The following is a 57,671-nucleotide window of genomic DNA, read 5'->3' as shown; positions in this document are numbered from 1 at the left end:
GCTGTTAACAAAGTACCTGGTATCCGTTCTGCCTTGGTACGCGATATGACAACTGCTCTCTATGCAAAAGAAGAATTGAACGCGAATGTCATCGGGTTTGGTGGTAAAATTACTGGTGAATTGCTCATGTGCGATATCATTGAAGCATTCATCCACGCTGAATACAAACCAACTGAAGAAAATAAAAAATTGATCGCTAAGATCCAACATGTGGAAACCCATAATGCTCATCAAGCGGATGCTGATTTCTTTACAGAATTCCTTGAAAAATGGGACCGTGGTGAATACCACGACTAAGAGGTGACGTATGATATTAACGGTCACGATGAACCCTTCGATTGATATTTCTTATCCTTTGGATGTACTCCAGTTGGATACAGTCAATCGTGTAGCTGAGGTGAGTAAGACAGCTGGTGGAAAAGGTCTCAATGTTACCCGTGTACTTTCTGAGATAAAGGATCCAGTGGCAGCGACTGGCCTACTTGGTGGTCGGACGGGGCAATTCATTCTCGATCATTTAGGAGAAGGGATAGAGGAACGTTTCTTTGAAATTGCTGGTGATACACGTAATTGTATCGCCATCCTTCACGAAGGCAAGCAAACAGAAATCTTAGAAAAAGGTCCAACCATTTCTGAGAAAGAAGGGAAAGACTTTCTCGACCATTATCGTCACTTGGTTGACCAAGTAGAGGTTGTTGCCATCTCTGGAAGTCTCCCTGCTGGTTTACCAGTGGACTACTATGCTAGCCTTGTCAAGATTGCAAGGGAAGCTGGGAAACCAGTCGTACTCGATTGCTCGGGAGCTTCTTTAGAAGCTGCCATTCAAGCAACTGTCAAGCCTACGGTCATTAAACCAAACAATGAAGAATTATCTCAGTTGTTAGGAAAAGAAGTGAGTAAGAATGTGGAAGACTTAAAAGAAGTTCTTCAGGATTCTCTCTTTGATGGCATCGAATGGGTGATTGTCTCCCTTGGTGCAAATGGCGCTTTCGCTAAGCATGGGGATGTCTTCTATAAGGTAGATATTCCTATGATCGATGTCGTCAATCCAGTTGGATCGGGTGATTCGACTGTTGCAGGGATTGCATCTGGTCTCTATCATCATGAGAGTGACGCAGATTTGCTCAAGAAAGCAAATGTTCTTGGAATGTTAAATGCGCAAGAAGCACAAACAGGACATGTCAACATGGGGCACTATGATGCCTTGTATCAACAATTAATCGTAAAAGAGGTATAAAATGGTATTAACAGAACAAAAACGCAACTATTTGGAACGTCTCAGCACAAAAGATGGTGTCATTTCAGCTTTGGCCTTCGACCAACGTGGAGCTTTGAAACGCTTGATGGCCAAATATCAAGACACAGAACCAACAGTAGCACAAATGGAAGAATTGAAAGTCCTTGTAGCAGATGAATTGACAAAATATGCTTCCTCTATGTTGTTGGACCCAGAATATGGTTTGCCAGCTACGAAAGCCTTGGACAAAGATGCAGGACTCTTGCTCGCATACGAAAAGACAGGATACGATACGTCTAGCACCAAACGCTTGCCTGACTGCTTGAACCTTTGGTCAGCAAAACGCATCAAAGAACAAGGCGCAGATGCTGTGAAGTTCTTGCTCTACTATGATGTAGACAGTGCAGATGAACTCAACCAAGAAAAACAAGCTTATATCGAACGCATCGGTTCAGAATGTGTGGCAGAAGACATTCCATTCTTCCTTGAAATCTTGGCTTATGATGAAGGAATTGCAGATGCAACCTCTGCTGAATATGCAAAAGTGAAACCTCGTAAGGTGATTGAGGCTATGAAAGTCTTCTCAGATCCTCGTTTCAATATCGATGTCTTGAAAGTGGAAGTTCCAGTTAATGTGAACTTCGTGGAAGGATTTGGAGAAGGAGAAGTTGTCTATAGTCGTGAAGAAGCAGCTGCTTTCTTCAAAGAACAAGAAGAAGCGACCAACCTTCCATACATCTACCTCAGTGCAGGTGTATCAGCTAAGCTCTTCCAAGAAACTCTTGTATTTGCCCACGAATCAGGTGCAAACTTCAACGGTGTTCTTTGTGGACGTGCGACATGGGCAGGTTCAGTAGAAGCTTACATCAAAGATGGAGAAGCAGCTGCTCGTGAATGGCTTCGTACAGAAGGGCGTCAAAATATTGAAGAATTGAACGCAGTCTTGGCTAAAGTAGCAACACCTTGGACAGAACGCGTATAAGATTCAAATGATGATTGCCTCCTAAAGCAACAGTTAGAACATTGGAAGAAAGCAATTCCTTCCAATGTTCTTCATTATTTTAAGATCTTGTTTATTTTTTATAAAAAAATGTTTAAAAATTTTCGCTGTAAGGGTTTACAAAACAAAAAACTTATGATAGAATAAGTTCATAAGTTGAATAGCAGTGAGCGTTACTAAGTTAGATTAGGCGTGACCACAAGTAGATTGAACAATTAGTGTAGGCTAGTTTTTTCAGTTGCTTCGTGGTCATTTTTATTTGCTTTTAACAAATTTTACAAAGGAGAGCCTCATGTATCGTATTATCCATCCAATGAACAATAATGTTGCTTTGGTTCAAAATGAACTACAACAAGAGTTGATTGTTATTGGGAGTGGGATTGCTTTTGGGAAAAAGAAAAATGATCTAGTGGCTGATGATAAGGTCGAAAAAGTATTTCGTTTAAACACGGATGAGTCAAGAGAAAACTTTATGGCCCTTCTAAAGGATGTTCCTCTTGATTTCATTACAACTACTTATGAAGTGATTGATACCTTGTCTAAGAAATATGCCTATCCTGTTCAAGAATATATCTATGTGACATTAACAGATCACATCTTTTGTTCTTACCAGGCAGTTCAACAGGGAAGATACAAACACAGTGACCTTCCTGATGCGTCTGCTATGCACCCGATTCCCTATAAAATCGCAAAAGAAGCGATTGAGATTTTTCGAAAGCGGCTCTTGGATCAACTTCCTGACGATGAAGTGAATCGTATCGCTTATCATTTCATTAATGCACAAGGGGAAATGATTCATGAGCAAGATCCAGATGTCCAGGATCGACAAGTTATTTTGAAAGCTGTAGAAGAAAAACTAGCTCAAAATGGATTGAAACGGAAAGAAGAAAACAGTCATTTCTATGATCGCTTTATGATCCATCTCAATTATTTCCTAGATTCGCTAGATAAGGGAAGAGAAGATCCAGAAGGTTTGAGCGAGATGGAACAACTGATTCAGCTAAGTTATCCAAAGGCTCATGAGATTAGTCATCAAATCTACCAAACCATCGCTGAACAGACAGGAGCCAAAATATCTCCTAATGAAAAAGTCTATTTAGCCCTTCATATTCAACGTCTATTATAAAAATTTTCAAAAGGTATCATAAGGAGGAACCAACATGAATAAAGAAGAAGTCCAATTACTTGGGTTTGAAATTGTCGCTTATGCCGGTGACGCTCGATCAAAATTAGTGGAAGCCTTAAAAGCTGCTGAAAATGGTGATTTTGCTAAAGCAGAATCCTTAGTAGAAGAAGCAGGGTCCTGTATCGCTGAGGCTCACAAATCTCAAACGACCATGCTAGCGCATGAAGCAGCAGGAGAAGAAATCCCCTATAGCATTACCATGATGCATGGTCAAGACCATCTCATGACAACGATCCTATTAAAAGACGTGATTCACCATCTGATTGAACTATATAAAAGAGGAGCGAAATAATGAATAAACTGATTGAACTGATTGAAAAAGGGAAACCTTTCTTTGAAAAGATTTCTCGAAACAAATATTTGCGAGCGATTCGGGATGGCTTTATTGCAGGGATGCCTGTTATCCTTTTCTCATCTATCTTCATCCTAATTGCGTATGTACCAAACGCTTGGGGATTCCACTGGTCTAAAGATATTGAAACATTCTTGATGACTCCATATAACTATTCTATGGGCATCTTGGCCTTCTTCGTTGGTGGTACAACGGCTAAGGCTTTGACTGATTCAATGAACCGCGACCTTCCAGCAACTAACCAAATCAACTTCATTTCTACAATGTTGGCTTCTATGGTTGGCTTCTTGCTCATGGCTGCCGAACCTGCTAAAGAAGGTGGATTCTTAACAGCCTTCATGGGTACAAAAGGTCTATTGACAGCCTTCATTGCAGCCTTTGTCACCGTTAATGTTTATAAGGTCTGTGTGAAAAATAATGTGACGATTCGCATGCCAGACGAGGTTCCACCGAATATTTCACAAGTTTTTAAAGACTTGATTCCATTTACAGTTTCAATTGTTCTCTTGTATGCATTTGAATTGATTGTTAAAGGTGCTATCGGTGTAACAGTTGCGGAATCTATCGGAACACTTCTAGCTCCATTGTTCTCTGCAGCAGATGGATATCTTGGAATTACCCTTATTTTTGGTGCTTATGCCTTCTTCTGGTTTGTAGGTATCCATGGTCCTTCAATCGTAGAACCAGCGATTGCGGCGATCACATATGCAAATATCGATAACAACTTGCACTTGCTTCAAGCCGGACAACATGCTGATAAAGTCATCACATCTGGGACTCAAATGTTTATCGTTACCATGGGTGGTACTGGTGCAACCTTGATTGTTCCCTTCCTCTTCATGTGGTTGTGTAAGTCTGAACGTAACCGTGCAATCGGACGTGCATCTGTTGTTCCTACATTCTTCGGTGTAAACGAACCAATTCTCTTCGGGGCTCCAATTGTATTGAACCCAACCTTCTTCATTCCATTTATCTTTGCTCCAATTGCAAACGTATGGATCTTCAAATTCTTTGTTGATACTTTGGGAATGAACTCATTCTCTGCTAACCTTCCATGGGTAACTCCTGGACCTCTCGGAATTGTCCTTGGTACAAACTTCCAAGTACTTTCCTTCATCCTTGCTGCACTCCTTGTTGTAGTAGACGTGATCATTTACTATCCATTCGTTAAGGTTTATGATGAACAAATTCTTGAAGAAGAACGTTCTGGTAAAGCAAACGACAGCTTAAAAGAAAAAGTTGCTGCAAACTTTAACACTGCTAAAGCAGATGCTGTTCTTGAAAAAGCTGGTGTTGAAAATGAACCAGCTCAAAACAATATCACAAAAGAAACAAACGTATTGGTTCTTTGTGCAGGTGGTGGTACAAGTGGTCTTCTTGCAAATGCTTTGAATAAAGCTGCTAAAGAATACAATGTTCCTGTAAAGGCCGCTGCTGGTGGTTACGGTGCTCACCGTGAAATGTTGCCAGAATTTGACCTTGTTATCCTTGCCCCTCAAGTAGCTTCTAACTATGAAGACATGAGGGCAGAAACAGATAAACTAGGCATTAAATTGGCTAAGACAGAAGGTGCTCAATACATCAAATTGACACGTGATGGTAAAGGCGCTCTTGCATTCGTTCAAGCGCAATTCGATTAACGATAGGGACTGTGAAACAGTCTCCTATCGTAACGGAAATCGCTATGGCGATTTTCCTAATCGACTTGTTAATTCGTCGGTAAAAATATATCGTTTTTACCTCCTCATGTCACAATTCGGTGGCTTGGAACAAGAAGTGAGATGGAGATGGATGGCTCACTAACTCCTCTCCGCTCACTTTTCATTTGGTTCAATTAAGAAATAGGTGAAAAAATGACAAAAACACTTCCTAAAGATTTTATTTTTGGTGGGGCGACAGCTGCCTACCAGGCAGAAGGTGCGACTCATACAGATGGTAAAGGACCAGTTGCATGGGACAAATACTTAGCAGACAACTATTGGTATACTGCTGAACCAGCAAGTGATTTCTACCATAAATATCCAGTAGACTTACAGTTGGCTGAAGAATATGGCGTAAACGGAATTCGTATTTCTATTGCTTGGTCACGTATTTTCCCAACTGGTTATGGTGAAGTCAATCCAAAAGGGGTAGAATTCTATCATAAGTTATTTGCAGAATGCCATAAACGTCATGTAGAACCATTCGTAACTCTTCACCACTTTGATACTCCTGAAGCTCTTCACTCAAATGGAGACTTCTTGAATCGTGAAAATATCGAACACTTTGTAGATTATGCTGCCTTCTGTTTTGAAGAATTCCCAGAAGTCAACTACTGGACAACCTTCAATGAAATTGGCCCAATCGGTGATGGTCAATACTTAGTAGGTAAATTCCCACCAGGTATTCAATATGACCTTGCCAAAGTCTTCCAATCACACCACAATATGATGGTTTCTCATGCACGTGCTGTGAAATTGTACAAAGACAAAGGGTATACAGGTGAAATCGGGGTTGTTCATGCTCTTCCAACTAAGTATCCATTGGATCCTAAAAATCCTGCAGACGTACGTGCTGCTGAGTTGGAAGATATCATTCACAACAAATTTATCTTGGATGCTACTTACCTCGGTCATTATTCAGATGAAACCATGGAAGGGGTAAACCACATTCTTTCAGTTAATGGTGGTAGTCTGGATCTTCGGGACGAAGACTTTGCAGCACTTGAAGCAGCTAAAGATCTAAACGACTTCCTTGGAATTAACTACTACATGAGTGACTGGATGGAAGCCTTTGATGGTGAAACTGAAATCATCCACAACGGTAAAGGGGAAAAAGGAAGCTCTAAATACCAAATCAAAGGTGTTGGACGTCGTGTAGCTCCTGACTATGTACCTCGTACTGATTGGGACTGGATCATCTACCCTCAAGGTTTGTATGATCAAATCATGCGTGTCAAGAAAGATTATCCAAACTACAAGAAGATCTACATCACTGAAAACGGACTTGGATACAAAGATGAATTTGTGGACAACACTGTTTACGATGATGGCCGGATTGATTATGTGAAGCAACACTTGGAGGTCTTGTCTGATGCGATTGCAGATGGTGCTAATGTCAAAGGTTACTTCATCTGGTCTCTCATGGACGTCTTCTCTTGGTCTAATGGTTATGAAAAACGCTATGGTCTCTTTTATGTGGACTTTGAAACCCAAGAGCGCTATCCAAAGAAATCGGCTCATTGGTACAAGAAAGTAGCTGAAAGCCAAGTGATTGAATAAGTATAAGAGGCTGGGACAAAAGTCCTAGCCTCTCAATTATTTTTGGATTGTCGAGCAAGACGCAGTGGTTGAGTGGGCTCTACTACGCTGATTTCATCAGCTTTTACAGTCCTACTCAACTGTGCGGAGGTGGGACGACGAAATCGAATTCTAACGAATTACCGATTTCTGTCCCACTCTCTTTTTTATTTTTACTAGAAGAAGGTCTCTTAAACGGATCTCTTCTTTCAGCCCCTAATTTATGGTATAATAGATCGATACTGTAATAAGGAAAATAGAATGAATATACAACAATTACGATATGTAGTGGCGATTGCCAACAGTGGTACTTTTCGTGAGGCTGCTGAAAAAATGTATGTGAGTCAGCCTAGCTTGTCCATCTCCGTCAGAGATCTGGAAAAAGAACTGGGGTTTAAGATTTTTCGTCGGACCAGTTCTGGGACTTTTTTGACCCGTCGGGGAATGGAATTTTATGAAAAAGCGCAGGACGTGGTCAAAGGGTTTGATGTGTTTCAAAATCAATATGCCAGTCCTGAAGAAGAGAAGAAAGAATTCTCTATTTCTAGTCAACACTATGACTTCTTGCCACCTTTGATGACGGAATTCTCGATCCGCTATCCGGAAAATAAAAACTTCCGCATCTTTGAATCAACGACGGTTCAAATTTTGGACGAAGTGGCTCAAGGGCATAGTGAGTTGGGGATTATTTATCTCAATCGTCAAAATACCAAGGGGATTATGCAACGGGTCGATAAATTAGGGCTTGAAGTAGTGGATTTGATTCCTTTTCAGACTCATATTTATCTTCGCAAAGGACATCCTTTGGCTAAGAAGAAAAAACTGGTTATGGAAGATCTAGCTCAGTTGCCAACTGTTCGTTTTACCCAAGAAAAAGATGAGTACCTCTATTATTCAGAGAACTTTGTCGATACCAGCTCGAGCTCACAAATGTTCAATGTGACCGACCGGGCTACCTTGAATGGAATCTTGGAGCGGACGGATGCTTATGCGACGGGATCTGGCTTTTTGGATAGCCAGTCCGTGAATGGCATTACCGTGATTCCTTTGGAAGACAACTTAGACAATAAAATGGTCTATGTCAAACGCGAAGAGATGGATCTCTCTCCTGTAGCAGAGAAGTTTGTCGAGGTCATGGTAGAATATTTTGATCAAAAGAGGTAAGAAATGAAGAGAAAAACAATGGTCCCAGTAGCGATCGTCCTTTTGGTCCTACTGGATCAGCTGGTCAAATGGTATGTGGTGAAGAACATTCCACTGGGTGTCGTCAAGTCTTTTATTCCCCATGTGGTCAGTCTGACTTATCTTCAAAACACAGGTGCAGCTTTTTCGCTTCTTGAAAATCAGCAATGGTTCTTTACCCTCATCACGCTAGTCGTGATGGTGGGGGCCTTTTACTATCTCTATAAGCACCTCAAGGGATCGCTTTGGATGGTGACAGGCTTGACCTTGGTGATTGCGGGTGGATTGGGGAATTTTATCGATCGCCTGCGTCAGGGCTTTGTAGTCGATATGTTCCACCTGGATTTTATGAATTTTGCCATTTTTAATGTAGCAGATAGTTATTTGACAGTTGGAGTTTTCTTGCTCCTGATCCTGATGTTGAAAGAGGAAACGCATGGAAATTAAAATCGAAGTAGCCGGTGCGCGACTGGATAAGGCTTTGGCGGATTTGACTCCCTTGTCACGAGCTGTGGCCAATGAGCAGATCAAAGAAGGAAAAGTTCTGGTCAATGGAACCGTGAAAAAAGCTAAGTATACGGTCAAAGAAGGAGATATCATCCAGTATGAAGTCCCAGAAGTGGAAGAGGTCAGCTATGAAGCAGAAGATCTGCCCTTAGACATCGTCTATGAGGACCAGGATGTTGTGGTGGTCAATAAGCCACAGGGTATGGTTGTTCACCCCAGTGCGGGTCATACCAGCGGGACCTTGGTCAATGCGCTCTTATACCATGTCAAGGACCTTTCAGGGATCAATGGGGAATTGCGTCCAGGGATCGTTCATCGGATCGACAAAGACACGTCAGGCCTCTTGATGGTCGCAAAAAATGACCAAGCCCACGTCGCCTTAGCAGAGGAACTCAAAGACAAAAAATCTCTCCGGAAGTATTGGGCCATTGTCCATGGCAATCTTCCGAACGATCGGGGCATGATCGAAGCACCAATTGGTCGCAGTGAAAAGGACCGGAAAAAACAAGCAGTGACGGCGAAAGGAAAACCTGCAGTGACCCGTTTTCAAGTCTTGGAGCGCTTTGGAAATTACACCTTGGTAGAGTTGCAACTAGAGACCGGTCGCGCACCCACCAAATTCGGGTGCACATGGCCTATATCGGCCATCCAGTAGCTGGAGACCCTGCTTATGGTCCTAAGAAGACACTCAAAGGAAAAGGACAGTTTCTTCATGCGCGGACACTCGGCTTTACCCACCCTCGCACCGGAGAGACTTTGGAATTTACGGCAGAAGTACCAGCGATCTTTGAGAAAACGCTGGAAGACCTTCGAAAAGGATAATGAAGAATGGCTGAATGGAGATTCAGTCACTTTCATTACATACGAAATAAATAGTATTAGAAAGAAACATAGAGATGAAAGCAAAACGAATCGTCTTTAAAGTAGGGACCTCGTCTTTGACCAATCCCGATGGGAGTCTCTCCAGACAGAAGGTCAAGGTCATTACCCAGCAGTTGGCTCTCTTACACGAATCGGGGCATGAGTTGATCTTGGTCTCATCAGGGGCGGCTCAGACTTTCAAAGGGGCCGCCAGTATGGTCTTAGAGACGGGGCAACATCCTGGAAGCTTGAAGGATGCGGTTTGTAGTCCAGGTGGCTCTACCATCGCAGGAGTCAACCGCTTAGAACAAGTCGGCCTACGGGGCGACATTATTGCAGGAGTAGAAGTAGCCTATAAACGCACCCAAGAAATGGGAAAAGAGGCAGGGAAGAATTAGAAAAAAGATTGGTTTTTGCAAATCTTTCAAATTGAAGACAAAGTCCTCTTAGAAACTTTCCTTAGGTGAGAATGGACGTCAGCGAACTTCTTCGAAGTTCCATGACTAATTATTGAGCCTAAGGTCTCAATAATTCCGAGTGCCTGAAACTATTACGTTTCAGGCACTTTTCTCACGGCGGAAAAGTTTCAATAGAGGCTTGGATAACTCTGGATTTGTTAGATTTGTATAATAGAACATTTTTTCCTCGTTCTACAAGATTGGTTTTAGCCAATCTTTTTTACGTTAGAGCGACTCTATTTCTACCAAACCATTTTCAGTCAGACGATAGATTTTTTGGCAGACTTCTTTGAGGAAGGTCCGATCGTGGGAGACTGTAACCAGTCCGCCTGGGTAGTCTGCGAATAGGCGTCGAATTTCTGGTTGGGAAGTGGGTGAAAAATTGCGAGTAGGCTCGTCCAAGAGCAGAAACTGGGGACTTGTGAGTACTAATTGAAGGAGGAAGAGTTTTCCTTGCTGGCCACCAGAAAGTTCAGAGATCGGATGGTGCATTTCAGAATAAGTAAAGTTGAGGGAGGCTAAATGCAATTGAATGGTGTTGATTTCTTCGCGATCACCTGAATGCTGTAGAAATTGAACCGGTGTCTGAGTCAGAGGGAGGCCTTCAGTGTAATCTTGTGGCATATAGGCAGTGCGGATACTTTCATTCTTCTGTAGACTTTTCCATATCATTTTTAGGAAAGTGGATTTCCCCACACCGTTGGAACCGATAATCCCTATTTTATCCTGTCCTAGAAGAGTAAGGGAGAGGTTCTTGACAAGGACCCGATCACCAATGGCGAGTTCTTCCTGATCTAATAGAAGGACTCGTTTTTGAGGAGACAAGGGAGTGAGGGGAGGAAAATGCAGATTGATGACTTCCTCATCATAGGGTTGGGGAGTCATGGATTGGAATTCTCGCTCGTAGCGCTTTTCTTGTGAGAGGAGGGACTTCATTTTCTTTGCCAGGAGACGTCCAGCAGTGCTATCCTTAGTGTTTCGTAAGGATGTTTCAACTTGCTGACGGACGCGGCGATGCTTCTCCATTGTTTTTCGGTAGGTTCGTTGATCGTTGGCAGCTTGCTGAGTCTGTTGCTTGAATTGTTGCTCCCTCTGGCTACTGTAGTCTTGATAGCCTAGGTGCTCTACAATGGTTTCAGCCTCCTTGCGGTGTTTGATCTGTCTTAGATGAATAATGGTATCCGCCGTCTGCGTCAAAAAATCCTCATGATGGGAAATAAATAGGATGGTTTGGGGGCTCGTTTGGATCATCTGCTGGAGCCAGTCCAGGGTTTCCAAATCCAGATCGTTTGAAGGTTCATCTAAAAATAGCAATTCATGAGGACGGCAAAGTTCGTGAAGCAGTTGGACTTTGAGGGCTTCTCCTCCAGATAGACTTCCAATAGCTTGGTCGCTCGCAAAGCGGTCGCTATCAAATTGCAATTGATCAGCCAGTCTGTAGAGGGTGGCATAGTCTAGCTCATCCTCTCCAAAAAAATATTCTTCCAAGCTTTTTCCCTTCAAGGCTTCCGGCAAAGTCTGGGGAATATAGGCATAGGAGTGAAAAGAAGTGGTGATTTCACCTTCTATGGTCATATAATCTGGTAGGGATTTTGGGGACATAAGGACATGAAGCAAAGAAGACTTTCCATTTCCTTCTTCGCCAATAATGGCAACTTTTTCCCCTTCATGAATAGTTAGGGACAGATCGCGAACCAAATCGCGTAAATCTTTTGTGTGGCGGATGGTGAGGTGGGATAGTTTTAGCATAAGATTCCTTTCTACTGGGACAAAAAAACAGCTCTACCTATTTAGTAGAGCTGTATTCAAGTGAAACCCAAACAGAAAAAGACCTTATTAAGCCAACAAAAAGTTGGACAATAGGCGAGAGGGCACACGAAAAGAGATAGAACAAGCAGTCCACTAAATAAAGTATCTTATTTAACGAAACTTAGTTGTTCATATCTCCTTACCTCCGAATGTGATTAGTTTTATTCTATTCTTTTCATTCCTTCTTGTCAAGGAAATCCTTGCGTCATCCACCCTTTTCTTCTCGGACTTAGGGGGATTTTATGGTATAATTAAAGGTATGCATACAAAACCAACGTCCGCTTATGTCCACATCCCATTTTGTACCCAGATTTGTTTTTATTGTGATTTTTCGAAGGTTTTTATTAAGAACCAACCGGTCGATGCTTATTTGGATCATTTGATCCAAGAATTTCGTCGGGAAGAAATCACAAATTTACGGACTCTCTATATTGGGGGTGGGACACCGACAGCCTTAACTGCGGATCAGCTAGAGTATCTGCTCAAGGAGCTGACCAAGTCACTTGATCTTTCTCAGATGGAGGAGTTGACCATCGAGGCCAATCCTGGTGATTTGGATCCGGATAAGATTGCTGTTTTGAAGGATTCACCGGTTAATCGGGTTTCTTTAGGCGTACAGACCTTTGATAATCGCTTGCTCAAAAAGATTGGTCGGAGCCATCAAGAGCAGGATATCTATGACAATATCGATCGTCTGAAGCTGGCTGGTTTTGACAATATTTCGATCGACCTCATCTATGCCCTTCCGACGCAAACCATGGAGCAGGTCCAGGAAAATGTCGCTAAGGCTCTTGCCCTCGACATTCCCCATATGAGCCTCTATAGCTTGATTCTAGAGAATCACACCGTCTTTATGAATCGGATGAGACGGGGCAAGCTTCCTCTACCAAAAGAGGAGTTAGAAGCGGAGATGTTTGAATACATCATTCAGGAGTTGGAGCGTGCGGGCTTTGAGCATTACGAAATTTCCAATTTCTCCAAGCCTGGTTTTGAAAGTCGCCACAACCTCATGTATTGGGATAATGCAGAGTATTATGGCTTAGGAGCTGGTGCATCCGGCTATGTCAACGGTGTTCGCTACAAGAATCATGGGCCTATCCGTCACTATATGCAGGCGGTCGAAGAGGGAAATGCGCGTGTCCAGGAGGAACATCTGACTCAGACTGAAATGATGGAAGAAGAGATGTTTCTGGGACTGCGTAAGAAAACAGGCGTTTCCAAGAAACGTTTCGAAGAAAAGTTTGGTGTGAATTTTGACCAACAATATGGATCAGTGGTTGAGAAATTGATCCAGCAGGGCCTTTTGGTACCTGACAAGGACATTGTACGAATGACCAAGAAAGGTCTCTTTTTAGGAGACACTGTAGCAGAGAAGTTTATTTTGGAGTAGAAAATGGCAAAAACATTTGAATACAGCATGAAAATTCCGTTTGATATGAGCGATGTCAATGGATTTATAAAAATTCCGCAATTGATCTTGCTGTCTTTGCAGGTATCAGGCATGCAATCGATTGAGCTGGGTATGAGTGATATGTACATTCTAGAGAATTACAATCTAGTCTGGATTATCACGGATTACAATATGAAGATTGAGCGTCTCCCTGTTTTTGATGAGAAAATCACTATTGAAACCTATGCCAAGAGTCACAATCGACTTTTCTGCTACCGGGCCTTTAATATCAAGGATGAAGCAGGAAATACTATCATTGAGATGGTCGCGACCTTTGTCTTGATGGATCGTGATACACGCAAGGTTCATCCTGTTATGAGTGAAATCACGGATGCCTTTGACTCTGAATTTTCAAAAACCATGCTCCGCGGTCCCCGTTTCAAAGAATTAGAAGGTGGCGTGGAACAAGAATACCGAGTTCGGTTTTACGACTTGGATATGAACGGACATGTCAACAATAGCAAGTACTTGGACTGGGTTTTTGAGGTGATGGGAGCAGACTTCTTGACCCATCATATCCCTAAAAAAGTTCATCTAAAATATGTCAAAGAAGTGCTAGCAGGAGGTCTCATCACCTCTCAATATGAACAAGAGGGCTTGAAAACTCAGCACCAAATTAGCTCAGATAGTCAGATCAATGCCCAAGCTGAAATTGAGTGGGAAGAAGTAGAAGAAAAGGGTTGGAATTATGGAAAGTAGAAGATTAAAAAATAAAAAACAGGAACTTGAAAGCTATCAAAAACGGGTTGTGGCCTATGCCAAGCGTCAAAAGAACCCTTTGTACATGTTGGGAGATTGGCTCTTGACTCTTTGTGCTTTGGGCATCATCCTGGTAGAGGAAATTTATAAATTTTTCCGCTATCGCTTGAATTTAGAGAGTTTTAATCGCTTTTTAAGAGAAGATATACGCTGGTATCGGGTCTGGATCCATTTCACCTTGGCCTTTCTTTTACCGGTCATGATCTTCTCGATTGGGATTACTAGCCAATCAGGATCCTTCTGGTCCAATTTCTATCACCGCTTGTCTCAAGGCGTGCTCTTTAGCACAACAGTCAGCCTCGCTGCGACCTTAGTGACGGATTTTGTCGAGAATTTGCAACCAGAAACTAAGTCTGACGGGAAAAATCGGAGCACTAAACGCACGGTTTATCAAATCAGTGTGGATCAGGCAACCGTGATAGGCTTGTTATTGACCATTGTCATCCTCATGGTAGCATCCTTCTTGTTCACCCAATCGGGAAGTCAAGGGATTAATTTTACAGGTTTGGTGTTACAATTTGTCCTCTATGCTGGAGCCTTGCTCTTATATGGTTCTGGTGGACGAGTCGATGCAGAGAAGTTACATGACGAAACGGAAACAGAAAAGGAAGAATAAATGCACTATAAGGGCTATTTGATTGATTTGGATGGCACTATTTACAAAGGAAAATCACGAATTCCTGCAGGAGAAGCTTTTGTTCATGAATTGCAGGCGCGTGAGATTCCCTATCTCTTTGTGACCAACAATACAACCCGCACACCAGAGACTGTTCGGGATATGCTGGCTACTCATTTCAATATAAAAACCCCAGTTTCGACTATCTATACAGCTACCCTTGCGACCATTGACTACATGAATGACCAAAATTTGGGCAAAAAGGTCTATGTGATCGGAGAAGCGGGGCTCAAAGACGCTATTGAAGAAGCTGGCTATATCATCGATGAAGAAGCACCTGATTATGTGGTGATTGGCCTGGATTGGCAAGTGGATTATGAGAAGTTTGCTATTGCGACCTTGGCGATTCAAAAAGGAGCACACTTTATTGGGACCAATCCGGACCTGAACATTCCAACAGAGCGTGGCTTGATGCCAGGTGCAGGATCCTTGATTGCGCTTGTAGAGGCTGCGACACGGGTCGAGCCTGTGATCATTGGAAAACCAAAGGCCATCATCATGGATAAGGCTATTGAACACTTGGGTCTTGAAAGAGAAGAAGTCGTTATGGTAGGAGATAATTATCTAACAGATATTCGTGCAGGTATTGACAATGGGATTCCAACCCTTTTGGTGACGACTGGTTTTACCAAACCAGAAGAAGTGCCAACCTTACCAATTGCACCGACACATGTTGTTTCCAGTTTAGCGGAGTGGGATTTTGATGCTTAAAAGTTTAAAATCAATCAACCAATTTTTCTTTATCTTGTCAGCTACAATCCTTCTCACCATTGGCCTAGCATGGGTCCTCTATCCCATGGAGATCCATTGGTTGGAGATTCAAAGCCGAACTGGTTTTTCGGCTTCAGTCATCATGAAGAATTTTAATGTCTTGATGAACTACTTGACCAATCCTTTTCAATGGGTGTTGAAGATGCCTCAATTCCCCTCTTCCAAAAATGGCTTGCACCATTTTGAGGCCGTCAAGTACCTGTTTCATTTGGTGACGGTCGTTTTCTTGGTCACTCTACCTGGTTTTATCCAGTTTATGCGGACAGTCGTCAAAAATGGCTACCTGGCCCTGTACCGTAGTCTCTTCTTTTGGATGATGGTTTTACCAGTAGTGCTTGCAGTGATGACTGTTATAATTGGCTTTGATCAATTCTTTACTCTCTTTCATCAAGTCTTATTTGCTGGGGACAATACTTGGCTCTTTGATCCGCGCGTGGATTCGATTATTCTTGCATTACCAGAAGACTACTTTATGCATGCCTTTTTGATTTTCTTTGTCTTATACGAAGGAGTCTGTGCGTGTTTTTATCTATTTTCTAGGAGGAAGAAATGAACCAATACAACCGATTATTAGACCCTAAAAAAGATATAGGAAGGTATTCTGGGACACTTGCTATTTATCTCTTGGTAATGACCTTAGTAACCGTCCTGTGGGAAGTCCTCCTTGGATTGACCATAGCAGGCTCTCTCAGAAAAGATCCAAGTCAAGTAACGGAGAAACTAAACGCCCTGAATGTTTGGGCTGGTATTCCCTACCTCATCTCTATTTCCATTGGACTCTTTCTTTTTAATGCCTATCGCAAGAAGGCCCTTTATAAATATGATCTTAAGCATAAGGGACGTAAGATGACACTTTCAGTCTTCTTTATTCTTCTCGCCTTTCTTGGCTTTTCTCAAGTCTTTTCATCTGTGATGACACAAGTGATTGAGCGCATGTTTGAGACCATTGGCCTTCATTCTCCAACACCAGATCTAGGAGATACGATTGAGCGATCTTGGACTATGCTCTTGTATGCTGGCTTTTTTGGTCCTATCACAGAGGAATTCTTCTTCCGTGGGGCTGGCTTGCGAGGCTTGGAACGGTATGGCAAAATCTTTGCCATTGTCATGACGGCTATTTTATTCGGCCTCTTCCATGCTAATTTTGACCAGCTCTTTTTCGCAGGTATCATTGGTCTAGGATTCGGCTACATTGCCTTTGAATACAATATCTGGTGGGCTATTTTCTATCACATTTTCAATAACTTTGTCATTTCCCAAGGCCTGCATTATGTAGCCTATCATGTGGATGAGGGACTAGCGAATTGGCTCCAAATCGGTGTTTTAGCTATTGGTTCCATTGTGATGATAGTGGTTCTTGCGACTAAATGGCCAACTATCAAGGCTTATATTCAAGCCAATAAACCTCAACCGGGAGTTTTCCAGCGTGCCCTCGCGTCCTTCTGGTTCTGGTTCTTCGTGCTATTCACTATCCTGATGTCTATTGTTCCTTATGTGATTCCGCTCTTCCAGATGGCAAATCTCAAAGGATAAAGATTATCGATTGCTAGTAAAGGGGGATCGTCTTAGATCTCTCTTTTTTGCTATAATAGAGAAAGTAGAAATGCAAAATTTGAACATGAAAATAACGAAATTTAAAATTAAATGGAGTAATGGTTACTGATGAAAAATAAATCTAAAAAATGGAAATGGTTTCTGTTGATAATCCCTGCACTGATGATTTTAGGGATTATCACGACTACCCTTGATGAGATGAAATCAAAAGATGGAATTTATTATCTGACAGTAAAAAATGAATCAACTAAAACGGCCTCACTAGATAAAACATCATGGATAAAAATAGACGGAGAGCAGATCACCATAAAGGAAGGTAGTTCAGAGCATACTTACTCATATGATCCTGAAAATGAAGAATTTACAAGAGATTCAGAGAAGTATTCTTGTATGATATATGATGGACTTTTAACTCTTTCAGGAGATCAGCCACAAAAGGAATTACCTGAATATGTCAGTCCAGATAGCAGTTGGTATTCAGCATACGAAAAAGGGCAAGTGAAGATAAAGGATTGAGGATGACTATCTGATATACCTTTTAATAATTATTTTTTACTTGGTGAAGGTGGATAACAATAATACAAACATACTAGAGAGAGGCTAACCCCTCTCTTTTTTGCTATAATAGAGAGTATGAATAACTTGATTAAATCCAAGCTCGAGCTCTTGCCGACGAGTCCGGGCTGTTACATTCACAAAGATAAGAACGGTACCATCATCTATGTGGGGAAGGCCAAGAATCTTCGCAATCGGGTGCGGTCCTATTTCAGAGGGAGTCACGATACCAAGACCGAAGCACTGGTATCTGAGATTGTGGATTTTGAATTTATCGTCACTGAGTCCAATATTGAGGCCTTGCTTCTTGAGATCAACCTGATCAAGGAGAACAAGCCCAAGTATAATATCATGCTCAAGGACGACAAGTCCTATCCCTTCATCAAGATTACCAATGAGCGCTATCCGCGCCTCATCATCACGCGCCAGGTCAAAAAGGATGGCGGTCTCTATTTCGGTCCCTATCCGGATGTGGGAGCGGCCAATGAGATCAAGCGACTTTTGGATCGGATTTTCCCATTCCGCAAGTGTACCAATCCTCCTTCCAAGGTCTGTTTTTACTACCATTTAGGGCAATGCATGGCTCACACAGTCTGCCACAAGGACGAGGCCTATTTCAAGGGCATGGCCCAGGAGGTCTCTGATTTCCTCAAAGGGCAGGATGACAAGATTATCGATGAGCTCAAGCTCAAGATGAATACCGCTGCGCAAAACATGGAATTTGAGCGGGCGGCCGAGTACCGGGATCTGATCCAGGCCATCGGGACCCTGCGGACCAAACAGAGGGTCATGGCCAAGGATTTGCAGAACCGGGATGTTTTTGGCTACTACGTGGACAAGGGCTGGATGTGTGTACAGGTCTTCTTTGTCCGTCAGGGCAAGCTGATCGAGCGCGACGTCAATCTCTTCCCTTACTACAATGATCCAGACGAGGATTTCTTGACCTATGTGGGGCAGTTTTACCAGGAGAAATCTCACCTGATCCCCAATGAAATCCTGATCCCTCAGGATATCGATGAGGAAGCGGTCAAGGCCCTTGTGGATACCAAGGTCCTCAAGCCCCAGCGAGGGGAGAAGAAGCAGTTGGTCAATCTGGCCATCAAGAATGCGCGTGTCAGTCTGGAGCAGAAGTTCAATCTCCTTGAAAAATCAATGGAAAAGACCCAAGGTGCCATTGAAAACCTTGGAAAACTTCTGCAAATTCCAACCCCTGTGCGCATTGAATCTTTTGACAACTCCAACATCATGGGGACCAGTCCGGTTTCAGCCATGGTGGTCTTTGTTAATGGGAAGCCAAGCAAAAAGGACTACCGCAAGTACAAGATTAAAACTGTCGTTGGGCCAGATGACTATGCCAGCATGCGGGAGGTCATCCGCAGACGCTACAGTCGTGTCATGCGGGATGGCCTGACGCCACCAGATCTGATCGTCATCGATGGGGGTCAGGGCCAGGTCAATATCGCTAAGCAAGTCATCCAAGACGAGTTGGGGCTGGACATTCCTATCGCAGGCCTGCAAAAGAATGACAAGCACCAGACCCATGAATTGCTTTTCGGCGATCCTCTCCAAGTCATCGAACTCTCTCGGACCTCGCAGGAATTTTTCCTCCTCCAACGAATTCAGGATGAAGTCCACCGTTTCGCCATCACCTTCCACCGCCAGCTCCGATCCAAGAATTCCTTCTCCTCCCAGCTGGACGGCATCGAAGGCTTGGGACCAAAACGAAAGCAGTTGCTGATGAAGCACTTCAAGTCGCTGACCAAGATCAAGGAAGCTACTGTAGATGAGATCATCACAGTCGGCATCCCACGGGCAGTCGCGGAGGCAGTGCAAGCCAAGCTCCATCAAGGAAAGAAAGAAGAAGCAAGTCCCTTGGTGGAAGTGGCGGAGGATTCTGAACCATACCAATCATAAGGAGTTTATAATGAACAATAGAATCGCTATATTATCTGATATTCACGGAGATACAACAGCCCTTAAGGCAGTGATTGCGGATGCGCGTGCTCTAGGCGCGACGGAATACTGGCTTTTAGGGGACATTTTGCTTCCGGGGCCTGGAAGAGAGGACCTTTTTGAGTTGCTAGATGCGATTCCGATTACAGCGGCTGTTCGTGGAAATTGGGACGATTGTGTCCTAGAGGCCTTGGATGGCGAGTACGGACTTGAGGATCCGCAGGAGATCCAACTTCTTCGCCTCACTCAGTACCTCATGGAAGGACTAGATCCTAAGCGGATCGATTGGCTTCGTTCGCTTCCATTGGTAGAGAAGAAGGAGGTCAATGGCATTCGTTTTTCACTGACCCACAACTTGCCAGAAAAGAATTACGGTGGATTCTTGCGTCCAGCAAATGTGACGGAGAACTTTGACCAACTGCTGGATGATCAGACGGATATGGCGATCTACGGGCATGTCCACAAGCAGTTGCTTCGCTATGGCAGTCAGGGCCAGCAGATCCTTAATCCAGGGACTATTGGCATGCCTTATTTCGACTGGGGACCAATTCAAAACCACAGAGCTCAATATGCTCTGATCGATGTCGAAGAAGATGGAGTGACCAACCTGCAATTTCGTAAGGTGGCCTATGACTATGAAGCAGAGCTCCAAGATGCTAAGGACAAAGGTCTTCCTTTTATTGAGATGTACGAAGAATTGAGACGCGAGGATAACTATCGGGGTCATAACATCGATCTGCTAACTGGCTTAATTGAGAAATACGGTTATGCCAAAGAAGTAGCTGCCTATTTCAATCTTTCCAATGAATCATAGGTGGATCTCTTGTGTATTCAACCTATAACAAAGAAGCGGATCTTCAAAATGTCCGCTTCTTTTTTCACAATCTTAGGCTGTAAAACCCTGCAAGCTCTTTCATTTTGTGTTAAAATAGAGGTAACAGAAATAGAAAAGGAAGAAGCTTATGAAATTTCTAGAGCTCAATAAAAAACGCCATGCGATCAAGCATTTCACTGACCAACCGGTCGATCCAAAGGATGTACGGACCGCTATTGAGATCGCAACCTTGGCCCCTAGTGCCCACAATAGCCAGCCTTGGAAATTTGTGGTCGTTCGTCAAAAAAATGCTGAATTGGCAAAATTAGCCTATGGTGCAAACTACGATCAAGTCATGGAAGCACCTGTGACCATCGCCCTCTTTACAGATACTGATTTGCAAAAACGGGCTCGCAAGATTGCGCGTGTCGGTGGAGTTAAAAACTTCACAGATGAGCAATTGCAATACTTTATGCAAAATCTTCCTGCTGAATTTGCGCGCTATGATGTCCAACAAACAAGTGATTACTTGGCTTTGAATGCCGGTCTTGTGGCGATGAACTTGGTACTTGCTTTGACGGACCAAGGCATTGGAACCAATATTATCTTGGGATTTGATAAATCAAAAATCAATGAAGTATTGGACATCGAAGAGCGCTTCCGTCCGGAAGTCTTGATTACGGTTGGCTATGCGGCTGAAAAAGTAGAGCCAAGCTATCGCTTACCAGTGGACGAAATCATTGACAAACGCTAAGCCAATTAGCAAATAGAAGATCGAGGAGGAATTCATGACAACAGTTGACTTTAAAGCAGAAGTAGAAAAACGTCGCGATGAGATGATGGCTGACCTATACAGCCTCTTGGAAATCAATTCTGAACGCGATGACAGCAAGGCAGATGCAGAGCATCCTTTTGGACCTGGTCCTGTAAAAGCTCTTGAAAAATTCTTGGAAATTGCCAAACGTGATGGCTATGAAACCAAGAATGTCGACAATTATGCCGGTCACTTTATTTTTGGTGAAGGAGAAGAAGAGCTTGGGATCTTTGCCCATATGGACGTCGTGCCAGCAGGTAGTGGCTGGAAAACGGATCCCTACAAACCAGAAATTATCGATGGTAAGCTCTATGCGCGTGGTTCGTCTGATGATAAAGGGCCTACAATGGCCTGCTACTATGGTTTGAAGATCATTAAAGACCTAGGACTCCCTGTTTCTAAGCGCGTGCGTTTTGTAGTCGGAACGGATGAAGAATCAGGTTGGGCTGACATGGACTACTATTTCAAACATGTCGGACTTCCTGAGCCAGATTTTGGCTTCTCACCAGATGCGGAATTCCCAATCATCAATGGGGAAAAAGGAAACATCACTGAGTACCTTCATTTTGGAAATGACAACACAGGAAGTGCCCATCTTCATAGCTTTACAGGTGGCCTTCGTGAAAACATGGTACCAGAGTCGGCGACTGCAGTCGTTTCTGGACAACTTCCAGATCTTGCTGGCCTCTTAGATGCCTTTGCCAAGGAACACCAGCTTCAGTATGAAATCTCAACTGTGGATGAAGAAACCTATACTGTTACAATTATTGGGAAATCTGCTCATGGATCAACTCCTGAAGATGGAATCAATGGTGCGACATACTTGGCTCTCTTGTTGAACCAATTTGATTTTGGTGGTGCTGCTAAGGCTTACCTTCATGTGACAGCTTCACTTCTTCACGAAGATTTTGCTGGTGAAAAATTAGGAATTGCCCATACAGATGCCAAAATGGGACCATTGAGTATGAATGCAGGTGTCTTCCATTTTGATGACAGCCAAGCAGACAACACTATTGCCCTCAATATCCGTTACCCTCAAGGTACAGATCCTGAAACCATCAAGTCCACCCTTGAAAAGATCGAAGGAGTGGCTACAGTGAGCTTGTCAGCCCATGGCCACACACCTCACTATGTTCCGATGGATGATGAATTGGTATCCACTCTCTTGCGTGTTTATGAGAAACAAACTGGCCTCAAAGGACACGAACAAGTGATCGGTGGTGGTACCTTTGGTCGCCTCTTGAAACGTGGGGTTGCCTTTGGTGCTATGTTCCCTGACTATGTCAATACTATGCACCAAGCTAATGAGTTCGCAGATGTCGAAGATCTCTATCGTGCAGCTGCAATTTACGCAGAAACTATCTATGAACTAATCAAATAATCCACTACTCGGCCAGTTTTTCTGGCTGAGTTTTTCCATAGAAGGAGGACTTATGTCAACGATTGAAAGCATTAAACAAGCCATTATGGCAGATCCTCAAAATAAAGAATATACAGAGAAAGGGATAGAGCCACTCTTTGCAGCCCCAAAGACAGCTCGTATCAATATTATCGGACAAGCTCCAGGGATGAAGACGGAAGAAGCTGGTATTTACTGGAAGGATAAGAGTGGTGATCGTCTGCGCGAATGGTTAGGAGTTGACGAAGATACCTTTTACCATTCTGGTTTGTTTGCGGTCATTCCCATGGACTTTTATTTCCCAGGGCATGGGAAATCTGGTGACCTTCCACCTCGCAAAGGGTTTGCGGAAAAGTGGCACCCTCAACTTCTCAAGGAGTGTCCGGATATTGAGTTGACCCTCTTAATTGGACAATATGCCCAAGCATACTACCTTCATGAGAAGGTTGGCGGCAAGGTAACCGAACGGGTCCACCATTTTAAAGACTATTTGCCAACCTATTTTCCACTCGTTCACCCTTCCCCTCGCAATCAAATCTGGATGGCTAAAAATCCTTGGTTTGAGGCAGAGGTGGTTCCAGAATTGCAAACCTTAGTACAAGAGATCATTCAAAAATAAAGGAGAGCGACGATGGATCCTTATCAACAAGTTAAAGAAAAATTAGATGAGTTGGGAATTTCATTTGATGTGGTGGAGCACCCACCTGCATTCACGACAGAGCAGGCGGATTCTTATATTGAAGGCTTAGAAGGTGTCCGGACCAAGACCATGTTTTTGACCAACAAGAAGAAAACCCAATACTATCTGCTCATCATGGATGACCAGAAGCCATTGGATATGGATGATTTTAAAGAGCAAGTGGAAGCAAACCGGATCCGCATGGCTTCAGCAGATTCTTTAGCTGAAAAAATGCAATTACCGCCAGGAACAGTTTCTCCATTTGGTTTATTGAACAATGAAGAAAAAGATATTCGAGTCTATTTCGATAAAGACATTGTGTCAGAGAAGATCATGACCTTCCATCCCAATACCAACGAAAAAACGATCTTTATTAAAACCCAAGACTTGTTCCGATTTTTAGAGTCTATTGGCTTTAACTATGAAATCCTAACCCTTCCATAACATATCTTACAGGAGAAATCATGAAAGAAATTCCATTTTCAAGCTTTTACCAAGTTTATCAAAAAGGAGATATACACGTTCTTGATGTACGCGAGCAGGAGGAATATGATGCCCTTCACTTAGATGGGGTTCGTCTTCTTCCCTTATCTGAGTTAGCAGATCGCTACCAGGAATTAGAGAAGGATCATCCCTATTATGTCATCTGCAAGTCAGGTCGACGCTCAGCACGAGCTTGCCAATTTCTAGAAGAGCAAGGCTATGATGTGACCAACGTCCAAGGTGGCATGGATGCATTTGAATCCTAAAAAGAGAGTGGGACAGAAATCGGTAATTCGTTAGAATTCGATTTCGTCGTCCCACCTCCGCACAGTTGAGTAGGGCTGTAAAAGCTGATGCAATCAGCGTAGTAGAGCCCACTCAACCACTGCGTCTTGCTCGACAATCCAAAAATAATTGAGAGGTTAGGACTTTTGTCCCAGCCTTTTTCTTTACTAATTTCTAAAAATGAGTAGAATTTGTATGTTTTTCAAAAGATATTACAGGGATTTTCCAGTCTTTCATTGAAAATGGTTCAGAAATTTTGTATAATACCCTAGTATGAACAATAGTTAAGGAGATTAAAATATGTCAAAACAAGATTGGCTGGATTATTTCGAAGCCGTAAATGGTCGTTCTGCTAGTGCAGAAGAAATTGCTCAAGCACTGGCTGCAGGAGAATTTCAAGAAGAAGTAGTGGTTCCAGAAACCCCACAAGCCCCAGAATTTGTCGCAGCACCAACTGCCCCTGTGGAAGAACCAGTTGCTGCTCCACAAGCCCCAGAATTTGTCGCAGCACCAACTGCCCCTGTGGAAGAACCAGTTGCTGCTCCACAAGCTCCAGAGTTTGTTGCAGCGCCAACTGCCCCTGTTGAAGAACCAGTCGCAGCGCCACAAGCCCCAGACTTTGTCGCAGCACCAACTGCCCCTGTTGAAGAACCAGTCGCAGCTCCACAAGCTCCAGAGTTTGTCGCAGCGCCAGCTGCTCCTGCAGAAGAACCAGTTGCAGCTCCAGTTCAAGAACCGGCTCCTCAAGCTGCTCCAGCGAATGGGCCAGCTTTCCAACAAGCCTACCAACAACCGACTCAAGCAGCTTATCAACAAGCTCCTTACCAAGGTCAACCAGGACAACCTTATCCTGCCCAACCAAGTCAATTTGGTGTAGCCGTTGGTGGTTACTGGAATTGGTTCCTTTCAGCTTTGAAACGTCCAACGGCTGTAGAAAATCCAAAAGCACTTAACGGAATTTTACAGTATGTCTTAACTGCCTTTGTCTTGACCTTGGGCACTTTCTTCACAGCTAGTGGATTTACAGGTGGTTATGGAATGGATTTCCGTGCCTTTATGTTGACATTGATTTCCCTATTCTTTAGCCTTTACGCCTTCCAAGTAGCTGGATTCTTTGTTCGTCGTGTGGTTCTTCAAGATAAGGAATACAGTTACGGTCGTTCATTTGAAGAGTTTGGACGTTTGTCTGTTTACACTTTGCCACTTGCCCTTCTTGCTTTCTTAGTAGGTCTTGTAAAAGTTTATGAATTTTATGGCTTTGTAAACTTCCTTATTTTCTTCTTGTTCTTTGTTGGAACATGCTATGTCGTTCATCAAGGATTGAACAAGACAAGCTTTAAAGCAGATAAATTATTGCTTCTAGTAGCATCATCTGTTGTCTTGCTTCTCATTGCCATCTTTGTCATTTATGTGAATGCTCGTATTTTAGAACAAGTAGCCGTAGGATTTATTCCAAGTGCTCCAAATTTCTCTAACTTTGGATTCTAACAATATCACAAAACGGAAGGTGGGGGGACCCACTTTCCCTATTTTATAATGAGGGAGAAGAGATCCATGCAAAAGAAATGGGTTGAATTATTTGAAAAAGTGATCGGTCGCAAACCGTCACCAGAAGAGTTTATGGCTGGGAAAGCTTGTGGATTTGATTTGAAACAAATTCAGTCTATCGCAGGAAATGCCCCAGCTGAGGAAGTCGCTCCTGTTGAGGAACCAGGGGTTGAACCAGTTGAAGAAGTGAAGAATGTCGATCCACTTCTAGCAGCTCGTCAGGCTTGGTTGCAACATTTTGAAGAAACCTATGGCCGCAAGCCAAGTGCAGAAGAATTTACCGCGGCTAAAAGTCAAAACTTTGAGTTTTTTGTAGGACCTGTGCCTGAAGCAGAATTTGTAACCCCAGATGCAACTGAAGAAACACAGGAATATGTCCCTCAACAGCAAACTCAAGAGTATACGACTCCACTTGCCGCTGAGCAAACGCAGGTCTTTGCTGGTCCAAATGTTACAGAAGCAGGCCCAGCTCAGAAAAAACAAAAGGCCCCTAAAACGAAGGGTGAAAAGAAACTTTCCAAGAAGAAAATTGGGATTATTTCTGCTATTGCAGTCCTTGTGATCGCTTTGGTAGCAGCCTTCTTTTACTTCCAGTCAACAACGCGTGTCGAAGTGACTGCAGATAAATTTATTAAGGCAGTGGACACCAAGGATTATCGCGAAGCAGCAGATCTGCTTTCAACCGATAACGATAAATGGACAAAGGATGAAGCCGAAAGCTTTATTACCAGCATGGAAGATCAAGGGATTGATATCGGTACAGAGTTGAACAAGATCATCGATAATGGTGGAGAAGGCAGCTATACGGATAAATCTGGAAACAAGATCTTTGGTTTGGAAAAGGCGGACAAGAAATTTGGAATCTTCCAAGAATATCGTGTGGCTAGCTATCCAGTGCAAGTGAAGGTCAAGACCAATTTGGACCAAGCCAAACTCAAAGTGGCTGCCAATAAAACCGTGACCTTGAAGAAAGATGCAGTGACAGACCTTGGTTCTTTCCATTACAATACAAAAGAAATGGAATTGACTGCTAAAACAGAGGTCGGAAATGTCACTTCTAAGATCCATCTCAATCCTAAAAAAGCAACCAAGAATAATTTAGAATTGCAGTTGAATTCTGAAAAACGCAATTTAGAAGTTGAGTTCCCAGATGAAGTTGAAAACCCAACAGATGTAAAGGTTGTGGTTAACGGCAAAGAAGTCGGAACCAGCACAACCTTTGAAGTAGATAGCATCCCTTATCAAGAAATTGAAGTACATGCCGTCTTCAACATGAATGGGGAAACCTATACAACTGAAAAGGCTAAGGTGACGATTGAAGAGGGTGAGAACGATCCGATCGAACTCAAACTAGCCAAAGATACCCTAAAACGCATCAAGAGTGCACAAGATGCTAAGAAAGCGCAAGCAGCCAAAGAAGAACAAAATCGGACCTTGGCGGAAGAATTCTTGAAAGAGTACCGCGACGCTGTCTTTAGCTCCGTTTCAAATCGAAATAACACCTACTCTAAATACTATGACACACAAAGTCAAGCCTACAAAGACATGGTTGAGTTCACAACTGGTGATGGTGTTCGAAAGGCTAAGATTGACTACTATACTCCAGGTGCTTTGGACATTCAAAGTGTCACTGAAGAAAATGGTGTGGTAACGATCAAGACTTATGAAGACTTTACCGTGCATTATACAGATAGCCATCCAGATTCACAAAACCGCAAGTACAAGACCTACACTTTGAAAAAAGTAGGTGCAAGTTATGTGATTACGGATATTGTCGTAACAAAAGAATCATAGGAGATTCCTCATGAAAGCAAGATTTTCCAAATTAACTTTGGTGACAGTTGCCTTGTTAACCCTGACAGCTTGCTCCCAATCTCAATCCACTAGTTCTAAATCTTCTGCAAAAGAAGAGACCAAGCAAACGCAAACCAAGTCTTCCAAAGAAACGTCTTCTGCAAAGGATACGTCAAAAGAGACAGGAAAAGAAGAGTCGTCAAAAGCTGGTAAGTCAGATGTGAAAGTGGATTCTGGTGTCAGCTATAATGGTTCCTACTATAGTGTCAAAGGGAAATATGGTGAGGTCATGATCGCCAACAAACATTATCCCTTGTCGCCTGACTTTAACCCAGGTGAAGATCCTGAAGCTGTTTCAGCCCTTCATGAATTGATCGCAGCCATGCAGGCAGAAGGATATCCGATCAGTGACCAATATAGTGGTTTTCGTAGCTACGATACCCAAGTTGGCCTCTATCAAAACTATGTCAATCAAGATGGTCAGGAGGCAGCAGATCGTTATTCCGCAAGACCGGGTTATAGTGAACACCAAACTGGTTTGACCTTTGATTTGATCGATACCAGTGGTAATCTGGTGACAGAACCTGGACCAAGTAAGTGGTTGCTTAAGAACGCCGCTAAATATGGCTTTGTGGTTCGTTACCAAGAAGGAAAAGAAAAAGTGACAGGCTACATGCCAGAGAGCTGGCATCTCCGCTATATCGGAAAAGAAGCACAGGATATCGCTGACTCGGGTTTGAGTCTGGAAGAATACTATGGCTTCACTGGTGGCGATTACGTTGATAAATAAAAAAGGTTGGGATTGATATCCCAACCTTTTTATTGTATGTTTTTTAGAAACGCATCCAGCTCTTTTTGATTCTTGAGAGAGATGAATTTATCGGGATAGGTAGAACGGATATTTCGATACCTTTCTTTGGCCTTCTTGGTTCGACCGTCCCAAAGGATCCAACGGATGAATTCCCAGTCAAAGCGTTCAGGGCAGCCTGCTGCCATACTCTCGCGAACGCGTCCCTTATAACGACGGAATCGTTTCCAGGCTCTATAGAGGCAGTTCCAACGAGAGAAATTGAGAAAGATAATGTGGTCGGCTTGCTCCATTCTTTCCTCATAGCAACACCAAGAATAATTTCCATCAATGACCCAGTCTTTATGTTGGCTAAGAAACTGTTTCATCTGTCCCTCCATCCAATCCCGGTCACTGTCTATCCAGCCGGGTTGAAATTGGAGGGTATCCATATGAAGCTTGGGGATGGAGTAGTAGCGAGATAAGGCTCCAGCCAAGGTAGATTTTCCAGATCCAGAATAGCCGATAATAACAATTTTCATAAGCACCTCTCAAAAATTTAGGAACAAAAAAAGCTCCGGAGAGCTTGATTTTTATGCTGTTCTTGATTAACCAAGTTTCGCTGCAAGACGTGCTTTATCACGGCTAGCTTTGTTCTTGTGGATCAAACCTTTAGTTTCTGCTTTATCGATAGCTGAGCTAGCAGCGCGGTAAAGTTCTTCAGATGGGTTTGCTTCAAAAGCTTTGATTGCAGTACGCATAGCTGATTTTTGAGCTGAGTTTTTTTCGTTTTGTTTAACGTTCAATTCAGCGCGTTTGATAGCTGATTTAATGTTTGCCAAGTTATTCACCTCCATTGATAATCTAACTATCTCATTATATATGAAAAGTTAAGATTTGACAAGCCTAAAATAGCTTTTCCTTAAAAAAGTACCGTTAACAGGCCATTTTCTCTAGCGTTTGAGATAAATTTCGTCAATTTCATGGTTGGTTGCCTTATGGAGAATCAGATCAGCTCGATTTCTGGTTGGTTGGATGTAATGTTGCAAGTTGACTAAATTAATGGATTCCCAGACCTGATGGGCCATGCTTAAAACTTCTTCTAGGGGTTGCTCTGTAAATCGATAGTAGTAGTTATTGGGATCATTCTGAGCTAATGCAAGGAGTTTTTGGAAGCGATCGATATACCAAGATTCGATATCGTTGACCGCGGCATCCACATAGATCGAAAAATCAAAGAAATCGGTCATATAGAGACTGTCATTTTGTGGATTTTGAAAGACATTGATCCCTTCGACAATGACAAAATCAGCCGGTAAAATGGTTTGCTTCTCATCTGGGACAATATCGTATATTTCGTGGGAATAGACAGGGATTTCTACGCTCTTGTTGTTTTTAATTTGATTGAGAAAATCAAGGAGCAATTCCATATCATAGCTTTCCGGAAATCCTTTTCGATTGAGGATCTCTTGTTCTTTTAAGATAGCATTTGGATAGAGAAAACCATCCGTTGTTACCAACTCTACAGTCGAGCCTTCGAAGGTTCGTGACAGCAGGATTTGAAGTAAACGGCTAGTGGTAGATTTTCCAACCGCTACGCTTCCTGAAACACCAATGATAAAGGGTTGGCGCTCACTCGTTTTTTGAAGAAAAATACCTTTTGAGAAGGCCAAATCTTCTTTGGAACGCTTGTAGATTCCAATCAGGTTTGTCAAAGGCAGGTAGACGTCACGTACATCTTGGAGGTTGATGCGGTCGTTAAAACTTTTAATAGAATTGAGCTCTGTTTGAGAGAGTGGTGGGGTGGTTTTGCGGTGCAAATTTTGCCAGGTTTCCCGATTAATTTTTTCAAAATGTAGAAATTCTTTGTCCATATGTCACTCCTATTGTAGTCTTTAGTATACCAATTTTTAGAGGTCATGTAAACGATTTAAAAAAGGAGTGAATTATGATAAAATAACCTTATGAGTAAAATGTATTTCGATGTAAACCCAGATGCAGCCCATGATATTCATGATCTGGCTGTTGTTTTATTGGGACAAAAGATGAATTTTTATACGGACGCCGGCGTCTTTAGTAAAAAAATGATTGACTATGGAAGCCAGGTGCTCTTATCAACCCTGGATTTTCAAGAAGGGGAAAGTGTCCTCGATGTTGGCTGTGGCTATGGTCCAATTGGCCTCTCTCTCGCTAAAGCCCAGGGAGTTGCCGTGACCATGGTGGATGTCAATGAGCGGGCGCTGGACTTGGCTCAGAAAAATGCCAGCCGAAACGGCGTGGAAGCTCAGATCTTTTCTTCAGATGTCTATGAAGCAGTAGAAGGGGTCTTTGACCATGTGATCAGCAATCCGCCAATCCGAGCTGGTAAGAAAGTCGTTCACCAAGTGATCACTGGTAGTTTTGAACATTTGAAACCAAGTGGAGATTTGACCATTGTCATTCAAAAAAAACAAGGAGCTCCCAGCGCTAAGGCCAAGATGGAAGAGACGTTTGGCAATTGTGAGACCGTAAAAAAAGACAAAGGCTATTATATTTTAAGAAGTGAGAAAGAATCATGAGAGCAGTAGATATCATTCAGAAAAAAAGAGATGGTCTTGCCTTAAACAAGGAAGAAATTGAATGGCTGATTGAGGGCTATGTGGCTGGAACGGTTCCAGATTACCAAATGTCCGCTTTTGCTATGGCCGTTTATTTTAAAGGGATGACGACGGAAGAAATTTCTCATATGACCATGAAGATGGTCCGAACAGGGCAACAGTTTGATCTGTCAGCTATTCCAGGAATCAAGGTAGACAAACATTCGACTGGTGGTGTGGGAGACAAGGTGACCTTGGTCTTGGTGCCTTTGGTTGCGAGTTTCGGAGTGCCGGTTGCCAAAATGAGTGGTCGTGGCTTAGGCCACACAGGTGGGACCATCGATAAGTTGGAATCCATTAAAGGCTTTCAGATTGAACGGACTCAAGAGGAATTTATCCAGCAGGTGCAGGAGATCGGCTTATCGGTCATTGGTCAATCCGACCAACTCGTAAAAGCAGACAAACTCTTGTATGCTCTGCGTGATGTAACGGCGACAGTGGATACCATTCCTTTGATTGCTAGCTCCGTCATGAGTAAGAAAATTGCTGCTGGTGCGGATGCCATTCTTTTGGACGTGACAGTGGGCGAGGGTGCCTTTATGAAGAATATTGAGGATGCTCGTCGCTTAGCCCGTACCATGGTGGATCTTGGAAATGCAGTGGGTCGGAAAACCATCGCTGTCATTACAGATATGAGCCAACCTTTGGGAACCAGCATTGGTAATCGTTTAGAGATTTTGGAAGCCCTGGATATTCTAAAAGGACAGGGGCGTGCTGATGTCACAGAGTTTATTTGTGAATTAGCACAAATCATGTTGAAATTGGCCAATGTAGATCAATCGATTGAAGCCATTCATGAACACTTGACCAATGGTCAAGCTTTAGCGAAGTTTGAAGAAATGGTCGCGGCTCAAGGTGGAGACTTAGAAGATTTGCATCGTCCCGTCAAAGTGGATCAGGTCCTTGAAGTAACAGCGGACAAAGATGGCGTCATTGCTGCTTTACCTGCCATGGAGTTTGGCTTGTTTGCCATGCGCTTGGGTGCTGGCCGTGCTGTCAAATCAGATCCCCTCGATTACGAAACAGGGATTGTGTTTGACAAAAAAGTGGGAGAGCACGTCAAAAAAGGGGAACGCATTGCCCGTATTTTCATGAATGAAAAAAATTCACAAGAAAGAGTTACAGAATTCAAAAAAAATGTTAAAATACTAGAAAGGGCTGAAAGCGTTAAAGAAATTATTGAAATAATATCTTAAGCAGCTCAGGAGATTGTATGAAGTTAAATAAATATATCGATCACACTCTTTTAAAACCAGATGCGCAACAAGAACAGATCGAAAAGCTGATCGAAGAAGCTAAGGCTTATGATTTTGCGAGTGTCTGTGTGAACCCGACATGGGTGAATTTTGCGACTGAGGGCTTGCGTGATTCAGACGTTAAAGTTTGTACCGTCATTGGTTTTCCTTTAGGAGCAAATACACCATTTGTCAAAGCGTGTGAAACAAAAAATGCGATTCAAAATGGTGCCGATGAGATTGACATGGTCATTAATATCGGGGCTCTTAAGTCTAAGAATTTAGCACTAGTTGAGGAAGATATCCAAGCTGTAGTCGAAGCGAGCGGTGATAAGCTGGTCAAAGTCATCATTGAGACTTGTCTCTTATCAGATGATGAAAAGATCGTTGCTTGCCAAATTGCTAAGTCAGCTGGCGCAGACTTTGTGAAGACTTCAACTGGCTTTTCAACTGGAGGAGCAACGGTAGAAGATGTGGCCTTAATGCGTCAAACTGTTGGACCCGACATGGGTGTTAAAGCTTCTGGTGGTGCTCGCTCTTATGAAGATGCTCTTGCTTTTATCGAAGCTGGTGCGACCCGTATTGGGACTTCTTCTGGTGTAGCCATCATGGAAGGAAAGGTGGCTCATGGCGACTACTGAGTTGATTGACTTAGCAGTTGAAGTGAGTAAACAAGCCTATGTGCCTTACTCTCATTTCCCAATTGGAGCTGTACTGCTAACGAAGGATGGAGAAATCTATACAGGGGTTAATATCGAAAATGCCAGTTTTGGTTTAACCAACTGTGGAGAACGGACAGCCATTTTTAAAGCTGTTTCTGAAGGAGCTCGCGATTTCAAAGAGCTCATTATCTACGGGCAAACAGAAAAGCCCATCTCTCCATGTGGTGCTTGTCGCCAGGTCATGGCTGAATTTTTTGAGCCAGACCTTCCTGTAACCTTAGTATCTAAAGATAAATCGACGGTCGTGATGACGGTCAAGGAATTACTTCCATATTCCTTTACAGACCTGACTTAATAGGTCTGTGAGGCGGTCTTTTGACCCTTTCAATACTTCGCAACAATGTTGCACAATAATTTAGGAGGTTCAGTAATGAACAAGAAACAATGGCTAGGCCTTGGTCTAGTAACTGTCGCTGCTATCGGACTTGCAGCATGTGGAAATCGTGCGTCTAAAAAAGATAGCGCAAACTCAGAATCAAAAACTGATTTGAAAGCTGCTATTATTACCGATACTGGTGGTGTGGATGACAAATCATTCAACCAATCTGCTTGGGAAGGTTTGCAAGCTTGGGGGAAAGAAAACGGTCTTTCTAAAGGGAACGGATTTGACTACTTCCAATCAACAGATGAATCTCAATATGCGACAAACCTTGATGAAGCTGTTTCTAACGACTACAAATTGATCTTTGGTGTTGGTTTTGCCTTGAGCGACTCTGTTAAAAAAGCTGCAAAAGACAACCAAGATGTGAACTATGTCATCATCGATGACCGTATTGAAGGACAAAAGAACGTAGCATCTGCTGTTTATGCCGATAACGAAGCTGGTTACCTTGCTGGTATCGCTGCTGCGAAAACTACAAAAACTAAACAAGTTGGTTTTGTAGGTGGTATGGAAAGTGAAGTTATCACTCGTTTCCGCGCTGGATTTGAAGCTGGTGTTAAATCTGTTGACCCATCTATCAAAGTTCAAGTAGACTACGCTGGTTCATTCGGTGACTCTGCGAAAGGTAAAACAATTGCTGCTGCACAATATGCTGCAGGTGCAGACGTTATCTACCAAGTAGCTGGTGGTACTGGTGCAGGTGTCTTCTCTGAAGCTAAAGACTTGAACGAGAAGAAAAATGAAGACGAAAAAGTTTGGGTTCTTGGTGTTGACCGTGACCAAAAAGCTGAAGGTGAATACACTTCTAAAGATGGTAAAAAATCTAACTTTGTATTGGCTTCAAGCTTGAAGAAAGTCGGAGAATCTGTAAAAGACTTGGCTAAGAAAACTGCTGATGGTAAATTCCCTGGCGGTAAAGTGATTACTTATAGCTTGAAAGATGGTGGAGTTGATTTGACAACTGACAACCTTTCTGCAGATGCTAAAAAAGCTGTCGAAGATGCCAAAGCTAAAATCCTTGATGGGTCTCTTAAAGTTCCTGAAAAATAATATTTGATTGGGCGGCCCTCCCTATAAGGGCCGTTTCTTTTAAAGTGAGACATTTTTGTCTCAATAAAATCTGTTAGTTGTCTAACAGATTTTATTGAAATAAAAAATTTTTGAAAGGAAACACCTACATGACACATGAATATGTCATCGAAATGCGTGAGATTACCAAAAAATTTGGTGACTTTGTAGCAAATGACAAGATTAATCTTCAGTTGCGCAAAGGTGAAATCCATGCACTTCTTGGAGAAAATGGTGCGGGAAAATCTACCCTGATGAATATGCTGGCTGGTTTGTTGGAACCAACAAGCGGAGACATCGTGGTAAATGGAAATACTGTTAACCTAGACTCACCTTCAAAAGCAGCTTCTTTAGGGATTGGAATGGTGCACCAACACTTTATGTTGGTTGAAGCCTTCACTGTTGCTGAAAATATCATCCTTGGTTCTGAAACCACGAAGCATGGTATTTTGGACCTTAAAAAAGCCGGTCAAGATATCCTTGAATTGTCTAAAAAATATGGCTTGGCAGTAGATCCAAATGCTAAAGTTGAGGATATTTCCGTTGGTGCGCAGCAACGTGTGGAAATCTTAAAGACGCTTTATCGTGGAGCCGACATCCTAATCTTCGATGAACCAACTGCAGTGTTGACACCAGCTGAAATCGAAGAATTGATGACAATCATGAAAAACTTGGCGAATGAAGGAAAATCAATCATCTTGATTACGCACAAGTTGGATGAAATCCGTGCTGTTTCAGACCGCGTAACGGTTATCCGTCGTGGTAAATCGATTGAGACAGTCGAGATTGGTGGAGCAACCAACCAAGACTTGGCCGAAATGATGGTCGGTCGTTCTGTTTCCTTTAAGACTGAAAAAGGCCCTTCTGAACCAAAAGAAGTGGTCTTGTCGATCGAAAACTTGGTCGTGAATGAAAATCGGGGAGTCCCAGCTGTTAAGAATCTTTCCTTAGAACTTCGTACTGGTGAAATCGTTGGGATCGCAGGGATTGATGGAAATGGTCAATCTGAGTTGATCCAAGCCATTACAGGTCTGCGGAAGGTAAAATCCGGTTCAATCAAGATTAAAGGCAAGGATGTTGTAGGACTTCGCCCACGTCAAATCACAGAAATGAAGGTAGGACACGTCCCTGAAGACCGTCACCGGGATGGTTTAGTCCTTGATATGATGATCTCTGAAAACATTGCTCTTCAAACTTACTATAAAGAACCTCTTAGCAAGAATGGTATTTTGAATTATCCAAATATTACCTCTTATGCCAAGAAGTTGATGGAAGAGTTTGACGTTCGTGCAGCTAGTGAAGTGGTACCAGCTAAGGCTCTTTCTGGAGGAAACCAGCAAAAAGCCATTATCGCTCGGGAAATCGATCGCGATCCAGATCTCTTGATCGTCAGCCAGCCAACTCGTGGTTTGGACGTCGGAGCGATTGAATATATCCACAAACGTTTGATCCAAGAACGGGATAATGGAAAAGCCGTTCTGGTTGTCAGCTTTGAATTAGATGAAATTTTGAATGTTTCTGACCGTATTGCGGTTATTCATGATGGGAAGATCCAAGGGATCGTAACCCCTGAAACAACGAATAAGCAAGAACTTGGAATCCTCATGGCAGGAGGCCAAGTAAAGGAGGGAGCATCAAATGAATAAGAATTTAAAACAAATTGCCGTTCCATTGGTGTCTGTCCTTTTAGGATTGGTCTTGGGTGCCATTATTATGTGGGCCTTCAGCTATGATGCCCTTTGGGGATATGAATTGCTGTTTAAAAAAGCCTTTGGTTCGATTAAGAGTTGGGGAAATATTTCCCGTGCCATGGGGCCACTGATTTTGGTTGCTCTTGGATTTTCAGTAGCTAGCCGGGCCGGCTTCTTTAACGTTGGACTTCCTGGTCAGGCTTTTGCAGGATGGATCATGGCGACTTGGTTTGCCCTCTCCTTCCCAAATATGCCTCGCTTACTGATGATTCCGATGACCGTTTTGATTGCGGCTATTGCAGGTGGATTTATTGGAGCGATTCCTGGTTTCCTTCGTGCCTATCTCGGAACCAGTGAGGTCATTATCACCATTATGATGAACTACATTGTTCTCTATGGTGGGAATGCCTTGATTCATAGCTTCCCAGCTTCCTTGATGAAAAACAAGGACTCAACCATTGATGTGGGAGCCAACGCTGTCTACCAAACAGAGTGGTTGCGTAATTTGACAGACAAATCACAAATGAACATCGGGATCTTCTTTGCCATCATCGCAGTGGTGGTCATCTGGTTCTTGATGAAGAAAACAACACTTGGTTTTGAAATCCGTGCCGTTGGTCTCAATGCGAATGCGGCAGAATACGCAGGGATGTCTGCAAAACGGACCATTATCCTTTCTATGATCATTTCTGGTGCTCTTGCTGGTATTGGTGGGGTAGCAGAAGGTCTGGGTATTTACTCAAATGTCTACGTTCAAACCAGCTCGATGAGTGTTGGATTTAACGGAATGGCCGTAGCCCTTCTTGCGATGAATTCACCAATTGGTATTCCATTTGCTGCCTTCTTGTTTGGAGCACTTCAAATTGGGGGAGTTGGTATGAAGCCGGCTGCCATCCCTGAAGAAGTCGTTCAAATTGTGACAGCATCTATTATCTTCTTCGTATGTGCCCACTACATTATCGAAAAGATGATCTCGATGCGATCAGCTAAAAAAGGAGGAGCAAACTAATGAGTATTGTAACGATTTTAAGTATTCTTGTTTCCTCTATGATTGTGTATGCGGCGCCGCTGATCTTCACAAGTATCGGAGGAGCATACTCAGAACACGCTGGGGTTGTTAACGTTGGCCTTGAAGGAATCATGGTTATGGGAGCCTTCTCAGGAATTATCTTTAACTTGACTTTTGAGCCTACCTTAGGGAATTTGACACCATGGTTGTCCTTGATTGTTGCTGCAGGAATCGGAGTAATTTTCTCCTTGATCCACGCGGTGGCAACCATTCATTTCCGTGCTGACCATATCGTTTCAGGTACAGTATTGAACTTGATGGCCCCTCCATTAGCCGTCTTTCTAGTTAAAGCAATGTACAACAAGGGACAAACTGATAATATCAAAGTTGCCTTTGGGAAGACATCTATTCCGGTCTTATCTAAAATTCCGGTGATTGGGGATATTTTCTTCAACAATGCCAGCATCATCGGCTGGGTTGCAATTCTCTTCTCATTCTTTGCTTGGTTCGTCATGTTCAAGACGAAATTTGGATTGCGTCTTCGTTCAGTTGGTGAACACCCACAAGCAGCAGATACATTGGGAATCAATGTATATAGAATGCGCTACTTAGGAGTGATGATCTCTGGTGCCCTAGCAGGAATCGGAGGAGCCATTTACGCTCAGTCAGTTTCTGTTAACTTCGCAGTAACTACTATTGTAGGTCCTGGATTTATCGCTCTCGCGGCTATGATTTTCGGGAAATGGAATCCAATCGGGGCCATGCTTGCTAGTCTCTTCTTTGGAGCTTCACAAAGTTTGGCTGTTATCGGGAATCAATTGCCTTTGCTTAAAGGTATCCCATCTATCTACTTGCAAATTGCGCCTTACGTCTTGACCATGGTTGTCTTGGCAGCCTTCTTTGGACAAGCAGTTGCACCAAAAGCAGATGGTGTTAACTACATTAAATCGAAATAATGCACAGAGAGAGGTTGGGACAAAAGTCCTAGCCTCTCAATTGTTTTTGGATTGTCGAGTAAGACGCAGTGGTTGAGTGGGCTCTACTACGCTGATTTTATAAGCTTTTACAGCCCTACTCAACTGTGCGGAGGTGGGACGACGAAATCGAATTCTAACGAATTACCGATTTCTGTCCCACGCTCTCTTTTGCTTTCTAAAGGCCCCTCTTAGTCGCAATTTCTTTAGATTTAGGGTACAATAAGAATACAACTTTTCACGTATTGGAGGAGCAGATGTTTAAGTGGATAAGACGCCTGATTGGCATGGTGATCGTTTTATTTATTTTATTAGTGATCTTGTTGGTCCCTGGATCTATTCCTGAAGGGGAGCAACTGAGAAATGTGCAGGCAGGGAGTTCTTTGATTGAGCTGGCTCAAAATGCTGTTTCAAATGCCTCTGTGAGCACTGAAGGACTCTCAACTGAGCTAAGTCTCAATTCAGTGCAATTGAGTCAGGTCGTAAAAACAAGTGCTGGTTCTGCCCTTGACAATTCTGACTACCAAAGGATAGCACTAGGAATGGATGGCAATGACCTTCACGTCAAAGTTCCTGTATCATTAGGGCCAGTTGATAGCTATCTAGATTTAACCATGACTGGCCAAGTCGAAAACAATGTCATGAATTTGACCGTGACCAGTGCTAAATTAGGGAAAATGCCTATTCCAAAATTCTTGGTTCTCAACTATTTGAAGGATCAATCCAATCAAAATGGAGGCGGCTTCACAGTGAATGGTGATCAAATCACCCTTGAGATCCCTCAAGCAGGCTATAGTATCTCAAAAGCGAGAGTGGAAAATGGCAATGCGAAGGTAACGGTTAGTATATCCTTGTTTTAAGTCTTTGTAATTGGAGTTGTCATGCTTGTCTTTGAATTTTGTGCAGAGAATTTAACTTATATTGATAAGGCGATTGCTGCTGGGGCAGGTCGCATTGAACTGTGCGACAACTTGGCAGTAGGAGGGACCACACCGAGTATAGGTGTGATCAATGAAGCAATCAAACTGACAAGAGAGAAGTCCGTGGATCTATGTGTCATTATCCGGCCCCGTGGTGGCGATTTTGTCTACACTGATCTGGAAGTCGAAACTATGCTGACGGATATTCGTGCTGCGAAAGAAATAGGGGTTACTTGTTTTGTGCTGGGTGCGTTGACGAGGGATCGAAAGTTGGATCAGAAGGTCATGCAGCTTTTACTAGCAGCCTGTGGAGAGGCAGAGGTAGTCTTTCATATGGCCTTTGATGAGTTAGCTCATACAGATCAGCTAGAAGCGATTGAGTGGCTTTCTGATCAGGGTGTAGCCCGCATTTTAACACGAGCTGGAAGTCCAGGTGACCCACTAGAGCAACGTTTTGAACACTACCATCGTTTATTAGATGCGGCTAAGGGAAAGATACAGATCCTGCCAGGTGGAGGTGTGACCCTTGACAATCGTCAGCTCTTTTTGGAGCAATTGGGCGTTTGTCAACTGCATGGCACGCGCATCGTGTTTTAAAAAAGAAACGATCACTGCTTGAAGTAGTTATGAAGATCCGTTATCAAGGTTGGGGACGTTGTTTCCAGCCTCTTCTAGTGCAAAAATGAATAAGGGAGAGGAAATGTTTTTAGAGCATTATTTTGACCGGTACACTTTTCAGCCAGAAAAGGGATTGGCTTACGGATTTGGAAAGAGAGAAGCAGGCTATGAATACCAGTGCCCCGTCTTATCGGAAACTTTTCTCTTAAAGGTCCGTGTCTGCGACCAGAAGATTTCTTTTCAGGTCTATGATCAGGATACAGGGGACGAGTATATCCAGATCCATCTGGAACAGCTACAAGGAAATTTCGTTGGCCAAGTCAGGGAAGCTTGTCAGGAAAGTCTTGAAAGGATCCGCCAAGCTTGTTTTGAGGTAGAAGAATTTCTCTATCCTCAAGCCAAGAGTCTCATGTCCTATATCTCCCTACACTATCAGGGAACGATTGAGTATTTGTGGGAGAGATCTCCGGAATCGGGTGCCATTCGCCACCAAGACACTCTCAAGTGGTATGGTGTCTTTATGACCATTGATTGGAAAAAACTGGATGCTGGCAAGTCTGGGAAAATAGAAGTTTTGAATGTCAAGTCTGATCAAGTAGCCCATTTCATCCAGCAGAAAGGGATTTATCCAGCTTTTCATATGAATAAAAAATATTGGGTGAGTATTCCCTTAGATGGAACAATTGCTGATGAGGAGTTGTTTGCTCTAGTGGATAGTAGCTGGCACCTCACCAAAAAGGGGAAATAAGATGAATCTGTTGAGGAAATTATCTTGGTTTTTTAATTTAGAGAAGAAGCGATACTTGATCGGGATAGGGTCCTTGATCTTGGTTAGCTTTTTAAACCTCATTCCTCCAAGAATCATGGGACTTGTGATCGATTTGATCGATAAAAGAAGGCTGACACTAGGGCAGTTAGTTATGGATATTGCCCTTTTGGTCCTCGCAGCTCTTGCCATGTATGGCCTTCGTTTTGTATGGAGACGCTATATTTTTGGGACGGCTAATAAGTTGGCTCGGATCTTGCGTTACCGTTTGTTCAAGCAATTTACGCTCATGTCTCCGTCTTTTTATCAGCGTTATCGGACAGGGGATCTCATGGCCCATGCTACTAATGATATCAATGCGGTAACCATGTTTGCTGGTGGTGGGGTTATGTCTGCTGTAGATGCTTCTGTGACCGCCTTGGTGACCCTAGTCAGCATGTTTTTCATGATTGATTGGCGCTTAACCCTCTTAGCTATTTTGCCCCTACCGGTTATGGTGGTAGTGACTTCAGCTATTGGCCGCAAAAACCACAAAGCCTTCAAAGAGGCCCAAGAAGGCTTCTCAGAGCTGAACAACTTTGTTCAGGAATCAGTATCAGGAGTCAAGGTGACAAAATCCTTTGGATTTCAGGCAGATGAGATTCAGGCTTTTGAAAAAACTAATCAAATGGTCTTTTCAAAGAATATGACTTCAGCCGGTTACAATGCTTTGTTTGATCCGACTACTCTTCTTTTTGTCGGTCTCTCCTATGTTTTGACGCTCTACTTCGGGGGGCTATTTGTTCAGGAAGGGAGCCTGACGGTTGGACAAATTGTAACCTTTATTACCTATCTCAATATGCTTGTCTGGCCCCTTCAAGCTATGGGCTTCTTGTTTAATATTAGTCAGCGTGCTAGCGTCTCCTATGATCGGATTGAGACACTTTTAGCAGAAACACCTGATATTCAAGATCCAAGTCAACCAGTCACAGTCATTCAAAACGGAGATCTGGAATATGACATTGAAGAATTCGCCTATGAGAAAGAGCCTGTCCTTGAAAAGGTTGCCTTTCATTTAGAAAAAGGGCAAACCCTTGGAATTGTTGGTCCAACTGGATCTGGAAAGACCACCTTGTTGCGTCTCTTGCTTAGAGAGCATGACTTGGAGCAGGGAGATATCTTGCTCAATGGAATCTCTATCAAAGACTATCGTTTAGAAGATCTTCGAAGCTTGATCGGCTATGTCCCTCAAGATCAGATCCTCTTTGCCATGACCATTCGCGAGAATGTCGCTTTTTCAGATCCACAGATCAAGGAAGAAGAGGTGATGAAGGCTCTGAGAACTTGTGGGGTCTATGAAGATATTCTGGCCATGCCAGACCAGATGGAGACAGTGCTGGGAGAGCGAGGGGTCTCTCTTTCTGGCGGGCAAAAGCAACGGATTGCCATGAGTCGTGCTTTGGTCATGAATCCTGAGATCTTGATCTTGGATGATTCCCTGTCTGCAGTAGATGCTAAGACAGAACACCAAATCATTGAAAATATGAAGCAGGAACGCAAGGGGAAAACAACGATCATCACAGCCCATCGCCTATCAGCGATCGTTCATGCGGATTTGATTCTGGTAATGGAGAATGGACAGATCAAGGAGCGAGGAAATCACGAGGAATTAATGGCTCAAAAAGGTTGGTACTATGAAACCTACCAAGCCCAACAATTATCAGAAGAAATGGAGGGAAAGCTGAATGAAAACATCTGAAGCTCATGTGATGAAGCGGCTCTTGACTTACATGTGGCGTTATAAGTGGTTAACAGCCCAAGCCTTAGCCTTTACCTTCCTGACTAGTCTTTTATTGACGGCGATCCCTCTTGCAGCTCGCTGGTATATTGACCACCTAGTGGATCCAACAGAAGCAGGCTCTCCAGTACTGACAGCTTTTCAGTTTTTGATTCTCTACTATGGCTTATTCATTGGGCGCGTGCTGGCAACTTATCTGAGTCAGTTAACCTTTGCGCGCGTATCCAATTCTATCGTAAGAGATATCCGTCTAGATATTTTCCAAAATCTTCAAAGGCTGGGCATGTCCTTTTATGACCAGACAGCAGCAGGTTCGATTGTCTCACGTGTGACCAATGATACACAGGCAGTCGCAGATATGTTTTCTACGGTCTTTTCAAGCCTGGTTTCATCCTTTTTACTCTTTTTAGTCACTCTAGTAACCATGTTTAGCTTGGACTGGCATTTGACCATTTGGATCCTGCCTTTTCTTCCCATCATTTGGTTTTCCATCCGTCTCTATCGCAAGTTATCCAATCGCTTGGTCAAGATGACCCGACAAAAATTATCAGATATCAATGTGAAATTATCGGAATCCATTGAAGGAATGCGGATCGTCCAGGCCTTTCGTCAAGGAAAGCGCTTGACGGATGAATTCGAACAGATTAATGGGGAACATTTGGATTACGCCAACCGATCTGTGGATGTCAATTCCCTCTTTTTGAGGCCAGCTATGACCCTGTTACAGGTTCTGGCTTATGCGGTTATTCTAACCTTTTTCGGCCTAAATTGGCAGTCCTCTGGCTTTACAGCAGGACTTATCTATGCCTTTATCCAGTATGTTAGTCAGCTTTTCCAGCCCTTGATTGATGTCACTCAAAATTTTGCAACCTTGCAGACCTCAACCATTTCTGCTGGTCGTGTCTTTGAGATGATGGATCGAGACGACTACGAGCCCAAGCAAGCTGGTAGCCTGAAAGAAATCGATCGGGGAGATATTCGCTTTGACCATGTATCTTTTTCTTATGATGGCAAACGGGATGTCCTAAAAGATATCTCCTTTGATGTCAAAAATGGACAAACCATCGCTTTTGTTGGTCATACTGGGTCTGGTAAATCCTCTATTATCAATCTCTTCATGCGCTTTTATGAATTTGATCGTGGCCAGATCTTGATTGATGGACAGAATATCAAGGACTACAGCCAGGAAGCCTTGCGCAAGTCCATTGGTCTAGTGTTGCAGGAACCCTTCCTCTATCATGGAACCATTGCTTCTAATATCCGGATGTACCATGAAGAACTGACAGATGAGGAAATCCGACAAGCAGCTGCATTTGTGGATGTGGCAGACTTTATTGAGAGTCTACCTGGTGGCTATGATCATCCTGTAACAGAGCGGGGTTCTACCTTATCGACTGGTCAGCGTCAGCTTCTGGCTTTTGCCCGGACCATTGCTGCCCAGCCTAAGATCCTCATTTTGGATGAGGCCACTGCCAATATCGACCAAGAGACGGAAGAGATGATCCAAAACTCTCTGAAGAAGATGCGCCAAGGGCGGACAACCATTGCCATTGCCCATCGTCTTTCTACCATCCAAGATGCCGATTGTATCTATGTTCTCGATAAAGGAAAAATCATCGAATCAGGCAACCACGACCAACTCATTGCTCTAGGAGGAACGTATAAGAAAATGTATGACCTTCAGGCAGGTATGATGAAATAAGGACAAACAAGGAGAGTGGGACAGAAATCGGTAATTCGTTAGAATTCGATTTCGTCGTCCCACCTCCGCACAGTTGAGTAGGGCTGTAAAAGCTGATGAAAACAGCGTAGTAGAGCCCACTCAACCACTGCGTCTTGCTCGACAATCCAAAAACAATTGAAAGGCTAGGACTTTTGTCCCAGCCTCTTGTTTTTCTATCTTGAAAGCTGTAAAATAAAGAAAAGAACAGAAAAAGGGAGCATACACCATGTCAAACGATCTGATCCTGATGGGAGTTGTGATTGTCTTATTTGGACTCTATTTCACCCTTCAAGTTGAGCTCAATAAAGTCAGAAATCAATTCACGCACTATCTTCTAAAACCAGGTAGTATTTCCAAGGAACAAAGAGAGAAGTACCTCAAAGAACCAGAGATGGAAGCGATTCGCCTAATTCGTCTCGATTATCGGATCGGTCTTCAAAATGCCAAACTTATCTATGAGCACTTAAAGAAATAAGAAAACCCTCGTATAGTCTATACGAGGGTTTCTCTTTCAAAAAAAGGCGTCAGCTTTGGTAAAACGTTGGCAACATCTGCTGATTGGATTTTTGCTAGTTGATAGGGACAAGGAGTGATGTAGGCTGCTTCAAAGAAATCAAGCGGGAGTCCACTGTGTTTTAAGGCAGCAAGAGATTTGACCTGATGAAGATCTAGTAGGATCCCATCGTGGGTCAGGGTCAGATGAGGGAGAAGAGAAGACTGATCCATCAAGGTCTTCAATCTTTCTTCTTCCTCTTTTTTTCTGGCTAGGAGTCGTTTTTTATTGGTCAGATACATACCATTATCAATGTAGAGACTTAAGGCCTTTTGCATGATGAGATTGCTATCATAGTCCAGAATCGTCTTATAGGTCAAGACCGGCTTTAAAAGGGCTTGGGGAAGGATCATGGAAGTGATGCGAAGAGCAGAAAAAAGATTGGTCGAAAAAGATTTGATATGGATGACTCGGTCCTTTTGATCCAAATAATGAAAAGATGGAGCATTGCTGCCATCAAGATCTCCCAAATAGTCGTCCTCAACAAGGTAAACATCATATTGGTCAGCTAGTTGCAAGATCGCTTCTTTCTGCTTGGTCGAATAGCTATGACCAAGCGGATAGTGAAAACGAGGGATCGTGTAGAAGAATTTGATATGGCCACTTTTAAAAATCTCTTCAAGCTCCTCAAGATCAATCCCCGTTAAATTACGTTGAATGGTACGGTAGGCAAGTTGCTGTGAATCTAAGAGTTGGTTCATCCGGTGATAAGTCGGTTGCTCGATCAAGATCTGCGATTTTTTATTGGGAAAGTCAATCTGGCTGAGGATATTAAGCGCCTGCTGGGTACCAGCAGTCAAAACAATCTGATCTGCAGTCGTATAAATACTTTCTTCCTTCAATAAGCCTTGAATCGATTGGCGTACTTCGAGTAAGCCTGCTTGGTCCGAAAAGTTATTAAAGAGATAATTCTCCCGTCCAATCAAGGTTTCATTAATACAAGTCCGGAAATCCTCGAAAGCCTGGTTGCGGTCTTTCTCTAATTTTAGCGGAAGATCCTCATGTCGATTAGGTTCTTGCTCCAAAACATAGTAGCCACTTTGAGGCTTAGCATAGAGGAAGTGCTGGTAAGTCAAGTCCAGCAGGGCTCGTTGCACTGTGTCCTTACTACAAGAAAATTGACTAGCTAACTGGCGAACGGAGGGAATTTTCTCTCCAGTTTCCAGTTCTCCATCTTGAATGGCTTTTTTTAGTACATGAATAATTTGTTGGTATTTGCTCGTCTTCATCCTGACTGTCCCCATACAGTTTTTTTCTATTGTACAGAAAAAATCACAAAAAAACCACTCCGAAGAGTGGTGAGCGTATTACATAAAGTAAACGATGGCTAAATACTGAAGAGCAGAAGCTGCCAGGATGAAGAGGTGCCAAATCATGTGGAAGTATGGTTTTTTCTTAGCATAAAAGCCAGCTCCAACCGTGTAGCACAGACCGCCCATGAGCATGAGACCCCAGAAGATCGGATTGGTTTGGCTAACGATTTGGGGAATAATAAAGATGACCAACCAGCCCATGATCAAGTAAAGAGCGAGACTGAACTTTTCATTGACTTTTTTAGCAAAGATTTTGTAGAGAATACCAAAGATGGTGGTGCCCCATTGGATCAAGATAATGCTGTAACCCATCCAGTTGTTCATCAAGGTAAGGACTACTGGTGTGTAACTACCTGCGATCGCAATGTAGATCATGGAATGGTCGATAATGCGAAGTACATACTTTTGAGGTGAATCGTAAGACATGGCATGGTAGACGGTCGAAGAAAGAAACATCAAAAAGAGACTGATCACAAAGATAGAAGTCCCAAAAGCACTAAGCAGACCGTGTTGCTCAAAGCTATAGACTGCTGAGATCGGAAGCAAGATCAACATGAGGAGGGCCCCAACAGCGTGGGTTACGCTATTTGCGATCTCTTCTCCAAAGGATAATTTTTTACTTAGTTTCATGGTGTAATTCATCAGTTTCTTCCTCCGTTTTTACTGGTTGAATATAAGATAGGGTTTCAAGATAAAGTTGAACTGTCTGACAGGCAGAGCGAATGATAGGAGCGATCGGCTCTTTTTGCTCATTGAGATAAGCGACAAAGCTATTATAGAGAAGATCTGAGCTTGCCTGGTCCTGCAAGAAATTTAAGGTAGAAGCGATCTCCTGAATAGAAAAGACCGTTTTTAAGGTTGTAATAGCAATCAAGCGAGCTACCTGTCTACGCTGGTATTTCTTCTTATCTGGTTTTTCGACATAGCCATGTTTTACGTAATTGTTGATCATGGCAGCCGTCAAGCCCTTGTCTGAAGAAGAGTGAACAGGTGCACAGGTTTTATTGACATAAAGTAGGACCTGATCAAGATAGAGGTCTAGCTCAGGTAGTTGCTCCCACGTTGGATAGGAAAAAGTGGACACTAAATCTTCACCTTTCTTTAATCTAGTTTTCATAACTAGATAATAACATTTATAAAAACTCCTGTCAAGAAAATTTGAAAAATATGGTACAATAGACCTATGAAACTATTAATTCCATCCGCCAAAGAACTGAACGAACAGGCTCGTATCGTCGAGCCCCAACCCTTGTCAGAGAACACAAAAACCATCCTCCAAGCTTTGAAGGCATTCTCGCTAGAAGAATTAGCGACCTTTTACGGGATCTCAGAGGAAAGAGCCCTAGTAGAAAAAGAAAGAATTGAGGCTTTGTTAGCTGGGAGTGCTAAAACCTATCCTGCTTTGGAACTGTTTGATGGCCTTATGTATCGTAGTATCGAGCGTCAAGACTTATCCGAAAAAGAGCAGGCTTATCTGCAGGAGCATTTGTTAATCACGACCGCTTTATATGGTGTACTACCTGCCTATGAAGGGATTGCTCCCCATCGCTTGGTTTTTATGATGAAGCTAAAACCAGCTGGAAAATCTCTAAAGGCATTCTGGAAAGAGGACTATGATCAGGCAGTAGAAGGTGAGGAGCAGATCTTATCCCTTTTGTCTTCTGAGTTTGAACAGGTCTTTTCAAAAGCCATTCGTGAGCGAATGATTCGGATCAAATTCATGGAGAATCGTGGTGGGACACTAAAGATTCACTCAACGATTTCAAAGAAAGCACGTGGGGCTATGGTGACAGCTATGATGAAGGAAGAAATCACCCATCTAGAAGATCTGAAATCATTAGAAGTAGCAGGTTTCTCTTATCGTGAGGATTTATCGCAAGAGAAGGAATGGGTCTTTGTGAAAGAATAAATAAAAATATTCCTGAGAAGCGTCAGGAATATTTTTTTGATCTGTTAGATAAAGAGAATGCACGATGAAAACTCCAAAATAGAGGATTTTGGAGTCAGAATCGTCTTGAGCAGTAGGCTTAGGCGATATGTTTGAATTTCTTCAAGAGTTCTGTCAACTCAGCTTGCTCGCCACTATTAAAGACTTGCATCAAGCGTTGAATATTTTTGATATGATCTGGAAGAGCTTCTTCGATCTTTTTACGACCGGCATCTGTAATAGATACAAGATAAGCACGGCGGTCTTCTGGATCGGTTTCGCGTGTAATCCAACCATCGCGGACCATATTGCGAATAACCACAGTCATATTTCCAGAGGTCGCAAGAATGCTGTCAATCAGATCTTGAATGCGGAGATCGCCTTTACTGTACAAGGTTTCAAGTACAGAGAATTGAGTTGGTGTCAACTGGTGCTTTTTAAAGATATGAGCCTCAGACGCACGGATCAATCGTTCTGCCTTGTGGAAGACGATCATGGTTTTTAAATCTACGTTTGCTTCTTTGAATAATCTCTTTAAATTTTCCATATCTATATTTTATCAATAAATAGTATTTCTGTCGTTTAATTTTATTTTCAAATTAGTTACAAAATTGTGACAAATTTATTAAACTATGAACAAATGATAGCATAGATGTTAATTTTACTTTGTTTATCAAACAATTTTATACTAAAACATTGTAACAGGTATGAAATATTAGTAACAATTCTTTCTTGAAAATCTATAGAATTCTAGGTGGCTTTGGTGTATAATGAGGGAGTGAAACAGAAAAATTATCTTTTTATAATATGGCAACATATAATAGGAGTCTGTATCTTAGCGTTGACGGTCCTTTTTTCTTGGCTATTTCTTGCTGAAAAAACTTCTGATCGCTTGCAGGATCAAATGGCGCAAGCAAGAAAAATAGCTCTGTCTCACTCTTCGATTGCTACCATTGAGACGGAGAGTTTCTTTCATGGCAAAGAAGCCTATCTTTCCTTTATTGGCAAGGACCAAGAGGGGCAAGAACTAGCGGTTTTGGTGACTCAGGCGGATGATGCAGTCTATACCTACCCTTTGAAAGAAGGAGTTAGCTCCAAAGAGGCATCTTCTGTCGTCAAAGAGAAGAGTCAGGACGCGATTGATCGTGTCACTTTTGGACGCTTTAAAGGCAAACCGATCTGGGAAGTTAAGGCTGGTAGCTCTTATTATGTGGTGGATTTCAAGACTGGAAAAGTCACCGGTGTTTTTTAAGATTTGAGGAGGAAATATGAAATTATCAAATCGTGTATTGGAAATGGAAGAAAGTGTGACCTTGGCTGCAAATGCGCGTGCCAAAGCTTTGGCAGCAGAAGGTCGTGATATCTTAAGTTTGACCCTGGGTCAACCTGACTTTGCGACTCCAAAAAATATTCAAGAAGCAGCAGTCGCATCGATCGAGGATGGTCGCGCTAGCTTTTATACGGTAGCATCTGGACTTCCAGAATTGAAGGATGCCATTAGCGACTACATGAAAGACTTTTATGGCTATGCTGTGAACCGGAATGAAGTAGTGGTCGGTACTGGTGCTAAGTTTATCCTCTATGCCTTCTTTACTTCTGTCATCAATCCAGGTGATGAAGTCATCATTCCAACCCCTTGCTGGGTTTCTTATGTAGACCAGGTTAAGATGGTAGAAGGCACACCTGTTACTTTCCAAACAACAGAAGAAAATCACTTCAAGGCAACGGTAGAGCAACTGGAAGCAGCACGGACAGACAAGACCAAGGTGGTCTTACTGAATTCGCCATCCAATCCAACAGGAATGATCTACAGTAAAGAAGAGCTAGAAGCAATTGGAAATTGGGCTGTTGAACATGACATCTTGATTTTGGCAGACGATATCTATGGTCGTTTGGTCTATAATGGCAATACCTTTACGCCCATTTCTAGCTTATCAGAAGCAATTCGCAAGCAAACCATCGTGATTAACGGAGTTTCTAAAACCTATGCTATGACTGGTTGGCGGGTTGGTTTTGCAGTGGGTGATCCAGAGATTATTGGAGCCATGGCCAAGGTGATTAGCCAAACAACATCCAACTTAACAACCGTTTCCCAATATGCTGCAATCGAAGCTCTCACAGGGGATCAGTCTTCTATTGAGATCATGCGTCAAGCTTTTGAAGAACGCTTGAATACTATTTATCCTCTCTTGAATGAAGTACCTGGTTTTGAAGCCATCAAACCTCAAGGAGCCTTCTATCTCTTCCCAAATGTCAAGAAGGCCATGGAGATGAAGGGCTATACAGATGTGACGGAATTTACCACAGCAATTTTAGAAGAAGCAGAGGTTGCTTTAGTAACGGGAGCTGGCTTTGGTGCCCCTGAAAATGTTCGCTTGTCTTATGCGACAGATTTGGATACCTTGAAAGAAGCTGTTCGCCGACTCAAGGCCTTTATGGAAAAATAAAATTACAAGATCCTTAGTAATGAGCTGAGGATCTTTTTCTTTAAAAAAAATTTGGTTTTCACAGGTAGAACGTAGCACTGAAAGCCTTTTTATGATACAATTAAGAAGATAATGTCTTCGGACAAGTTTAACGAGAAAAGGAAGATGAATGATGACAAAACGGATTACTATCATCGAAGTAAAAGACTACGTTGGTCAAGAAGTGACTATCGGTGCTTGGGTTGCTAACAAGTCAGGAAAAGGAAAAATTGCCTTCTTGCAATTGCGTGATGGAACAGCCTTTTTCCAAGGTGTAGCTTTCAAACCAAACTTTATCGAAAAATTTGGAGAAGAAGTAGGTCTTGAAAAATTTGACACCATCAAACGCTTGAGCCAAGAAACATCTGTCTATGTGACAGGGATTGTTAAAGAAGACGAGCGTTCTAAATTTGGTTATGAGCTCGATATCACAGATATTGAAGTGATCGGTGAATCACAAGATTACCCAATCACTCCAAAAGAACACGGTACAGACTTCTTGATGGACAACCGCCATTTGTGGCTTCGTTCACGCAAGCAAGTCGCTGTGATGCAAATCCGTAATGCTATTATCTATGCAACTTATGAGTTCTTCGATAAGAACGGCTTCATGAAGTTTGATAGCCCAATTCTTTCAGGAAATGCGGCAGAAGATTCTACAGAACTTTTTGAAACAGACTACTTTGGAACACCAGCTTACTTGAGCCAATCAGGTCAGCTTTATCTGGAAGCTGGTGCTATGGCCCTTGGTCGCGTCTTTGACTTTGGACCAGTATTCCGTGCTGAAAAATCTAAGACTCGCCGTCACTTGACTGAGTTCTGGATGATGGATGCGGAGTACTCTTACTTGACACACGATGAATCACTTGACTTGCAAGAAGCTTATGTCAAAGCTCTTCTACAAGGTGTTTTGGACCGTGCACCTCAAGCCTTGGAAACCTTGGAACGTGATACAGAGCTCTTGAAACGCTATATTGCGGAGCCATTCAAACGGATCACTTACGATGAAGCGATTGATCTCTTGCAAGAGCATGAAAATGATGAAGATGCTGACTACGAGCATTTGGAACATGGTGATGACTTCGGCTCACCACATGAAACTTGGATTTCAAACCACTTTGGTGTGCCAACATTTGTCATGAACTACCCAGCAGCTATCAAGGCCTTCTACATGAAACCAGTTCCTGGAAATCCAGAGCGCGTGCTTTGTGCAGACTTGCTTGCTCCAGAAGGCTATGGAGAAATCATCGGTGGCTCTATGCGTGAGGAAGACTACGATGCCCTTGTTGCAAAAATGGATGAACTTGGCATGGATCGTACAGAGTATGAATTCTACCTTGATCTTCGTAAATACGGTACAGTCCCACACGGTGGCTTTGGTATCGGTATCGAGCGTATGGTAACCTTCGCGGCTGGTACAAAACACATTCGTGAAGCCATTCCATTCCCACGTATGTTGCACCGTATCAAACCTTAATAGACGTAAAAACGCCATTAGGCGTTTTTCACTTTTATCTGCTTCAAATAACTATGAAAGGAAACTCAATGCTGAAAATAGACATCATCGATGGGAAAGAATACGAGGATGGTCAGGGGTCTTTGATCGCAGATCTAGACCATAGCATTCAACAGATGCTCAAGACATCCTATCCGGAAAGTCAAATGGATGATTTTATCACGTATAAAAATTTGAGCCAATATTGTATGGATTATCTAGGTCAGATTATTGAGCGTGCCAATGATAAAAACGAAGCCATTAAACAGCAGGTGACAGGTGTCATGCCCGAAAGCGAGCGCCCCTTTAACGTTGAAGACCGCTTGACAGCCAGCTATACCTTCGGTCAGCGGGTAGCGGATTCGGTCGCACGCTTTGGTGGGTCATGGACTTTTATCATTAGTTTTATCCTGATGATGGCTATCTGGATGTTGATTAATGTCTTGCATCCCTTTGGCTGGAATTTTGACCCTTACCCTTTCATCTTGCTGAATCTGGCACTTTCTACGATTGCGGCGATTCAAGCTCCTTTGATCATGATGAGCCAAAACCGGGCGGCAGATTACGATCGCTTGCAAGCGCGAAATGACTTTAACGTCAATATGGAGTCGGAAAGAGAAATTCGCTTACTGCATACGAAAATTGACCATATGGTGCAACAAGACCAGACGGATTTATTGGAAATTCAAAAGTTGCAAACCGAATTGTTGGTGTCCTTGTCTAATCAAGTAGCCCAGCTGCGTCAAGAAATGAATCAAGAAAAATGAAGGAGGTGGAGAAGATGTAGGCAAATCTAAGTAAGTCTTTTAGAAACACTTATATAATCTATTGAAAGAGGAAAAACAATGTTTAAAAGAACTTACAAACGCAATATTTCACTCCTAGCAGGTCTGGAATTTACATCTTATTTTGGAATCACCAGTTTATGGATTCTCTTTTTTATTCAAAATGGTCTTTCTTTGCTTCAGATTGGTTTATTAGAGAGTATCTTTCATGGGACGAGTCTCTTGTGTGAGATCCCATCTGGTATGTTAGCCGATCGCTTTAGCTACAAGACCAATCTCTATTTGGCTCGCTTGTCCAGTATTGGATCTTCGATCTTGATTTTATTTGGTCAGGGGAATTTTTGGATCTATGCCATTGCTATGATGGTCAATGCTTGGTCTTATAATTTTGACTCGGGGACCAGTACAGCTTTCTTATTTGATTCAGCTGTGGAAGCAGGTCAAAAAGACCGTTATCTTCAGATTTCTAGCTTCTTGTCTGGTGTGGCCGAAGTCACCCGAACTTTAGGTACAGTTGTGGCAGGTTTCTTTATTCACGGAGCATTGGCTTGGACCTATTATATTGCTATTGGACTTTCCTTGCTTTCCATTCTTTTGATCTTTCTCATGAAAGAGCCAGAGAGCAAGAGTGATGAAAGAAATCATTTGACCTTAAAGCGGATATTGGAGGTAGTGAAACAAGAATGGCAGGACAAACCAGTCTTGTTTTACTGGATGCTCACCTATCAGTTGGTAGGGACCATCATGTGTATGTTTTATTTTTACTACCAACAGAAAATTAGTGACTTAACTAGTTGGCAAGTTTCGCTTATCATGTTGATTGGTAGTGGATTCAATCTACTAGCGGTTTATTTGGCCAGTCAAATCGGGAAAAAATGGAATAGTAATCAAGTCTTTCCGATTCTGATTGCACTGACTGGGTTGGCCTTGTTTTTGGTAGGTGTGAAGACTCCATTCGCCTATTTGAGTGTCTATCTCTTGACCAATGCCCTTTATGCAGTTTATCAACCCATCTACTACAATGATTTACAAGCTTATCTGCCATCCAGTGTACGAGCAACCATGCTGAGTATCAATTCGATGATGTTTAGTTTATCTATGATCGTGATTTTCCCACTGACTGGTTGGTTGATCGATACTTGTGGATTTGTAGCAGTCTTTCTTGTGCTAGGCCTTATAACATTCCTATCTTTCCCTCTCTTACTGATTGGTTTAGGGAGAATGGGCAAGACCTTAAGCAAGGTGACAAAGACGGAATAAAATTGCTGACCACATCTGGGCAGTATTCAACTCTCTCTGCAATGCAGGGAGAGTTTTTTCATCTTAAGAATTTGTGGTAAAATATGTATATCCATTAAAAAAAGAATCGAGTCGTATGAAATCATTATTGAAGTATTTTAAGGGCTATCTATGGGAAACTTTTCTAGGGCCCGTGTTTAAACTTTTAGAAGCTATTTTTGAATTGTGTGTCCCCTTAATCATCGCCCACTTAGTCGATCAGGTCATTCCGAAAAAGGAAACGAGCGCAGTGGTGATGACGGTCGGTGTTTTGTTTTTATTTGCGAGCTTTGGTGTTGTCGTAGCTATTACGGCCCAGTATTTTTCTTCTAAAGCAGCTGTCGGTTTTACCCGCGAGATGACCAAGGATTTGTATGATAAGATCTTATCACTTCCAAAGGACAAACGAGATAGGATCGGGACTTCTAGTTTGGTAACCCGTCTCACTTCTGATACCTATCAAATTCAGGTTGGGATCAACCAATTCTTGCGCCTCTTTTTGAGGGCACCGATCATTGTCTTTGGATCTATCATCATGGCCTTCACCATCAGTCCTAAACTTACTCTTTGGTTCTTGGGGATGGTGGCGATTTTAACCTTGATTATTGTGATCATGTCTCGGAGGGTCAATCCTCTTTTTGCCAAGATTCGGAAAATCACAGACCGAATGGTCACGGTGACGCGTCAGCAATTTCAAGGGTTGCGGGTGATTCGGGCCTTTGGACAACAGGCTGGTGAATTAGAGGATTTTAGAGAGGTCAATCAGGACTACAAGATCTGGCAAATTCGTGCTGGTATCTGGTCTAGTTTGGTGAGTCCCTTGACCTTCCTTGTGGTCAATACGACCTTGGTTTTTGTCATTTGGCAAGGACAATTGAATATCTCTGCTGGTCTTCTAACCCAAGGGATGTTGGTCGCTTTGGTCAATTATTTATTACAAATTTTAACAGAATTGATCAAGCTGGCTATGCTGGTCACGTCCTTAAATGTCAGCTATATTTCAGCCAAGCGTGTCCAAGAGATTTTTGATTTGAAGGAAGAAGACCTCTTAGAAGCTTTGCCAGTAGAAACTGCAAGAGAGCAAGAAGCGATCAGCGCCCAGAAAGTTTCTTTCACTTATCCAACGGCTTCAAGCCCGGCTCTAGAAGAAATTTCCTTTGATTTGGATCATGGACAGATGTTGGGAATTATCGGTGGTACAGGATCTGGGAAGTCTACGCTGGTTCAGTTATTGAGTCATTTGTATGCCGTTAGTCAGGGAAAATTAGCCCTCTATCATCAAGGTCACTCTCCTCAAACTCTCAAGGAGTGGAGGGAGTGGGTAGCTGTTGTCCCACAGAAGGCAGAGCTCTTTCGAGGGACTATCCGCTCGAATCTCTTACTAGGGATGGAAGAAAATCTATCGGATGAAGATTTGTGGTGGGCACTAGAAACAGCTCAGGCGGCTGATTTTGTCCGTGAAAAAGAAGGACAACTCGATGAGCCAGTGGAAGCCTTTGGTCGAAATTTCTCAGGTGGCCAACGTCAACGGTTGACCATTGCGCGAGCCCTTTTGAAGAAGGCTCCTTTCTTGATTTTGGATGATTCAACTTCTGCCTTGGATTATTTGACGGAAGCTCGTCTCTTAAAATCGATTAAAGAAGAATTGAGTGATACGAGTTTGATCTTAGTATCACAACGAACCAATAGTCTCAAGTCTGCTGATCAGATTTTGGTCTTGAACAAGGGACATCAAGTTGGACTGGGAAATCACGATTTCCTCTTGTCTACCAATGAGATTTATCAAGAAATTCATTATTCACAACACGGGAGGGAGGAAGCATGAGTCAAAAACGTTCTAGTTATTTAAAACGTCTGTTTAGAGATTTTGCCAACCATCCCGGGCTTCTGATTCTAGCTAGTCTCGGAACCATCGCTCAAGTGGCCTTAACGGTTTGGTTACCGATCCTGATCGGACATGCAGTTGATTTAGTCATCAATCCTCAAGGGATGACAGTCTTATGGCCTGTCTTGATCCAAATGGTTCTGGTCATTGTGGCCAATACCTTGATCCAATGGATCAATCCTCTTGTCTACAATCAATTGGTCTATCGGTTTAGCCAAAGCCTGAGAGCAGAAGTGATGGAAAAAGTACACCGATTGCCCTTGTCTTATCTAGATAAACAAGGGAGCGGGGACTTCGTCAGTCGCCTCACGACCGATGTAGAGCAACTTAATAGCGGTCTTCTGATGGTCTTTAACCAGTTCTTTGTTGGCCTCCTAACCATTCTTGTCACCATCGTGACCATGGCAGAATTGGATTTCTTTATGATGGTGGCGGTTCTGGTCTTGACCCCTTTATCCCTCTTGATTGCTCGTTTTATTGCCAAGCGTTCTTATACGCTTTTCCAAAAGCAGACCAAGGCGCGTGGTCTTCAAACTCAGTTGATCGAAGAGTCTTTGACGCAAGAAAGTTTGATCCAGTCCTTTAATGCTCAGGATCAATTCCGTACGGCTTTTAAAGGGACTAATGAAAGCTATGCCAATTATTCCCAATCCGCTGTCTTTTATTCTTCAACTGTCAACCCTGCCACTCGCTTTGTGAATGCCTTGATTTATGCGGTAGTGGCTGGATTTGGTGCTGTACGCATTATTTCGGGATCTCACTTTTCTGTTGGTCAATTGGTGACCTTCCTCAATTATGTCAACCAATACACCAAGCCCTTTAATGACATCTCCTCTGTCTTGTCAGAACTCCAAAGTGCCCTTGCCTGCGCAGAGCGTTTGTATAGCGTCTTGGATCAAGCTGAGGTCGAAGAGACGGGGCAACGGGTCCTGGAAAGTCAGGATGTTAAAGGCGAGATTGGTTTTGAACACGTCACATTTGGCTATGATTTGGGGCGGACCTTGATCAAAGATTTAACCATTCAGGTTCCAGCTGCCAGTAAAGTGGCCATTGTAGGACCTACAGGAGCTGGAAAGTCGACCTTGATTAATCTGCTCATGCGTTTCTACCCTGTTAATTCTGGAGAGATCACGATTGATGGGGTGCCAATTACGGACTACACCCGTGCTTCTTACCGCCAACAGTTTGGTATGGTTTTGCAAGAAACCTGGCTCAAGGTCGGGACGATTCATGAAAATATTGCCTTTTCTCGTCCAGATGCAACTAGAGAAGAAGTCATAGAAGCAGCCAAAGCAGCCAATGCAGATTTCTTCATTCGGCAGTTGCCACAAGGGTACGATACCTATCTTTCAGATGCTGGAGAGTCTTTGTCTCAAGGACAACGCCAACTCTTAACGATTGCGCGGGTTTTCCTTTCAGTTCCTAAGATTTTAATCTTGGATGAGGCGACATCCTCCATCGATACTCGGACTGAGATCTTGATTCAAGATGCCTTTAATCAGCTCATGAAGGGGCGGACCAGCTTTATCATTGCTCACCGCTTATCTACCATTCAAAATGCTGATATGATCCTTGTCATGGTGGATGGCGATATTGTTGAGCATGGCACTCATGAAGAGCTAATGGAAGCGCAAGGTGTTTACTACAAGATGCAGACTGCTCAGCAACAGATTAGTTAAAATGAAAAGCATTTTCAGGTTTGAAAATGCTTTTTTAGTCTAAAAAAACATCTAGCAATTTTGCTAGATGCTTCAAAAACCAATCGTTAGTTTATCTTTTTAAACATTTAGAACCTTATCTAAGAATTCTTTCAAACGTGGGTGTTGGGGGTTGTCGAAGATTTGGTCTGGTTTGCCGTCTTCGAGGAATTCACCATCTGCGGTGAAGATGACGCGGTTGGCTACTTGGCGGGCAAATCCCATCTCGTGGGTGACGATAATCATGGTCATCCCTTGCTTGGCCAAGTCCTTCATAACGTTCAATACATCTCCAACCATCTCAGGGTCAAGGGCAGAAGTCGGTTCGTCAAAGAGCATAATATCTGGATTCATGGTGAGTCCACGGGCAATGGCCACACGTTGTTTTTGACCACCGGAAAGGCTGTTTGGATTGGCATCGGCTTTATCTGCGAGACCAACTTTTTCCAATAATTCCATCCCGACTTTTTGAGCTTCTTCGCGAGTCATCAGTTTGTGCTCTACTGGCGCAAACATAATGTTTTCTAGGACGCTCATGTGAGGGAAGAGGTTGAAGTGTTG

The 57,671-nt window shown here is 42.9% G+C and carries 58 protein-coding genes and 1 pseudogene (2 of these 59 only partly in view); 50 read left to right on the top strand and 9 right to left on the bottom strand.

All coding sequences use genetic code 11. The annotated features are described in order from the left end of the window. The 11 genes and pseudogenes from lacB to LPB220_RS10840 form a co-directional block, all read left to right on the top strand. Positions 1–297: the 3' portion of a galactose-6-phosphate isomerase subunit LacB gene (lacB, locus tag LPB220_RS06645; RefSeq protein ID WP_003002763.1), read on the top strand. Its footprint begins 219 nt before the window's first position; only the last 297 of its 516 coding nucleotides appear in the window; the start codon falls outside the window, past its left edge; the stop codon is at positions 295–297. 10 nt (positions 298–307) lie between these two features. Next, positions 308–1,237, top strand: a complete 930-nt coding sequence (locus tag LPB220_RS06640; RefSeq protein WP_021153393.1) for a tagatose-6-phosphate kinase — start codon at positions 308–310, stop codon at positions 1,235–1,237. Between the two features lies 1 nt (position 1,238). Next, positions 1,239–2,219 carry a tagatose-bisphosphate aldolase gene (lacD, locus tag LPB220_RS06635; RefSeq protein WP_021153392.1) on the top strand — a complete coding sequence of 327 codons (981 nt, stop codon included), beginning with the start codon at positions 1,239–1,241 and terminating at the stop codon, positions 2,217–2,219. A 310-nt stretch (positions 2,220–2,529) separates the two neighbouring features. Beyond that, positions 2,530–3,363 (top strand): PRD domain-containing protein, encoded by an 834-nt coding sequence (locus tag LPB220_RS06630; protein ID WP_150906271.1) that lies wholly within the window; start codon positions 2,530–2,532, stop codon positions 3,361–3,363. Between the two features lie 34 nt (positions 3,364–3,397). Further along, positions 3,398–3,715: a PTS lactose/cellobiose transporter subunit IIA gene (locus tag LPB220_RS06625; RefSeq protein ID WP_003007713.1), complete on the top strand. Its 318-nt coding sequence runs from the start codon at positions 3,398–3,400 to the stop codon at positions 3,713–3,715. Continuing rightward, a complete protein-coding gene (locus LPB220_RS06620; protein WP_150906270.1) occupies positions 3,715–5,415 on the top strand; it encodes a lactose-specific PTS transporter subunit EIIC in 1,701 nt (566 codons plus the stop codon). Before LPB220_RS06625 ends, LPB220_RS06620 begins: the two co-directional genes overlap by 1 nt. A gap of 213 nt (positions 5,416–5,628) precedes the next feature. Beyond that, the gene (lacG, locus tag LPB220_RS06615; protein ID WP_049498251.1) at positions 5,629–7,035 is read left to right on the top strand and encodes a 6-phospho-beta-galactosidase; all 1,407 of its coding nucleotides are present in this window, start codon (positions 5,629–5,631) and stop codon (positions 7,033–7,035) included. Positions 7,036–7,314: 279 nt separating this feature from the next. Then, entirely contained in the window at positions 7,315–8,217 is a 903-nt protein-coding gene (locus LPB220_RS06605; RefSeq protein WP_003011186.1) for a LysR family transcriptional regulator, read from the top strand. A 3-nt stretch (positions 8,218–8,220) separates the two neighbouring features. Then, on the top strand, positions 8,221–8,682 hold the full coding sequence (lspA, locus tag LPB220_RS06600; RefSeq protein WP_003001852.1) for a signal peptidase II: 462 nt from the start codon (positions 8,221–8,223) through the stop codon (positions 8,680–8,682). Continuing rightward, a pseudogene (locus tag LPB220_RS06595) lies at positions 8,672–9,564 on the top strand (RluA family pseudouridine synthase). The gene lspA and the pseudogene LPB220_RS06595 overlap by 11 nt, the downstream one beginning before the upstream one ends. Positions 9,565–9,638: 74 nt before the next feature. Continuing rightward, complete coding sequence (locus tag LPB220_RS10840) at positions 9,639–10,001, top strand: pyrroline-5-carboxylate reductase dimerization domain-containing protein (protein ID WP_150906269.1); 363 nt, start codon at positions 9,639–9,641, stop codon at positions 9,999–10,001. A gap of 285 nt (positions 10,002–10,286) precedes the next feature. On the opposite strand, the gene LPB220_RS06585 is transcribed toward LPB220_RS10840, so the two are convergent. Further along, positions 10,287–11,810 carry an ATP-binding cassette domain-containing protein gene (locus LPB220_RS06585; RefSeq protein WP_150906268.1) on the bottom strand — a complete coding sequence of 508 codons (1,524 nt, stop codon included), beginning with the start codon at positions 11,808–11,810 and terminating at the stop codon, positions 10,287–10,289. Positions 11,811–12,129: 319 nt separating this feature from the next. Between LPB220_RS06585 and hemW the strand changes: the two genes are divergently transcribed. From hemW to ldcB, 17 genes are all read left to right on the top strand, one after another. Continuing rightward, positions 12,130–13,260, top strand: coding sequence for a radical SAM family heme chaperone HemW (hemW, locus tag LPB220_RS06580; RefSeq protein ID WP_024055621.1), 1,131 nt, complete (start codon positions 12,130–12,132; stop codon positions 13,258–13,260). 3 nt (positions 13,261–13,263) lie between these two features. Then, entirely contained in the window at positions 13,264–14,019 is a 756-nt protein-coding gene (locus LPB220_RS06575; RefSeq protein ID WP_150906266.1) for an acyl-ACP thioesterase domain-containing protein, read from the top strand. After that, positions 14,009–14,695, top strand: coding sequence for a hypothetical protein (locus LPB220_RS06570; protein WP_049474586.1), 687 nt, complete (start codon positions 14,009–14,011; stop codon positions 14,693–14,695). The genes LPB220_RS06575 and LPB220_RS06570 overlap by 11 nt, the downstream gene beginning before the upstream one ends. Beyond that, positions 14,696–15,466 carry a TIGR01457 family HAD-type hydrolase gene (locus LPB220_RS06565; RefSeq protein WP_049498256.1) on the top strand — a complete coding sequence of 257 codons (771 nt, stop codon included), beginning with the start codon at positions 14,696–14,698 and terminating at the stop codon, positions 15,464–15,466. Continuing rightward, positions 15,459–16,079 carry a TIGR01906 family membrane protein gene (locus tag LPB220_RS06560; RefSeq protein ID WP_049498257.1) on the top strand — a complete coding sequence of 207 codons (621 nt, stop codon included), beginning with the start codon at positions 15,459–15,461 and terminating at the stop codon, positions 16,077–16,079. Before LPB220_RS06565 ends, LPB220_RS06560 begins: the two co-directional genes overlap by 8 nt. Next, on the top strand, positions 16,076–17,059 hold the full coding sequence (locus tag LPB220_RS06555) for a CPBP family intramembrane glutamic endopeptidase (RefSeq protein ID WP_070594902.1): 984 nt from the start codon (positions 16,076–16,078) through the stop codon (positions 17,057–17,059). The genes LPB220_RS06560 and LPB220_RS06555 overlap by 4 nt, the downstream gene beginning before the upstream one ends. A 129-nt stretch (positions 17,060–17,188) precedes the next feature. Beyond that, positions 17,189–17,596 carry a hypothetical protein gene (locus LPB220_RS06550; RefSeq protein WP_070594901.1) on the top strand — a complete coding sequence of 136 codons (408 nt, stop codon included), beginning with the start codon at positions 17,189–17,191 and terminating at the stop codon, positions 17,594–17,596. A gap of 117 nt (positions 17,597–17,713) precedes the next feature. Continuing rightward, a complete protein-coding gene (uvrC, locus tag LPB220_RS06545; protein ID WP_150906264.1) occupies positions 17,714–19,549 on the top strand; it encodes an excinuclease ABC subunit UvrC in 1,836 nt (611 codons plus the stop codon). 10 nt (positions 19,550–19,559) lie between these two features. Next, complete coding sequence (locus LPB220_RS06540) at positions 19,560–20,402, top strand: metallophosphoesterase family protein (RefSeq protein ID WP_070594899.1); 843 nt, start codon at positions 19,560–19,562, stop codon at positions 20,400–20,402. A 148-nt stretch (positions 20,403–20,550) separates the two neighbouring features. Next, positions 20,551–21,156 carry a nitroreductase family protein gene (locus LPB220_RS06535; RefSeq protein ID WP_013903708.1) on the top strand — a complete coding sequence of 202 codons (606 nt, stop codon included), beginning with the start codon at positions 20,551–20,553 and terminating at the stop codon, positions 21,154–21,156. Positions 21,157–21,190: 34 nt separating this feature from the next. Further along, positions 21,191–22,597: a dipeptidase PepV gene (pepV, locus tag LPB220_RS06530; RefSeq protein WP_150906262.1), complete on the top strand. Its 1,407-nt coding sequence runs from the start codon at positions 21,191–21,193 to the stop codon at positions 22,595–22,597. A 52-nt stretch (positions 22,598–22,649) separates the two neighbouring features. Beyond that, positions 22,650–23,234: a uracil-DNA glycosylase family protein gene (locus LPB220_RS06525; RefSeq protein ID WP_118095273.1), complete on the top strand. Its 585-nt coding sequence runs from the start codon at positions 22,650–22,652 to the stop codon at positions 23,232–23,234. Between the two features lie 12 nt (positions 23,235–23,246). After that, positions 23,247–23,738 (top strand): prolyl-tRNA synthetase associated domain-containing protein, encoded by a 492-nt coding sequence (locus tag LPB220_RS06520; protein ID WP_150906260.1) that lies wholly within the window; start codon positions 23,247–23,249, stop codon positions 23,736–23,738. Between the two features lie 20 nt (positions 23,739–23,758). Beyond that, a complete protein-coding gene (locus tag LPB220_RS06515; protein WP_150906258.1) occupies positions 23,759–24,043 on the top strand; it encodes a rhodanese-like domain-containing protein in 285 nt (94 codons plus the stop codon). Between the two features lie 319 nt (positions 24,044–24,362). After that, a complete protein-coding gene (locus tag LPB220_RS06510; RefSeq protein ID WP_150906256.1) occupies positions 24,363–25,550 on the top strand; it encodes a DUF6574 domain-containing protein in 1,188 nt (395 codons plus the stop codon). A gap of 66 nt (positions 25,551–25,616) precedes the next feature. Beyond that, positions 25,617–27,404: a TcaA second domain-containing protein gene (locus LPB220_RS06505; protein WP_191904596.1), complete on the top strand. Its 1,788-nt coding sequence runs from the start codon at positions 25,617–25,619 to the stop codon at positions 27,402–27,404. Positions 27,405–27,414: 10 nt separating this feature from the next. Then, positions 27,415–28,194 (top strand): LD-carboxypeptidase LdcB/DacB, encoded by a 780-nt coding sequence (ldcB, locus tag LPB220_RS06500; protein ID WP_003011416.1) that lies wholly within the window; start codon positions 27,415–27,417, stop codon positions 28,192–28,194. 29 nt (positions 28,195–28,223) lie between these two features. Here the strand turns inward: ldcB and LPB220_RS06495 are convergent, their stop codons facing one another. From LPB220_RS06495 to coaA, 3 genes are all read right to left on the bottom strand, one after another. Continuing rightward, positions 28,224–28,733, bottom strand: a complete 510-nt coding sequence (locus LPB220_RS06495) for a DNA topology modulation protein (RefSeq protein WP_150906252.1) — start codon at positions 28,731–28,733, stop codon at positions 28,224–28,226. Between the two features lie 66 nt (positions 28,734–28,799). Further along, positions 28,800–29,048, bottom strand: a complete 249-nt coding sequence (gene rpsT, locus LPB220_RS06490; RefSeq protein ID WP_003007640.1) for a 30S ribosomal protein S20 — start codon at positions 29,046–29,048, stop codon at positions 28,800–28,802. A gap of 96 nt (positions 29,049–29,144) precedes the next feature. Then, positions 29,145–30,065, bottom strand: a complete 921-nt coding sequence (coaA, locus tag LPB220_RS06485) for a type I pantothenate kinase (protein ID WP_023918311.1) — start codon at positions 30,063–30,065, stop codon at positions 29,145–29,147. 90 nt (positions 30,066–30,155) lie between these two features. Between coaA and LPB220_RS06480 the strand changes: the two genes are divergently transcribed. From LPB220_RS06480 to LPB220_RS06400, 14 genes are all read left to right on the top strand, one after another. Continuing rightward, positions 30,156–30,749, top strand: a complete 594-nt coding sequence (locus tag LPB220_RS06480) for a class I SAM-dependent methyltransferase (RefSeq protein ID WP_118095266.1) — start codon at positions 30,156–30,158, stop codon at positions 30,747–30,749. Continuing rightward, positions 30,746–32,023 (top strand): pyrimidine-nucleoside phosphorylase, encoded by a 1,278-nt coding sequence (locus LPB220_RS06475; protein ID WP_150906250.1) that lies wholly within the window; start codon positions 30,746–30,748, stop codon positions 32,021–32,023. The genes LPB220_RS06480 and LPB220_RS06475 overlap by 4 nt, the downstream gene beginning before the upstream one ends. A gap of 17 nt (positions 32,024–32,040) precedes the next feature. Beyond that, positions 32,041–32,703, top strand: coding sequence for a deoxyribose-phosphate aldolase (deoC, locus tag LPB220_RS06470; RefSeq protein WP_150906248.1), 663 nt, complete (start codon positions 32,041–32,043; stop codon positions 32,701–32,703). Continuing rightward, positions 32,690–33,079 carry a cytidine deaminase gene (locus LPB220_RS06465; RefSeq protein WP_070466087.1) on the top strand — a complete coding sequence of 130 codons (390 nt, stop codon included), beginning with the start codon at positions 32,690–32,692 and terminating at the stop codon, positions 33,077–33,079. The genes deoC and LPB220_RS06465 overlap by 14 nt, the downstream gene beginning before the upstream one ends. Positions 33,080–33,154: 75 nt before the next feature. Then, positions 33,155–34,216 carry a BMP family lipoprotein gene (locus LPB220_RS06460; RefSeq protein WP_031573707.1) on the top strand — a complete coding sequence of 354 codons (1,062 nt, stop codon included), beginning with the start codon at positions 33,155–33,157 and terminating at the stop codon, positions 34,214–34,216. Between the two features lie 128 nt (positions 34,217–34,344). Further along, positions 34,345–35,880, top strand: coding sequence for an ABC transporter ATP-binding protein (locus tag LPB220_RS06455; RefSeq protein WP_150906246.1), 1,536 nt, complete (start codon positions 34,345–34,347; stop codon positions 35,878–35,880). Further along, positions 35,873–36,934, top strand: coding sequence for an ABC transporter permease (locus LPB220_RS06450; protein WP_003007621.1), 1,062 nt, complete (start codon positions 35,873–35,875; stop codon positions 36,932–36,934). The genes LPB220_RS06455 and LPB220_RS06450 overlap by 8 nt, the downstream gene beginning before the upstream one ends. After that, positions 36,934–37,890: an ABC transporter permease gene (locus tag LPB220_RS06445; protein ID WP_150906244.1), complete on the top strand. Its 957-nt coding sequence runs from the start codon at positions 36,934–36,936 to the stop codon at positions 37,888–37,890. The genes LPB220_RS06450 and LPB220_RS06445 overlap by 1 nt, the downstream gene beginning before the upstream one ends. A 275-nt stretch (positions 37,891–38,165) precedes the next feature. After that, positions 38,166–38,768, top strand: a complete 603-nt coding sequence (locus tag LPB220_RS06430) for a hypothetical protein (RefSeq protein WP_150906242.1) — start codon at positions 38,166–38,168, stop codon at positions 38,766–38,768. A 21-nt stretch (positions 38,769–38,789) separates the two neighbouring features. Beyond that, entirely contained in the window at positions 38,790–39,425 is a 636-nt protein-coding gene (locus LPB220_RS06425) for a copper homeostasis protein CutC (protein ID WP_150906240.1), read from the top strand. 103 nt (positions 39,426–39,528) lie between these two features. Next, a complete protein-coding gene (locus LPB220_RS06420) occupies positions 39,529–40,194 on the top strand; it encodes an MmcQ/YjbR family DNA-binding protein (RefSeq protein WP_150906238.1) in 666 nt (221 codons plus the stop codon). A 1-nt stretch (position 40,195) separates the two neighbouring features. Then, a complete protein-coding gene (locus LPB220_RS06415) occupies positions 40,196–41,950 on the top strand; it encodes an ABC transporter ATP-binding protein (RefSeq protein WP_150906236.1) in 1,755 nt (584 codons plus the stop codon). Then, complete coding sequence (locus tag LPB220_RS06410) at positions 41,937–43,691, top strand: ABC transporter ATP-binding protein (protein WP_150906234.1); 1,755 nt, start codon at positions 41,937–41,939, stop codon at positions 43,689–43,691. The genes LPB220_RS06415 and LPB220_RS06410 overlap by 14 nt, the downstream gene beginning before the upstream one ends. A gap of 247 nt (positions 43,692–43,938) precedes the next feature. After that, the gene (locus LPB220_RS06400; protein WP_045759531.1) at positions 43,939–44,187 is read left to right on the top strand and encodes a hypothetical protein; all 249 of its coding nucleotides are present in this window, start codon (positions 43,939–43,941) and stop codon (positions 44,185–44,187) included. Positions 44,188–44,204: 17 nt separating this feature from the next. Here the strand turns inward: LPB220_RS06400 and LPB220_RS06395 are convergent, their stop codons facing one another. From LPB220_RS06395 to LPB220_RS06385, 3 genes are all read right to left on the bottom strand, one after another. Then, entirely contained in the window at positions 44,205–45,509 is a 1,305-nt protein-coding gene (locus LPB220_RS06395) for a PLP-dependent aminotransferase family protein (protein WP_150906232.1), read from the bottom strand. Between the two features lie 63 nt (positions 45,510–45,572). Next, positions 45,573–46,220 carry a PAQR family membrane homeostasis protein TrhA gene (trhA, locus tag LPB220_RS06390; protein WP_003011253.1) on the bottom strand — a complete coding sequence of 216 codons (648 nt, stop codon included), beginning with the start codon at positions 46,218–46,220 and terminating at the stop codon, positions 45,573–45,575. Then, positions 46,195–46,695: a DUF1836 domain-containing protein gene (locus LPB220_RS06385; protein ID WP_045759529.1), complete on the bottom strand. Its 501-nt coding sequence runs from the start codon at positions 46,693–46,695 to the stop codon at positions 46,195–46,197. The genes trhA and LPB220_RS06385 overlap by 26 nt, the downstream gene beginning before the upstream one ends. Positions 46,696–46,761: 66 nt before the next feature. Here LPB220_RS06385 and yaaA point away from each other — a divergent pair, with 66 nt between their 5' ends. After that, positions 46,762–47,487 (top strand): peroxide stress protein YaaA, encoded by a 726-nt coding sequence (gene yaaA, locus LPB220_RS06380; RefSeq protein ID WP_150906230.1) that lies wholly within the window; start codon positions 46,762–46,764, stop codon positions 47,485–47,487. Positions 47,488–47,605: 118 nt separating this feature from the next. Here yaaA and LPB220_RS06375 read toward each other — a convergent pair whose 3' ends face one another. Then, positions 47,606–48,052, bottom strand: coding sequence for a MarR family winged helix-turn-helix transcriptional regulator (locus tag LPB220_RS06375; RefSeq protein ID WP_003001765.1), 447 nt, complete (start codon positions 48,050–48,052; stop codon positions 47,606–47,608). Positions 48,053–48,259: 207 nt separating this feature from the next. Here LPB220_RS06375 and LPB220_RS06370 point away from each other — a divergent pair, with 207 nt between their 5' ends. From LPB220_RS06370 to LPB220_RS06340, 7 genes are all read left to right on the top strand, one after another. Continuing rightward, on the top strand, positions 48,260–48,757 hold the full coding sequence (locus LPB220_RS06370; RefSeq protein ID WP_191904595.1) for a DUF5590 domain-containing protein: 498 nt from the start codon (positions 48,260–48,262) through the stop codon (positions 48,755–48,757). A 16-nt stretch (positions 48,758–48,773) separates the two neighbouring features. Next, positions 48,774–49,952 carry a pyridoxal phosphate-dependent aminotransferase gene (locus LPB220_RS06365; protein ID WP_150906228.1) on the top strand — a complete coding sequence of 393 codons (1,179 nt, stop codon included), beginning with the start codon at positions 48,774–48,776 and terminating at the stop codon, positions 49,950–49,952. A gap of 148 nt (positions 49,953–50,100) precedes the next feature. Next, positions 50,101–51,447, top strand: coding sequence for an asparagine--tRNA ligase (gene asnS, locus LPB220_RS06360; RefSeq protein WP_191904594.1), 1,347 nt, complete (start codon positions 50,101–50,103; stop codon positions 51,445–51,447). 68 nt (positions 51,448–51,515) lie between these two features. Beyond that, entirely contained in the window at positions 51,516–52,232 is a 717-nt protein-coding gene (locus LPB220_RS06355; protein WP_049471721.1) for a DUF1003 domain-containing protein, read from the top strand. Between the two features lie 78 nt (positions 52,233–52,310). Further along, on the top strand, positions 52,311–53,510 hold the full coding sequence (locus tag LPB220_RS06350) for an MFS transporter (RefSeq protein WP_150906226.1): 1,200 nt from the start codon (positions 52,311–52,313) through the stop codon (positions 53,508–53,510). Between the two features lie 115 nt (positions 53,511–53,625). Then, positions 53,626–55,353 carry an ABC transporter ATP-binding protein gene (locus LPB220_RS06345; protein ID WP_150906224.1) on the top strand — a complete coding sequence of 576 codons (1,728 nt, stop codon included), beginning with the start codon at positions 53,626–53,628 and terminating at the stop codon, positions 55,351–55,353. Next, a complete protein-coding gene (locus tag LPB220_RS06340) occupies positions 55,350–57,092 on the top strand; it encodes an ABC transporter ATP-binding protein (protein WP_150906222.1) in 1,743 nt (580 codons plus the stop codon). The genes LPB220_RS06345 and LPB220_RS06340 overlap by 4 nt, the downstream gene beginning before the upstream one ends. 99 nt (positions 57,093–57,191) lie before the next feature. Here LPB220_RS06340 and LPB220_RS06335 read toward each other — a convergent pair whose 3' ends face one another. After that, positions 57,192–57,671 carry the 3' portion of an amino acid ABC transporter ATP-binding protein gene (locus LPB220_RS06335; protein ID WP_150906220.1) on the bottom strand. It continues 261 nt past the right edge of the window, so only the last 480 of its 741 coding nucleotides appear in the window; the start codon falls outside the window, past its right edge; its stop codon occupies positions 57,192–57,194.

This window comes from Streptococcus sp. LPB0220 (assembly GCF_008727815.1).
In the GTDB taxonomy this organism is placed as follows: domain Bacteria; phylum Bacillota; class Bacilli; order Lactobacillales; family Streptococcaceae; genus Streptococcus.
Note: the sequence above shows the minus strand (reverse complement) of the source record. Positions and strands in the feature narration are given on the sequence as shown.

Coding starts and splice junctions, on each gene's coding strand:
- LPB220_RS06475 (WP_150906250.1), top strand. CDS start 30,746: ATGAGAGCAGTAGATATCATTCAGAAAAAAAGAGATGGTCTTGCCTTA.
- coaA (WP_023918311.1), bottom strand. CDS start 30,065: ATGGACAAAGAATTTCTACATTTTGAAAAAATTAATCGGGAAACCTGG.
- LPB220_RS06455 (WP_150906246.1), top strand. CDS start 34,345: ATGACACATGAATATGTCATCGAAATGCGTGAGATTACCAAAAAATTT.
- LPB220_RS06605 (WP_003011186.1), top strand. CDS start 7,315: ATGAATATACAACAATTACGATATGTAGTGGCGATTGCCAACAGTGGT.
- LPB220_RS06555 (WP_070594902.1), top strand. CDS start 16,076: ATGAACCAATACAACCGATTATTAGACCCTAAAAAAGATATAGGAAGG.
- LPB220_RS06415 (WP_150906236.1), top strand. CDS start 40,196: ATGAATCTGTTGAGGAAATTATCTTGGTTTTTTAATTTAGAGAAGAAG.
- LPB220_RS06505 (WP_191904596.1), top strand. CDS start 25,617: ATGCAAAAGAAATGGGTTGAATTATTTGAAAAAGTGATCGGTCGCAAA.
- LPB220_RS06410 (WP_150906234.1), top strand. CDS start 41,937: ATGAAAACATCTGAAGCTCATGTGATGAAGCGGCTCTTGACTTACATG.
- LPB220_RS06520 (WP_150906260.1), top strand. CDS start 23,247: ATGGATCCTTATCAACAAGTTAAAGAAAAATTAGATGAGTTGGGAATT.
- lspA (WP_003001852.1), top strand. CDS start 8,221: ATGAAGAGAAAAACAATGGTCCCAGTAGCGATCGTCCTTTTGGTCCTA.
- LPB220_RS06450 (WP_003007621.1), top strand. CDS start 35,873: ATGAATAAGAATTTAAAACAAATTGCCGTTCCATTGGTGTCTGTCCTT.
- LPB220_RS06620 (WP_150906270.1), top strand. CDS start 3,715: ATGAATAAACTGATTGAACTGATTGAAAAAGGGAAACCTTTCTTTGAA.
- ldcB (WP_003011416.1), top strand. CDS start 27,415: ATGAAAGCAAGATTTTCCAAATTAACTTTGGTGACAGTTGCCTTGTTA.
- LPB220_RS06540 (WP_070594899.1), top strand. CDS start 19,560: ATGAACAATAGAATCGCTATATTATCTGATATTCACGGAGATACAACA.
- LPB220_RS10840 (WP_150906269.1), top strand. CDS start 9,639: ATGAAAGCAAAACGAATCGTCTTTAAAGTAGGGACCTCGTCTTTGACC.
- lacD (WP_021153392.1), top strand. CDS start 1,239: ATGGTATTAACAGAACAAAAACGCAACTATTTGGAACGTCTCAGCACA.
- LPB220_RS06465 (WP_070466087.1), top strand. CDS start 32,690: ATGGCGACTACTGAGTTGATTGACTTAGCAGTTGAAGTGAGTAAACAA.
- pepV (WP_150906262.1), top strand. CDS start 21,191: ATGACAACAGTTGACTTTAAAGCAGAAGTAGAAAAACGTCGCGATGAG.
- trhA (WP_003011253.1), bottom strand. CDS start 46,220: ATGAATTACACCATGAAACTAAGTAAAAAATTATCCTTTGGAGAAGAG.
- uvrC (WP_150906264.1), top strand. CDS start 17,714: ATGAATAACTTGATTAAATCCAAGCTCGAGCTCTTGCCGACGAGTCCG.
- LPB220_RS06420 (WP_150906238.1), top strand. CDS start 39,529: ATGTTTTTAGAGCATTATTTTGACCGGTACACTTTTCAGCCAGAAAAG.
- yaaA (WP_150906230.1), top strand. CDS start 46,762: ATGAAACTATTAATTCCATCCGCCAAAGAACTGAACGAACAGGCTCGT.
- deoC (WP_150906248.1), top strand. CDS start 32,041: ATGAAGTTAAATAAATATATCGATCACACTCTTTTAAAACCAGATGCG.
- rpsT (WP_003007640.1), bottom strand. CDS start 29,048: ATGGAGGTGAATAACTTGGCAAACATTAAATCAGCTATCAAACGCGCT.
- LPB220_RS06565 (WP_049498256.1), top strand. CDS start 14,696: ATGCACTATAAGGGCTATTTGATTGATTTGGATGGCACTATTTACAAA.
- LPB220_RS06425 (WP_150906240.1), top strand. CDS start 38,790: ATGCTTGTCTTTGAATTTTGTGCAGAGAATTTAACTTATATTGATAAG.
- LPB220_RS06560 (WP_049498257.1), top strand. CDS start 15,459: ATGCTTAAAAGTTTAAAATCAATCAACCAATTTTTCTTTATCTTGTCA.
- LPB220_RS06350 (WP_150906226.1), top strand. CDS start 52,311: ATGTTTAAAAGAACTTACAAACGCAATATTTCACTCCTAGCAGGTCTG.
- LPB220_RS06550 (WP_070594901.1), top strand. CDS start 17,189: ATGAAAAATAAATCTAAAAAATGGAAATGGTTTCTGTTGATAATCCCT.
- LPB220_RS06510 (WP_150906256.1), top strand. CDS start 24,363: ATGTCAAAACAAGATTGGCTGGATTATTTCGAAGCCGTAAATGGTCGT.
- LPB220_RS06430 (WP_150906242.1), top strand. CDS start 38,166: ATGTTTAAGTGGATAAGACGCCTGATTGGCATGGTGATCGTTTTATTT.
- LPB220_RS06585 (WP_150906268.1), bottom strand. CDS start 11,810: ATGCTAAAACTATCCCACCTCACCATCCGCCACACAAAAGATTTACGC.
- LPB220_RS06345 (WP_150906224.1), top strand. CDS start 53,626: ATGAAATCATTATTGAAGTATTTTAAGGGCTATCTATGGGAAACTTTT.
- LPB220_RS06395 (WP_150906232.1), bottom strand. CDS start 45,509: ATGGGGACAGTCAGGATGAAGACGAGCAAATACCAACAAATTATTCAT.
- LPB220_RS06340 (WP_150906222.1), top strand. CDS start 55,350: ATGAGTCAAAAACGTTCTAGTTATTTAAAACGTCTGTTTAGAGATTTT.
- LPB220_RS06630 (WP_150906271.1), top strand. CDS start 2,530: ATGTATCGTATTATCCATCCAATGAACAATAATGTTGCTTTGGTTCAA.
- LPB220_RS06625 (WP_003007713.1), top strand. CDS start 3,398: ATGAATAAAGAAGAAGTCCAATTACTTGGGTTTGAAATTGTCGCTTAT.
- LPB220_RS06460 (WP_031573707.1), top strand. CDS start 33,155: ATGAACAAGAAACAATGGCTAGGCCTTGGTCTAGTAACTGTCGCTGCT.
- LPB220_RS06385 (WP_045759529.1), bottom strand. CDS start 46,695: ATGAAAACTAGATTAAAGAAAGGTGAAGATTTAGTGTCCACTTTTTCC.
- LPB220_RS06445 (WP_150906244.1), top strand. CDS start 36,934: ATGAGTATTGTAACGATTTTAAGTATTCTTGTTTCCTCTATGATTGTG.
- LPB220_RS06570 (WP_049474586.1), top strand. CDS start 14,009: ATGGAAAGTAGAAGATTAAAAAATAAAAAACAGGAACTTGAAAGCTAT.
- LPB220_RS06495 (WP_150906252.1), bottom strand. CDS start 28,733: ATGAAAATTGTTATTATCGGCTATTCTGGATCTGGAAAATCTACCTTG.
- LPB220_RS06525 (WP_118095273.1), top strand. CDS start 22,650: ATGTCAACGATTGAAAGCATTAAACAAGCCATTATGGCAGATCCTCAA.
- LPB220_RS06575 (WP_150906266.1), top strand. CDS start 13,264: ATGGCAAAAACATTTGAATACAGCATGAAAATTCCGTTTGATATGAGC.
- LPB220_RS06365 (WP_150906228.1), top strand. CDS start 48,774: ATGAAATTATCAAATCGTGTATTGGAAATGGAAGAAAGTGTGACCTTG.
- LPB220_RS06515 (WP_150906258.1), top strand. CDS start 23,759: ATGAAAGAAATTCCATTTTCAAGCTTTTACCAAGTTTATCAAAAAGGA.
- LPB220_RS06400 (WP_045759531.1), top strand. CDS start 43,939: ATGTCAAACGATCTGATCCTGATGGGAGTTGTGATTGTCTTATTTGGA.
- LPB220_RS06640 (WP_021153393.1), top strand. CDS start 308: ATGATATTAACGGTCACGATGAACCCTTCGATTGATATTTCTTATCCT.
- LPB220_RS06375 (WP_003001765.1), bottom strand. CDS start 48,052: ATGGAAAATTTAAAGAGATTATTCAAAGAAGCAAACGTAGATTTAAAA.
- lacG (WP_049498251.1), top strand. CDS start 5,629: ATGACAAAAACACTTCCTAAAGATTTTATTTTTGGTGGGGCGACAGCT.
- LPB220_RS06535 (WP_013903708.1), top strand. CDS start 20,551: ATGAAATTTCTAGAGCTCAATAAAAAACGCCATGCGATCAAGCATTTC.
- LPB220_RS06480 (WP_118095266.1), top strand. CDS start 30,156: ATGAGTAAAATGTATTTCGATGTAAACCCAGATGCAGCCCATGATATT.
- hemW (WP_024055621.1), top strand. CDS start 12,130: ATGCATACAAAACCAACGTCCGCTTATGTCCACATCCCATTTTGTACC.
- asnS (WP_191904594.1), top strand. CDS start 50,101: ATGATGACAAAACGGATTACTATCATCGAAGTAAAAGACTACGTTGGT.
- LPB220_RS06355 (WP_049471721.1), top strand. CDS start 51,516: ATGCTGAAAATAGACATCATCGATGGGAAAGAATACGAGGATGGTCAG.